Origin of the sequence: Kribbella sp. NPDC056861, assembly GCF_040687575.1 — a bacterium.
Classification (GTDB): domain Bacteria; phylum Actinomycetota; class Actinomycetes; order Propionibacteriales; family Kribbellaceae; genus Kribbella.
In genome coordinates this window covers 54,314-111,984 of the sequence record NZ_JBFBNQ010000010.1, presented here as the reverse complement: position 1 = coordinate 111,984, position 57,671 = coordinate 54,314, and the positions used below count along the sequence as shown (strand labels likewise).

Genomic DNA, 57,671 nt, shown 5'->3' with positions numbered 1-57,671 from the left:
GCAAGAGGCGGGGATCATCGCCCCACCGACACCGGTCCAGTACGGCGGAATCGCGGCGCTGCGGATGCCCGAGGCGGCCGAGGTCAACCGGAAGCTGGTACAGCAGAACCGGGACACCGTCCTGCCCGCGCTGAAGGACGCCGGCCTCCTGCGCGAGCTGCCGTCCGGTGGCTGGTACGCGATGCTGGACATCAGCAGCACCGGTCTCGGAGCTGAGGCGTTCTCGGCGCAACTGCTCGAGGAGCGCGGTGTCGCAGTCGTCCCCGGCTCCGGGTTCGGGTTGCGTCCTCAGCTCGATGACCGGGGTGGCCTGGTGGCGATGGAGACCGACGCCGGCGCTGACAAGCTGGTACGGATCGCGTTCTGTGTCGATCCGGAGGTGCTGAAGTCCGGAGTGGACGCGTTGCTGGCCTTCGTCCAAGACCGGAACGTGCGGTAGCGCCGTGAGCGGCCTCACGTACTCCAGCTATCTGCAGCTCGACAAGCTGCTGTCGATGCAAGAGCCGCGGACGTCCGACACGGCCGATCGCGAGGTCGTGCTGGCCGAGCACTTCTTCATCGTCGCGCACCAGGCGTCGGAGATCTGGCTGAAGCAGATCCTCGCGGACCTGCTCGCCGCGACGGACGCGCTGCGACCCGACTACGGAAACTCCGATGCCGACCTGAGCGTCGAGTACCTCGACCGGGCCGGCCGGTTGCTCGGCCTGCTGCACGACCAGCTGGTTGCGCTGGAGAAGATGCCGCTGCGGTACTTCGCGGAGTTCCGCCCGTATCTGGGCACCGCGAGTGGGGCCCAGTCGCAGCAGTTCCATCAGCTGGATGAGCTCCTCGGTGACGACGAGCGGCCGGAGGGACTGTATGCGGCTTTCGAGGCCTACACAGTGGCACAGGGGATGTCGGTCGGATCCGTCTGCCGGCTGGGTTCGAGTGCCGGTGTCCTGCACCGTGTCGCCGAAGGCCTGATCGATGTGGGCAGCGGGTTCTGGCGCTGGAAGATCGCGCATCTGACGATGATCTCGGGGATGCTCGGTGAGCAACGCGGAACCGCGGGCAGTTCGGGGGTCGGCTATATCGCGAGCCGGATCCGGCTGCCGTTCCCGCAGCTGCGGCAGTTGCGCGGTGACGTCCATGAGGCTTTGGTCCCGACCGGTACGCCGAACTGAGTCGTGGCGTGGTGGGCGCACGGGGACCATGACTGTCAGGAGCCATGGTCCCCCGTAGAGCGTGCTTACGACTCTGGTGCTTCGAGCATGTATCCCTGTCCCCAGGCCGTTCTGATGGCGAGGTTCACGTCACCGAGCCGGCGGCGCAGCCTCATGATGTGCAGGTCGAGCGAGTTCCGGGTCGGTGCCGGAGACGACTCGTTCAGCCGCTCGGTGAGTTCGTCGCGGGAGACGACTTCGCCGAACCGCTCGACGAACAGTTCCATCAGTTTGATCTGGGCCGACGAGATGGTGACCAGTTGGTCGTCGAAGTACAGCGTGCCCACCGAATCGAGACGGGGGACACGCGAGCCGTACACCCGGTTGAACAACGCCTCGACGCGGGCGTCGAGGTCGGGCCGCGAGATGGGTGGGCGGACCCAGTCCTCGCGGGGATCACTGCAGACCGGCGGTTCGACTCCTGCCTCGACGACCAGCAGACAGGGGATCCCTTCGTCTTTGCAAAGCGATCGCACCTCCTCTTCGACCGGCCATCGAACGAGTTTCACCGCAGTTTTGGAATAGTTGGGCAAGGGGTCCCCCAAAGTTCAACGATACGGAAGTATTTCGGGCGGTCCGTACATGAAGTGGGTCGACTCATGTGAGCGCGAAATGTTCACTTCAAATGATTGACTCCGAGATATTCAAGTGTTTGACTCAAGGCGGAAAGTGGCGCGCTTCGTCTGCGCTGGCACAGTAGTGTCCTGGCGCATCCGGGTCCCCCAGACCCAAGGTGACGAGCGGCGAATACTCCACTCTCACAGGCTGTTCAGCCTGGTCAAACGGATGTGACCGAAGCGTCCTCCTTCCCCAGTGAATTTCTGGATGACGTCGTCCACCATACGTCGTCAGCCAATTGCGATCGCCGATGTCAGCGGTCGCAACCGATCATGCCGTATTGGACCAAACCAAGCCCGTCAGCGCGCGTCGGCAAGCGCCGGATAGTTCGTTTCGGCGCGAAGAAAGTGCATTTGATCAAATGTCTGGCAGGTGATTCTGGCGTAGGTCTGTCAGGCAGGTTGACCGGTTCGGTGGCCGTTACAAGACTCGGCAAGGTCAGCAGTCGTCGGCGATCTGAGGAGGAGACACGTCCATGGGTTCTTCGGAGGTCACGCCGGCGCAGGAGGCCATGTACCTGGCGCAGGAGCTGGCTCCCGGTGAGCCGAACAACGTTGCCGTTGTCTGGGACGTGAGCGGCGAACTGGTCCCGGATCAGCTGGTTGCCGCGCTGTGCCGGGCGGTGGACGAGACGAAGCCGCTGACGGTCAACTTCGTTCGCGAGGACAGCGGGGTGCGGCAGATCGCCAGAACGCTGGGGGAGTGGACCCCGTTCTTCGTGGACGTCAGCGCGGCGGAGGACCCGCTCGGCGCCGCACACGACTTCGTCGCGGGACAGGTTGGCGCGCCGTTCGATCTCGCCGACGACCTGCTGTTGCGCATGGGTGCGGTCCGGATCGACGGCGGACGGTCGTTGGTCGTACTGGTCCTGCACCACATCGTCACTGACGCGTTCGGGCTGATCAACCTGTTGTCGCAGCGCATCAGCGAGATCTATACGGCGCTGAGCTCGGACTGCCCTGTCCCGGATCAGCCGGTTGCGGAGGCGACGGTTGCCCTGAGCAAGGATCAGGCCTACCGGGCGTCGCCGCGCTTCGCGCAGGACGAGGCCTTTTGGGTTGCCTACATCGCGCGCGGCGCTTCACCGGCTCAGCTACCGACCGGAGTACTCCCGCCCGCGGACTCCGCCCCGGCCAGCAGTGACGTGACGATCTGGGACGACCTGTCGGAACCGCTCGGTATGGCGAGCGCCACACGCGCCGTACCGGCGGCTGTTGTTGCCCAATGGGCTGAGGCAGCCAAAGCAGCGAGCACATCGGTGCCCGAGTTGCTGGTCGCCGCTGCGTCCGCGTACGTCGGGCAGTTGGCTGACCGATCGCAACCCCTGCTCTCTTTCACCGCGAACAACCGGATCGGCGCTACTCGGCGAGCGCCGGGTCTGCTCTCGAACATCCTCCCGCTGCGGGTCGAGTTGCCGCGTGGCGGCAGCCTGGCGCGTCTGGCCGCCTCGATCGTCGACGAACGACGCTCACTGCTGCGCCACGCCACCCACCAGCTGTCCCTGATCCAGCGGGCCACTGGGCAGGCGGGATCCGGCCGGAGCCCGTTCGGTCCGATCGTGAACGTCATCCCGCAGGTCGAGGAGCTTCGCTTCGGCGCTGCCAGGGCTCGATTCGCGGGCGGCGTCTTCGGCGCGCTGGACGAGGTGATGATCTCGACCTACGGCGATGGAAGCGCTGACAGCGATCTGTACGTCAGATTCGACGCACCGGCCGCGTTCTACTCCGGTACCGACGTCCAGGCGCTGGCCGACAGGTTCACCACGTTCCTGGACCTCACGATGACGGCTCCGGGGGCTGAACTGGAGAACTCCGCGAGTGCCGAGCACGACGCGATTCTCGCCGTCTCGCGAGGTCCCGAGACCCTCGGATCCGACCTCACGCTCACCGGCCTTCTCGAACGCCAGGCGGAGGTCACCCCGGACGCGATCGCGGTTCGGTTCGAAGGCGCCTCGCTGACCTACCGTGAGCTGGCCGAGCGCTCTGGCCGGCTGGCAGGCCTGCTCGCCGATCGAGGCGCTGGTCCGGAGAAGTTCGTCGCGGTGGCGATTCCGCGGTCGCTGGAGCTGGTGATCGCGCTGGTCGCGATCCTCAAGGCAGGTGCCGCGTACCTGCCGGTCGATCCGGACTACCCCGAGGCTCGCATCGAGATGATGCTGAGCGACGCGGAACCGGCTCTGGTGCTCACCTCGGCTGCGGCGGCAGGGCAGTTGCCGGCGAGCTCGGCGGACGTCCTGGTGATCGACGAGTTGCGTCTTGGAGCAGGGCCGCAGCTCAGCCGGCCGGCGGAAGCGGCGCATCCGGCGTACATGATCTACACGTCCGGCTCGACCGGCCGGCCCAAGGGAGTCGTGGTCTCCCATGCCGCCATCGTCAATCGGCTGTTGTGGATGCAGGACCGCTATGGACTGGATGCGTCGGATCGGGTTCTGCAGAAGACCTCGTCCTCGTTCGACGTGTCCGTGTGGGAGTTCTTCTGGCCGCTGATCACCGGCGCGACCCTGGTCGTCGCCCGGCCCGACGGGCAGCGCGATCCGGCGTACCTGGCCGAACTGATCCGGCGGGAGCAGGTGACCACCCTGCACTTCGTGCCGTCGATGCTCGCCGAGTTCCTCCGCACGGAGCGCCCGGAACCGGTCACAACCTTGCGGCGGGTCGTCTGCAGCGGCGAGGCGCTGGCGCCTGAGCTGGCCGAACGGTTTCGGCAGGTGCTCGGCGACGTCCCATTGCACAACCTGTACGGCCCGACCGAGGCCGCTGTCGACGTGACGTCGTGGGAATGTGTGCCCGGAGCAACGGTCGTGCCGATCGGGAAGCCGATCTGGAACACCCAGCTGTATGTGCTGGACAGCTCGTTGCGACTGGTGACGCCGGGGGTGACCGGAGACCTCTACATCGCCGGTGACGGGCTGGCTCGCGGCTACCGTGACCGGGCCGGGCTGACGGCTGAGCGCTTCGTGGCGTGTCCGTACGGCGCGCCGGGAACGCGGATGTACCGCACGGGTGACCTGGCTCGCTGGAACGCGGACGGGGAACTCGAGTTCGCCGGCCGGGCTGATCATCAGGTCAAGATCCGCGGCTTCCGGGTCGAGCCGGCCGAGATCGAGGCGACGCTGGGCCAGCACGGTGGAGTCGCCCAGGTCGCTGTCGTCGCCAGGGAGGCAGGCGGCGCGGAAGGCGGAACGCAACTGGTCGCGTACGTCGTCCCGGTGGCTGCGGGTGGCATCGGTAACGCCGAGGGGGACCTCGACTTCCGCGCCGGGCTTTCGGCCGGCGAGCTCCGGACGTACTTGTCCGCCCGAGTGCCCGGCCATCTCGTGCCTGCGGCGTTCGTGTTCCTCGATCGGTTGCCGTTGAGCGGCAGCGGCAAGCTGGATCGGGCGGCGCTGCCGGCTCCGGAGTTCGCGGGCGGTCCCTTCCGGGCTCCGAGGACGGCGGACGAGCAGGCGCTGGCCGACGTGTTCGCCGAGGTTCTCGGGCTGGCCAGGGTCGGGCTCGACAGTGACTTCTTCACGATTGGTGGCGACAGCATCCGGGCGATCCAGGTCGTGTCCGGAGCACGGGCGCGGGGCTTGGTCGTGAGTCCACGGGACGTGTTCGAACGGCGTACGGTGGCTTCGCTCGCCGAGGCGGCCGGGCACCGGTCCGAGGTGGCCGTGCTCGAGGAACTGGAGGGTGGCGGGGTCGGCTCGATGCCGCTGCCGCCGATGGCACGGCTGATCGCCGAGCGCGGTCCGGGGCTGGACACGTTGGCGCAGTGGTTGCTGCTCGAAGTACCGGCCGAACTGACCGGCGAGCAGCTGACGATTGCCCTGAGCAACGTGATTGCGCATCACGACATTCTGCGGGCGCAGCTGGATGGCGACAGCTTGGTGGTTCATCCGGTCGGTGCCGGACAGGTGCTCAGCCAGGTGCGGTCCGAGGACGACTGGGATTCGCCTGAATGGCGGGACCGGTTGGAGGCTGAGGCAGCCGGCGCAGTACGCCGGATCGATGCCTCGGCGGGCACGCTGCTGCAGGCCGTCTTGTTCGACTCGCCAGGCAGCGGATCTGCGCGGTTGCTGGTGGCGGCCCACCACTTGATCGTTGACGGCGTCTCATGGCGCGTCCTGCTGCCTGATCTGGTCACCGCCTGGCAGGCCGCGCGCGACGGTGTCGAGCCGAGCCTCCCGCCGGTCATCACGTCGATGCGGCGGTGGATGCACGCCCTGGCAGACGAGGCCGTCCGGCCCGCGAGAGTGGCCGAACTCGCTCAGTGGCAGGGCATGCTCGAGCAGCCCGCGACGGCAGTCGGCACCCGCCCGCTGGACCCCACGATCGACCTCACCAGCACCGCCAGGACGCTGCGGGTTGAGGTGCCGGCCGGCCTCAGCTCGGACCTGCTGGACAAGGTGACGGCTGCCTATCGATGCGGTGTCGACGAGGTGCTGCTCACCGCGCTGGTGCTGGCTCTTCGGGCCAAGGGCGGATCATCTCGGACCAACGCCGCTCCTGTCGTTCGGCTGGAGGGACACGGTCGCGAGGAGAGTCTCGCGCCGGGGGCAGATCTGTCCCGCACGGCCGGGTGGTTCACCACGCTGCATCCGGTCCGGCTGGATACTCCGCCGGACGACGCGGCGGCGTTGATGGCGGTCAAGGAGCACCTTCGCGGACTTCCGGACAAGGGCATCGGCTACAGCTTGCTGCGCTTCGCGAATCCTGCGACTGCCGAGGTGCTGAGCCAGTACGCGGTGGACGACATCGGCTTCAACTATCTGGGCCGGTTCACCTGGGAGGGCTGGTCCCTCGCGCCGGAGCGGCCTGAACTGGTGGCCGCCCCCGCCGCGGAGATGCCGTTGCTGTCCGCGCTGGAACTCAACACCGTGGTCATCCCTGGCGATCAGCTGATCGGGTTGTTCACCTACGCCGGCGGCATCATCGCCGATCACGAGGCCGACGAGCTCGGCGCGTCATGGCTCGCCGCCCTGCACCGGCTGGCCGAGGACGTGAAGGACGGTGGCCACGGCATCACACCATCCGACGTGCCGATGGTGTCGGTGACCCAGACAGAGCTGAACAGCTGGCAGACGAGGTACGGCCGGATCGAAGACGTCTGGCCGCTGACACCGCTGCAGTCCGGGTTGCTGTTCCACGCGATGATGGCTGGAACCGCGTTCGACGCGTACCAGACCCAGTTCGTGTTCCGGCTCGCCGGCCGGGTCGACCCGACGGCGATGCGAAGCGCGGCGCAGACCCTACTGGATCGGCATCCGAACCTCCGGGTGGCGTTCGTGCCCACGGCTACCGGTGACAAGGTGCAGTTGCCGGTCGAGGGCCTTCAGGTTCCTTGGCGGTACGTCGATCTGTCCGGCGCGGCAGATCGCGACGCGGAGTTCGCTCGCCTGCTCGAGGAAGAGCAGGCCGCGCACTTCGACCCGGCTGCTCCGCCGCTGCTGCGCTTCACTCTGGTCAGGCTGGAGTCCGATCGCGCGGAGCTGGTGCTGACGGCTCACCACGTGTTGTTCGACGGGTGGTCGCTGCCGCTGATCATGCAGGAGCTGATCCGCCTCTACGCCGCCGGCCCCGATGCCGCGGCCCTGCCACGGGAGCGTGGCTACCGAGACTTCCTGCAGTGGCTGTCGCGGTACGACCGCGCGGCCGGAGCCGACGTATGGGCAGCCGAGCTGGCAACTGTCCAGGAACCGAGCCTTCTCTCGGCGGCGACTGCCGCGCCGGCAGGTAGGGCTTCACCAGGTGGAGTCGGGCAGGTCGATCTGGATCTGACAGCCGAGGACGCAGGGTTGCTGTCGCAGCGTGCGGCCGAGGCAGGCGTCACCCTGAACACCGTGGTCCAGGTGGCGTGGGGTCTGGTGATGGCGGAACTCACCGGTCGCCAAGAGGTGCTGTTCGGTACGACGGTGTCCGGCCGTCCCGCCGAACTCGACCGGGTCGACGCGATGATCGGACTGTTCATCAACACCGTGCCGGTCCGGATCGACTGCACCCCAGGCGCCTCGATCGCCGACCTGCTGAACACGGTGCAGAACTCACAGGCAGGCCTGCTCGACCACAACCATTACGGTCTGGGCGACATTCAGCGCGCGACCGGCCTGAGCACCCTGTTCGACACCTTGGTCGTCTTCGAATCCTTCCCGGTCGACCGGGCCGGCCTGACCGAGGCCACTGCGGCCGCCGGGATCGCCGTGACCGGCATCCGCCCGTACGCCGCGACGCACTACGCCGCGACAGTCCTGGCGGCCGCCGACCCGCATTTGCGGCTGAGCCTGCAATACCAACCGGACGTACTCGACCAATCGGCCGCTGAACGCGTGGCGGCTCGGCTGACCCGGGTCCTGCACCAGATCGCCACCGACCCCAGTACGGCGGTCCGGCAGGTCGACGTACTGACCGAGGACGAGCGAGATCACCTGGTCCGGGCGATCAACGAGACGGCGGTGGAGCTGCCGGAGGTCACGGTCCCCGACCTGCTGGTCGAGCAGGCGCTGAGCACGCCTGACGCGATCGCGGTCGAGGCGGACGGCCGCACGCTCAGCTATCGGGAGCTGCACCAGAAAGCGAACGCGTTGGCGCACGATCTGATCAGCCGCGGAGCCGGCCCGGACACGGTGGTGGCGGTCGCGCTGCCGCGGACGGTCGATCTGCTGGTCGGGCTGATCGGTGTGGTGAAGTCTGGCGCTGCCTACCTGCCGGTGGATCCGAACTATCCGAGTGACCGGGTGGCGAGGGCGTTGGCATCGGCCCGGCCGCTGATCGTGGTGACCGATGCCGAGACCGATGAACTGGTGCCGGCTGCCGACCTGCCGCGGCTCTACCTCGACGACGTACTGACCTCTCCGGAGGCCAGGTTCGACGAGCCGACGGACGAGCACCGCGGGCATCCGTTGCGGCAGGACAACCTCGCGTACGTGCTGACCACCTCAGGGACGACCGGCGTACCCAAGGGCGTCGCGGTGACCCAGCGAGTACTCGTCAACGCCGTACTGCGGATGCGTGACTACCTGGCCGAGCCGCCGGGCTCGAAGCTGTTGTCCGGAACCTCGGTCGGCTTCGACATCTCGGTCTGGGAACTCTTCGCGACCCTCTGTTCGGGCGGCTGCGTCGAGCTGGTTCGGGACGTACTGGTGGTGGGGGAGCGCGACCGGTGGCAGGGCGGCGTGATCAGTACCGTGCCGTCGGCCTTCGCCGAACTCGTCGATCAGGTCGGTGAACGGCTCGAGGTGGGCACCGTCGTTCTCGGCGGCGAGACGCTGACCACCGCGCTGATCGAGCGGGCGCGAGCTGTGCTTCCCGACGTGCGGATCATCAACACGTACGGTCCCAGCGAGACCTTCTACACAACGGCTTTCACGTTGGAGCCGGGACAGGCCTGGACCAAGGGTGCGAGCCTGCCGATCGGTGGGCCGCTGGGCAACATGCAGATCTACCTGCTCGGGCCGGGACTCAAGCCCGTGCCGCCGGGCACCTTGGGCGAGCTGTACTCCGCCGGCGCCGGCGTTGCTCGTGGGTACTACGGCAATCCGGGGCTGACCGCCGAGCGGTTCGTACCGAACCCGTTCGGGGCGCCTGGGGAGCGGATGTACCGCACCGGTGACAAGGCCCGGTGGAGTGTCGACGGTGAACTCGAGTTCGTCGGACGGGTCGATCACCAGCTCAAGCTTCGCGGCTTCCGGATCGAGCCGGCCGAGATCGAGTACGCGCTCGCAGCACACGCGGCGGTGCGCCAGGCCGTGGTGATCGCACGGGAGGATCAGCCGGGCGATCTGCGGCTGGTGGCCTACGTGACGCCGGAGACCGAAGCGGACCAGCCTGTGCCGGAGGAGCTCCGGACTTTCGTCGGCGGGCGGCTTCCGGCGTACATGGTGCCGGCGGCGGTCGTCGTCCTGGCGGCGTTGCCGTTGACGCCGAACGGGAAGCTGGATCGCTCGGCGTTGCCGCAGCCGGAGTTCGGCGGAGGTGTCTACCGTGCGCCGGGTACGCCGCAGGAGGAAGTGCTGTGCGGCCTGTTCGCCGACGTGCTCGGGGTCGAGCGGGTCGGGGTGGATGACGACTTCTTCGCCCTGGGCGGGCACTCGCTGCTCGCTACCAGGCTGGTGGCCCGGGCGCGAGCTGTGCTCGGGGTCGAGATCCCGATTCGGACGGTGTTCGCCGAGCCGACGGTTGCCGGGCTCGCTGCTCAGCTGACCGGCTCGTCCGGCGTCCGGTTGAAGCTGCGGCCGGCGGTTCGGCCCGATCCGTTGCCGCTGTCGTATGCCCAGCAGCGGCTGTGGTTCATCGACCGGTTCGAGGGGCCGTCGTCGACCTACAACATCCCGCAACTGCTGCGTTTGCGCGGTCAGCTGGATCCGGCGGCACTGCAGGCCGCTCTGCAGGACGTGGTGGTACGCCATGAGGCTTTGCGGACGGTCTTCGGGGAGATCGACGGACGTCCGCATCAGCGGGTGCTCGAGCCGGCGGAGCTGGAACTGTCCTGGGAGGACCGGGGCTTCGTCGAGCCGGACGCGGTGGCTGAGGTGGTGTCCGCGGTGGCGAGCTTCCAGTTCGATCTGTCGGCCGATCTGCCGATCCGTGCCTCCCTGCTGCGCTGTGGACCTGAGGACTTCGTGCTCGTGCTCGTCCTGCATCACGTGGCAGGCGACGGCGGGTCGATGGCGCCACTGGCCCGGGATCTGTCGGCGGCGTACCAGGCGCGGCTCGGCGATGCTGCTCCGGCATGGTCCGGTCTGCAGGTGCAGTACGCCGACTACGCGCTCTGGCAGAGGGAGTTGCTGGGCGACGAGTCCGACCAGCACAGTTTGCAGTCGGTCCAGGCCGAGTACTGGCGTCGTGAACTCGAGGGTGTTCCGCAGCCGCTGGCACTCCCGACGGACCGGCCCAGGCCGGTGGCGTCGAGCTTCCGTGGTGGGATCGTCGACTTCGCCCTGCCAGGTGAGTTGCTGGCCGGTGTCGAGGAGTTGGCCAGAGCCCGCGGAGTCACCGTTTCGATGGTGTTCCAGGCGGCGCTGGCCGTCCTGCTGCACAGGATGGGCGGTGGTGACGACCTTACGATCGGTTCGCCGATCGCCGGCCGGACCGATGACGCGCTGAACGATCTGGTCGGGTTCTTCGTCAACACCTGGGTACTGCGGGTGCGCCCACGACCGGATCGCGGGTTCGAGAACCTGCTGGACGAGGTCCGCGATCAGGCGTTGGCGGCGTACGAGAACCAGGATGTGCCGTTCGAGCGGTTGGTGGAGTTGCTGCGGCCGGAGCGATCGACCGCCCACCACCCGTTGTTCCAGGTGATGTTCGCTTGGCAGAACAACGTCCGGCCGGAGATCGACCTGCCCGGCCTGGAGGTCTCGGTCGAGCCGGTCACGACGGGAACGGCCAAGTTCGACCTGTTCTTCAACCTCTCGCCGGACGACACCGGCCGGTCGGTGGTCGGTGGGGTCGAGTACGCAACGGACCTGTTCGACCGATCGACGGTCGAGCAGATCGCGGCCCGCTTCGTCCGGGTGGTGGAGCAGATCGTCGCTGATCCGGTGCAGCGCATCGGCGCGGTGGACGTGCTGAGCCCAGGTGAGCGGGACTTGCTGCTCGACGGCCTGAACGACACGGCGATGACGGTCGAGCCTGCCACGGTGACCACTCTGTTCGAGCGTCGGGTCCGCGAGAACCCGGCGGCGACCGCGGTCGTTCGCGGCGACCAGCTCACGTCGTACGACGAACTGAACCGACGGGCCAACCAGCTGTCGCGCTGGCTGATCGGCCAGGGTGTCGGGCCCGAGTCCCGGGTCGCGGTGTTGTTGCCGCGGTCAACCGACCTGGTCGTCGCGTTGCTGGCCATCCACAAGGCCGGCGGATCCTACGTACCGGTTGACCCGGACTATCCCGCGGCGCGGGTGGAGTTCGTCGTGGCCGACTGTGCGCCGGTTCTCGTGCTGGACGAGGACCGCTTGGCGGCGGCCGACCTGACGCGGTTCGCGGACGACGACCCGCTGGTTCCGGTGGCGCTGTCGAACACTGCCTACACGATCTACACCTCCGGTTCGACCGGTACGCCGAAGGGCGTCGTGATCGAGCACGGAGCATTGGTCAACTTCCTGCTATCGATGCAGGACCGGTTCAACCTGTCGGCCGGCGACAAGCTGCTCGCGGTCACGACGGTCGCGTTCGACATCGCGGGCCTCGAGTTGTTCCTGCCGCTGCTGACCGGGGCGGGCGTCGTCCTGGCCGACAAGGAGCAGGTTGCGCAGCCCGCGGTTCTCTTCGATCTGATCGAGCGGTCCGGGGTGACGATCATGCAGGCGACGCCGTCGCTGTGGCAGATGCTGGTCACTCACGATCCGGCCCGCCTCGCGGGACTGCGAGTGCTCACCGGGGGTGAGGCACTACCGGCAGCACTGGCCGAGACAGTCGCCAAGCAGGCCGCGAAGGTGACAAACCTCTACGGTCCGACCGAGACCACGATCTGGTCGACGGTCGCGGAGGTGGTGCCGGGAACCGCGCCAACGATCGGACGCCCGATCGGCAACACCCAGGTGTACGTCCTGGACGCGTCGTTGCAGCCGGTCCCTGCCGGCGCCCCTGGTGACCTGTGGATCGCCGGTGACGGTGTCGCTCGCGGCTACCACGGCCGCCCGGGCCTGACTGCCGAGCGGTTCGTGGCCAATCCGTTCGGCCCGCCGGGCAGCCGGATGTACCGCACCGGTGACACGGCTCGCTGGAACACCGCGAACGATCTCGAGTTCGTCGGCCGGACCGACCATCAGATCAAGGTCCGGGGTTTCCGGATCGAGCCGGCCGAGATCGAGCACGCTCTGGCGGCGCACCCGTCGGTCCGGCAGGCCGTGGTGATCGCCCGGGAGGATCAGCCCGGTGATGTCCGGCTGGTCGGTTACGTGACTCGGGCGGGCGAGGATGCCCCGGCCGTGGACGAGTTGCGGGCCTTCGTCGGTGCGCGGCTGCCGGCGTACATGATCCCGGCCGCGGTGATGGTGCTGGCCGAGCTGCCCCTGACACCGAACGGGAAGCTGGACCGCTCCGCGTTGCCCCGGCCCGAGTTCGGTGGCGGGACCTACCGTGCGCCGGAAACTCCCTTGGAAGAACAGCTGTGTGCACTGTTCGCCGACGTGCTCGGGATCGAGCGGGTCGGTGTGGACGACGACTTCTTCGCGTTGGGCGGCCACTCGCTGCTGGCGACCCGGCTGGTGGCGCGGGCCCGGATCGTGGTCGGGATCGAGATCCCGATCCGGACCGTGTTCGCGGCGCCGACCGTGGCCGGTCTGGCGCTGCGGTGCAAGGAACTGTCCGCCCCTGCCCGGAAACCACTGCGCCGGATGACCGAAAGGTGAAGCACCCCATGATCCCGCTCTCGTACGCCCAGCAGAGGCTCTGGTTCATCGACCGTCTCGAGGGGCCCTCCGCGACGTACAACCTGCCGGCCGCGCTGCGGCTGAAAGGGTCGCTGGACCTCGATGCGATGGTGGCTGCCATCCACGACGTGATCGGGCGGCACGAGAGTCTGCGGACCCTGATCGTCGAGGACGCCGAAGGCGACGCCTTCCAGCGGATCCTGCCGGCCGACGAGGTCCGGCTCGACGTACCGGTGATCGACGTGGGGCCGGAAGGGGTCGCGGGCATGGTCGCCTCGGTGGCCGGCTACAAGTTCGACCTGTCGGCCGATGTGCCGATCCGGGCGTCGGTGTTCCGGTGTGGTCCGGACGACTTCGTGCTGGCGCTGGTGATTCACCACATCGCCGGTGACGGTGGCTCGATGGCGCCGCTGGCTCGCGACCTGTCGAAGGCGTACCGGGCACGGGTAGCCGGCGCCGCACCGGAGTTCGCCGAGTTGCCGGTGCAGTACTCCGACTATTCGTTGTGGCAGCGGGAATTGGTCGGGGAGGAGTCCGACCCCCAGAGTGTGCTGACGACTCAGACCGGCTACTGGCGTGACGCGCTGGAGGGTGTGCCGCAGCCACTGGCCCTGCCGTCGGACCGGCCGCGGCCCGTCGTGGCGAGTTACCGCGGCGGAGTGGTGGACTTCGCTCTTCCGGATGGGTCGCTGGCCGGCGTCGAGTCGCTGGCCAAGTCTCGCGGCGTCACGGTGTCGATGGTCTTGCAGGCGGCCCTGTCGGTGTTGCTGAACCGCCTCGGCGGTGGTGACGACCTGACGATCGGTTCGCCGATCGCGGGCCGGACCGATGACGCGCTGAACGATCTGGTCGGGTTCTTCGTGAACACCTGGGTGCTGCGGGTGCGGCTGGGGCAGGACCTGCCGTTCGAGCAGTTGGTGGACGGCGTCCGGGAGCAGGCACTGGCGGCGTACGACAACCAGGATGTGCCGTTCGAGCGGTTGGTGGAGCTGCTGCGTCCCGAGCGGTCGACCGCGCATCACCCGTTGTTCCAGGTGATGTTCGCGTGGCAGAACAACGTGCGGCCCGATCTGGATCTGCCGGGCGTGGACGTCGTGGTCGAGCCGGTGTCGACGGGGACCGCGAAGTTCGATCTGTTCTTCAACCTGTCACCGGACGAGACCGGGCAGTCCGTGGTCGGCGGCATCGAATACGCGACTGATCTGTTCGATCGGTCGACCGTCGAGAAGATCGCTGCCCGGTTCGTCCGGGTGATCGAGCAGGTGGTGGCCGACCCTGCTGTCCGGGTCGGTGCGGTCGACGTGTTGAGCCCGGGAGAGCGCGACCAGCTCGTCACCGGCTGGAACGACACCGCGATGCCGGTCGAGCAGGTCCCGGTTCCGGTGCTGTTCGAGCAGCAGGTACGCCGTACGCCGGACGCGATCGCCGTGGTGTGCGGCGAGGACTCGGTCTCGTACGCCGACCTGAATCGCCGGGCGAACCAGTTGGCTCACTGGCTGATCAGCGAAGGCGTCGAGCCGGAGCTGCGGGTCGCCGTGTTGCTGCCGCGGTCGGTGGATCTGGTCGTGGCGTTGCTGGCGGTGATGAAGTCCGGCGGCTCCTATGTGCCGGTGGACCCGGACTATCCAGCCACCCGCGTGCAGTTCGTGGTGTCGGACTGCGAGCCGGTGCTGGTGCTCGACAGCGAGCGATTGGCGGGTGCCGATCTCTCGGCTTGTTCGGAGAACGACCCGCAGGTGCCGGTGGCCTGGGCGAATACGGCGTACGCGATCTACACCTCCGGCTCGACCGGTACGCCGAAGGGCGTGGTGATCGAGCACGGCGCGTTGATGAACTTCCTCGCCTCGATGCAGGACCGGTTCGGCCTCACGCCGGCAGATCGACTCCTGGCCGTCACGACGGTGTCGTTCGACATCGCCGGCCTGGAGCTCTTCCTGCCCTTGCTGGCCGGCGCGCAGGTGGTGCTCGCCGACAAGGAGCAGGTGGCCCAGCCGGCCGTCGTCTTCGACCTGATCGAGCGCCACGGCGTCACGATCATGCAGGCCACGCCGTCGTTGTGGCAGATGCTGGTCACCCATGACCCGGTACGGCTCGCCGGTCTGCGAGTGCTGACCGGTGGCGAGGCACTGCCCGCGGCTCTTGCCGAGACGGTCAGCAAGCACGCCGCGCAGGTGACCAACCTGTACGGGCCGACCGAGACGACTATCTGGTCGACCGCCTCGACCGTGTCGGTCGGCGCCGCGCCGACGATAGGCCACCCGATCGCGAACACCCAGGTGCTGATCCTGGACGACTCACTGCAACCGGTACCGCCCGGAGTTCCCGGAGACCTGTGGATCGCGGGTGCGGGTGTCGCTCGTGGCTACTACGGCCGTCCGGGGTTGACCGCGGACCGGTTCGTCGCCAATCCGTTCGGTGCGCCGGGTTCGCGGATGTACCGCGCGGGAGACAAGGCGCGGTGGACCGTCCAGGGCGAGCTGGAGTTCATCGGGCGTGCGGATCACCAGATCAAGATCCGTGGGTTCCGGGTGGAGCCGGGCGAGATCGAGCACGTACTGGTGGGGCATCCGGCGGTGCGTCAGGCCGTGGTGATCGCGCGGGAGGACCAGCCCGGCGATGTCCGGCTGGTCGGCTACGTGACGCCGGACGTCAGCGGCATCGGTACCGAGGAAGGTGCGACCGAGCAGGTCGAGGAGTGGCAACTGGTCTACGACCAGGCCTACATCGACTCCGCCGACCAGGAGTGGGGCGAGGACTTCGACCTGTGGAAGTCCAGTTACACCGGCGACTCCATCCCGCTCGAGGAGATGCGGTCCTGGCGGGATGCCGCGGTCTCGATGATCATGGCGCGGTCTCCGCAGCGAGTCCTCGAACTCGGTGTCGGGTCCGGCCTGCTGCTGGCGCACATCGCGGGTCAGGTCGAGCAGTACTGGGCGACCGACTTCTCGCCGTCCGTGGTCGAGCGTCTGCGGCGTCAGGTCGAACAGGCCGGACTCCAGGATCGGGTCGAGCTACGGTGCCAGCCTGCCGATGACCTGACCGGCCTGCCGCAGGGCACGTTCGACACGATCGTGCTGAACTCCGTCGCGCAGTACTTCCCGAACGAGGGTTACCTCGAAGAGGTGCTGGACAACGCCTGGCAGTTGCTGGCAGCCGATGGGCGGCTGATCCTCGGCGACATCCGGCGCAAGGCGTCGTTGTCTCTTCTCCAGACCGGCGTTCAGCGGGTGCAGCACCCGGAGTCGGCACCGGCGCTGAGGCGTGCCGCGGTCGAGCAGGCGATGCTGCTGGAGAAGGAACTTGTGATCGATCCGGAGTGGTTCGGCCAGTGGGCCGAGCGGGCCGGCGCCGGCATCGACATCCGGCTGAAGGACGGCACCGCCCACAACGAACTGACCCGTCATCGCTACGAGGTGGTGCTGCACAAGGCGCCCTCGGACCGGTTGACCTCGGTCGGCGAGTTTCCGACTGTTGCCTGGTCAGGCGAGCTTGGGCAGGCCGGAACGACACCGGTTCGGATCACTGGCATTCCCAACGCTCGGGTGACTGCGGAGGCGAAGGCGGCCCGTGAGCTGGGGCTGGAAGCTTCGAACTCGCCTCTGATGCCTGAGCTCGACCCGCAGGAGCTCAAGGCGTGGGCGGTGCAACGGGACCTCGACGCGATCGTCACCTGGTCGCCGCGCTCAGTCGATCTGTACGACGCGATCCTGGCGCCCGCCGGTCAGTTTGACGCTGTGACCGGCACGTATGTCGCCGCAACGGATGGTCGCCCTGTCGTGAACGATCCGGCGGCTGCCCGCGGTATCGGCTCACTCCTGGTCGCTCTGCGGGCGTACGTTCAGGAGAAGCTGCCGGAGTACATGGTGCCGTCCGCGGTCGTCGCCATCGGTGCTGTCCCGCTGACGCCGAACGGGAAGCTGGACAGGAAGGCATTGCCTGCCCCTGACTACCTGGCCACTATCGGAGGTCGCGCACCGAGTACACCGGAAGAGGAGTCTCTCTGCGCCTTGTTCGCCGAGGTGCTCGGCCTGGAACGGGTCGGCGTCGACGACGACTTCTTCGCGATCGGTGGGCACTCGCTGCTGGCCACCCGGTTGGTGAGCCGGGTGCGGACCGATCACGGGGTCGAGATCCCGATTCGTGCGGTGTTCCAGGCGCCGACAGTGGCCGAGCTGGCGCCGTACCTGACCGCCGAGGCGGAGCTCCGTCCGCAGCTCCGGGTGGCGGATCGGCCGGAGCGGGTGCCGCTGTCGTTCGCGCAGCAGCGGTTGTGGTTCATCCATCGTTTCGAGGGACCGTCGGCGACGTACATCATGCCGCTGGCCTTGCGGATGAGCGGCGAGCTGGACGCCGAGGCGCTTCGGCAGGCGCTCCAGGACGTCGTCGCGCGGCACGAGTCGCTGCGGACCGTCTTCGGTGAAGAGGACGGGCAGCCGTATCAGCAGATCCTCGATCCCGCGGCGGCCGCGGTGTCCTGGCACGAGGAGAACATCGGCGAGGCCGATCTGGTCCAGGCGCTCAGGGACGCCGCCGGTCAGCCGTTCGACCTGGGGACGGAGATCCCGCTCCGCGCCTGGCTGTTCCGGTTGGCGCCGGCCGAATCGGTGTTCATGATTCCGGTGCACCACATCGCGGCGGACGGGTGGTCGCTCGGCCCGCTGGCCGAGGATCTGGTGGCTGCCTACGCGGCCCGTTGTGAGGGTCGTTTGCCCGAATGGGAGCCGCTGCCGGTGCAGTACGCCGACTACACGCTCTGGCAGCGTGAGCTGCTCGGCGACCGCAATGATGCCGGCAGCCTGTACCGCCGTCAGCTGGACTACTGGACCGACCAGCTTGCTGAGTTGCCCGAGGCAATCGATCTGCCGACCGATCGGCCACGGCCCGCGGTCGCGTCGCATGCCGGTGAGCTGTCCTGGTTCGAGTTCGACGAAGCGCTCAGTGACGCCGTGCGGCAGTTCGCGCGGTCGACCGGCACGACGGTGTCGATGGTTCTGCAGGCAGGTTTGGCCGCCTTGTTGACCAGGCTCGGTGGCGGTACCGATGTCCCGATCGGTTCGCCGATCGCCGGGCGTACGGACGAAGCGCTGAAGGACCTGGTCGGATTCTTCGTCAATACCTGGGTACTACGCACCGACACCTCCGGCGATCCGAGCTTCGGGGAGCTGGTGGCGAGGGTCCGCGAGTCGAGCCTCGCGGCCTACGACCACCAGGATGTCCCGTTCGAGCATCTGGTCGAGATCCTCAACCCTGCCCGGTCGACCGCGCACCACCCGCTGTTCCAGGTGTCGATGGCGTTGCAGAACAACGCGCAGCCCGCGTTCGCCCTGCCGGGCCTGGTGGTCTCGCACGAGCCGGTTCTGCTCGGTACCTCTCGCTTCGACCTGTTCCTCAGCGTCACCGAGCGGTACGAGGCCAACGGGACCGGGCGTCTCACCGGGGTTGCGGAGTACGCCACCGATCTGTTCGACGCGGCGACGATCGAGGTCCTGATCGCCCGGTGGCGGCATCTGCTGACCCAGTTCGTCTCCGCCCCGGCGGCGCCCATCGGTGCTGCCGAGGTGGTCACCGACGGCGAGCGCTATGCGCTCTCGCACTGGTCGGGATGCGGACGGGAGGCTTTCGCGGCCGGCACGGTTCACGACCGGTTCTCCGCGCAGGCAGCCCGTACGCCGGACGCCGTCGCGCTGGTGTCCGGCGACGACACCTGGAGCTACGCCGAACTGGATCGCTGGTCGAACCGGATCGCGCACTGTCTGCGCGAGCGGGGTGCCCAGGCCGGTGGCCGGGTGGCCCTCACGCTCGAACGTTCGCCGTTGCTGGTAGCAACGATCCTCGGCGTGCTGAAGTGCGGAGCCGCGTTCGTGCCGGTCAATCCGGAGGATCCGGCGGAGCGGATCGAATTCGTGCTCGCCGACGTCGATGCGGCGGTGACGGTCAGTCCGTCGTTCAGCGACGAGTCGTTGGACGGCTATCCGGACACCCCGCTCGAGGAGCGGGCCGTGACGGAGGCCGGCGTGGCCTACGTGATGTACACGTCCGGGTCCACCGGTCAGCCGAAGGGCGTGGAGACAACCCATCGCAACGTCGTGGACCTGGCGCTCGACGACTGCTGGACAGGTGCGGCCCATCGACGGGTGCTCGTGCACTCGCCGCACACCTTCGACGCCTCCACCTACGAGCTGTGGGCGCCCTTGCTCTCCGGTGGTACTGCGGTAGTGGCACCTGCGGGCCGGTTGGGCACCGCCGACCTGGCGGCCCTGATCGCTGACCACGAGATCACCGGGCTGTGGCTGACGGCCGGTCTGTTCGCACTGGTCGCGGAGCAGCAGCCCGAGTGTTTCGCCACCGTGGCCGAGGTGTGGGCCGGTGGAGACGTGCTGTCGCCGGCCGCAGTACGGCGAGTGCTCGATACCTGTCCTAGCGTGGTGGTCGTGAACGGCTATGGTCCGACAGAGATCACCACGTTCGCCACGCGGTACCGGGTGGAGGACATCGAGAGCTGCACTGATCCGCTGCCGATCGGTGAGCCGATGCAGGGCAGCCGGCTCTACTTGCTCGACGAGAAGCTGAGCCTGGTGCCACCGGGTGTGGTCGGGGAGCTCTACGTTTCCGGTGACGGAGTGGCACGTGGCTATCTCGGCCGTCCGGCACTGACCGGCGAGCGCTTCGTGCCCGATCCGTTCGGGTCGCCCGGCGCGCGGATGTATCGGACCGGTGACCTCGCCCGGTGGAACTCGGCAGGCATGGTCGAGTACGCCGGCCGGGTGGACGACCAGGTCAAGCTGCGTGGCTTCCGGGTCGAGCCCGGCGAGGTCGAGGCGGTGTTGCGGGAGCAGGACGGCGTGGCGCAGGCCGTGGCGATCGTGCGCACCGACAGCTTGGGTGAGCGCCGGTTGATGGCGTACGTCGTACCGGACGGGACCGCGGGGTCTGACGGCGATGCTGTCGACCAGGTCGAGGAGTGGCGTGAGATCTACGACGTCATGTACGGCGAGACCGAGGTCGATCCCGGGGGAGTGGGCGACGACTTCACCGGCTGGAACAGGTCGTACTCGAACGATGCGATCCCGTTGGAGGAGATGCGGCTGTGGCGGGACGCGGTGATGGAGCGGATCTTGTCGCTGCAGCCGCAGCGGGTGCTGGAGATCGGTGTCGGATCAGGTCTGCTGCTCGGCCCATTGGTGCCGCGGGTGGCGGAGTACTGGGGCACCGACTTCTCGGCCCCGGTCATCGACAGGTTGCGCACGCAGGTCAGCGCCGATCCGCAGTTGCGCGACAAGGTGACTCTGCAGTGCCAGCCGGCGGACAACGGCGACGGTCTGCCGTCGGAGTTCTTCGACACCATCATCATCAACTCGGTCGTGCAGTACTTCCCCGACGCGGCCTACCTGACCCGGGTCCTGGACACGGCCATGGGGCTGCTCGCACCGGGCGGTCGCATTCTGGTCGGTGACGTGCGCAACTACCGAACGCTGCGGGCCTTCCGTACGGCGGTGCACCGCGCGCAGTACCCCGGCGACTCGCCCGCCGCGGTGCAGGCGGCGGTTGAGCGGGCGTTGCTCGGTGAGAAGGAGCTGGTGCTCGATCCGGGCTTCTTCACTGCCTGGGCCGCGAAGCAACCGGACGCCACGGCGGCGGACATCAGGCTGAAGCCGGGCAACTACCACAACGAGCTGACCCGGCACCGGTACGAGGTGGTGCTGCACAAGCAGCCGGCATCACCGCTGCGGCTCGACGTCCTGCCGATCGCGGTCTGGGGCACTGAGGTGCAGAACCTGTCGGACATCGAGCAGTCCCTCGCGCGCCACGGTGGCCGGTTGCGTCTGACCCGGGTGCCCAACCGGAGGCTGGTCAGTGAGGCGGCTGGGGAGGGCGCGGCCTACGACCCCAAGGGCTCGCTCGATCCTGCGGAGTTGGAGGAGTGGGCGGCCGAGCGGGATCTGGTCGTCTACACCACCTGGTCGGTCGAATCGGCGGACTGCTTCGAGGCGATTCTGCTCGCCGACCGTGGAGCGATCTGCTGTGACGGCGTGTACCGGACGACGCCGATCGGAACCTTGCTGGCCAATGCGCCGGTGGTTTCGCGTCAGGCCTCGAAGCTTCCTTCTCAGCTGCGGCAAGAACTGTCGACCCGGCTACCGGAGTACATGGTGCCGGCCGAGATCGTGGTGCTGGATCGGTTGCCGCTGACGGCGAACGGGAAGGTCGATCGGGTCGCGCTGCCGGAGCCGGACTCGGCGGCTGGTGAGTACCGGGCGCCGAGCGGTCCCCGAGAGGAGACCCTGGCGGGCCTGTTCGCGGAGGTGCTGGGCATCGACCGGGTCGGCGTGGACGACGACTTCTTCGCTCTTGGCGGGCACTCCCTGCGGGTGATTCGGCTGATCTGGCGGATCCGGGAGGAGCTGGAGGTCGAGGTGCCGATCCGGCTGGTCTTCCAGCACTCGACGGTGGCGGAGTTGGCGGCGCAGTTGGCCGGTGACGAGGAGGTCGGCTTCGAAGACCCCTTCGCGGTGGTGCTGCCGATCCGCACCGGTGGCGAGAAGGCACCTTTGTGGTGGCTGCATCCGGGTGGTGGGCTGTGCTGGCCGTATATGGGGTTCGCGCCGCATCTGGACAAGGCGCATCCGCTGTACGGAGTACAGGCGCGTGGGTTCGACGGGAAGTCGCCGCGGCCGGCGTCGATCGAGGAGATGGTCGCCGACTACCTGGCGCACGTCTTCGAGATTCAGCCGACTGGTCCGTACTACCTGCTCGGATGGTCGTTCGGCGGCACGATCGCCCATGCGATGGCCGCGGAGCTGCAGCGGCAGGGGCATGAGGTGGCGCTGCTCGCGCTGCTGGACTGCGTGCCGGCCAGCCACTTCGCTCGCTTCGACGCGCCGGACGAGGCGATGGTGCGTGAGTTCCTCGCGAACTACATGGGTCACCTGTCAGGGATGGAGGAGTATCCGTTCCTGGTGGAGACCGCTTCGTCGATCCTGGTGGACCACACGGTCCTCATGCAGCACTACGACTCACCCGTCTTCCACGGCGATCCGGTGTTCTTCAACGCTCTGCTCGATCCGGAGACGCGGGAGAAGCGGGAACTCGAGGTCGAGTTCGACGTCCTGTGGCAGGAGCACACCGACGGGCGGGTACGGCGGATCGACCTGGACTGCACACACCAGGAAATGTACTGGCCCGACAACGCGGCGGAGATCAGCCGCAACATCAACCGTTTGATCGCGAATCCCGAGCTAGGAGCTGACTCATGAGCACGAATCCTTTCGATGACGAGAACGGCGAGTTCTTCGTACTGGTGAACGCCGAGGGACAGCACTCGTTGTGGCCGACCTTCAGTGAGATCCCGGCCGGGTGGGAGACCAAGTCGGGCCCGGCGAACAGGGCCGAGTGCCTGGCGTACATCGAGGAGAACTGGACCGACATGAGGCCACGGAGCCTGCAGCAGGCGATGGCCGCCGACGGGAGCTGACGGTCAGGAATTGGCTACCGTCCGTCCGATCCGATAGAAGTGGTGCATGGCGATCGATCTGGAAGACCATCGCTCTCTCGTTGAGTGGGCCGCGGCCTGCGCTGAGCATGTATTGGAGAACTTCGAACGCGCGGCTCCGGACGATGACCGGCCTCGGAAGGCCATCGAGGCCGGTCGGGCGTGGGTGCGCGGTGAACTGAAAATGACGGATGCACGGAAGGCCGCGTTCGCCGCGCACGCCGCAGCCAGGGACGTGACCGACGCAGCTGCGCAGGCCGCAGCGCGTGCGGCCGGCCACGCTGCTGCAACGGCTCACGTCCACACTCATGCGCCGCATGCGGCGAACTATGCGGCCAAGTCCGTGGGTAAGGCCGTCTTGGTGGCCGAAGGCACGAAAGCGTCGGACCGGGCGTCGTTCCATGAGCGGCAATGGCAACGCGAGCAGTTGACCGAGAAGCTGGTCGCGATCGCTTACCCTGCCTGATCTGCGGCCTTCACGCGTGCTTGCAGGCCGTCGAGAATGCTGTCGAGACCGAACTCGAAGGCTTCGGCTTGCATCGTGTCGACGTCGGTTCCGGAGGGCCACTGCATCCGGCCCTCCGGAACAGTGTCGTTGGCGGCACTGTTCTGGGTGAGCTCCGCGATCTCGCGGGCCCAGTCCTCCATCGACTTACCCGTCTCCCTGATGGTCGTCCGCACCGAGACTTCTGAACTGGCGGAGCCGATCACGTAGGACATGACGGACCCCATGGCGTAGTCGACCTCGCGGTCGATGAACCCAGCCGCGGTGAAGAGGACGATCGCGCGCGAGCCGACCGACATCGCGTTCGGGCCGAGTCGAGGCCGGCTGTAGATGACCTCCGGTAGCCAGACATGCCGCAGTACGGTCGCTCGCAGGCTGTGGGCGAAGAGCGTCACGCCCCTTCGCCAGCCGGCCAGCTCGGGTCCCGGCACGTCGATCTCGCCGTAGATCTCGTCGATCACCAGATCAATCAGGTCGTCCTTGGTCTGGACATGCCAGTACAGACTCGTCGCGCCGGAATCGAGCCTGGCGGCGAGCTTTCGCATGCTCAGACCAGCCAGGCCCTCCGAGTCGAGCAGCGCCGTCGCGCCCCGCACGATCTGCTCTCGGCTGAGTGCCTCGCGGGCCGGCTCTGACTTCTTCTCCCGGGTCCAGATCGAGTCCATGGAGGCCATTCTAGCCCCGGTCGCACGACGTCCGAGATTGTCGTACAGTGTGCGAGTAACTAGTACGATGTGTGACAGACCAAGTGCAGAGGAGTAGTCATGGCGGTGTCGGCTCAAGAAGCCGCCCAACGCGACGCCCAGCGGGTCGAGACCGAGTTCGTCATCGAGACCACGGATCTGCGGATGCGCTATGGCTCGAAGGACGTGCTGCGCGGGGTCGACCTCCAGGTGCGGCGTGGTGAGGTGCTGGCCCTGCTCGGGCCGAACGGTGCGGGCAAGACCTCGACGATCGAGATCCTGGAAGGCTTCCGCCTGCGCTCTGCGGGCGAGGTGAAGGTCCTGGGCGTTGACCCGGCGAGTGGCGACGAGCACTGGCGCGCCCGGATCGGGATCGTGCTGCAGTCGTGGCGCGACCACGGGACGTGGCAGGTGCGGGAGTTGCTGAATCACCTCGGCCGGTACTACGTGCCTTTCGCCACCTCGGATCGAGGTGAGCCTTATGGCGCCGATGAGTTGATGGAGCTGGTCGGTCTGACGAAACAGGCCACCAGCAAGATCGGCAGTCTGTCCGGCGGTCAGCGACGGCGGCTCGATGTCGCGGTCGGCATCGTCGGCAAGCCGGAGCTGCTCTTTCTGGACGAGCCGACAGTGGGTTTCGACCCGCAGGCCCGGCAGGAGTTCCACGAGCTGGTTCAGCAACTGTCCAGCGCCGGAGAGACTTCGATTCTGCTGACCACACATGATCTGGCGGAGGCCGAGAAGCTGTCGGACCGGATCGTGATTCTGGCGGGCGGAAAGATCATGGCCGACGGTACTGCGGCCGAGTTGGCCGGCCAGGTGGCCGGCAAGGCGGAGATCAAGTACAGCCGGGACGGCCAGTTCCACGTCGATTCGGCAGCAGATGCGACGACCTACGTTCGCGAGTTGTTCGCGCAGTACGGCGAGGCGATCGGCGATCTCGAAGTACACAAAGCAAGCCTGGAGGACGTGTACATGACGCTGGTGCGGGAGTTCGAGTCCGGGCAGTGGACGGATACCTCGACCCTGCCGGAGGTGACCCGATGAGGCCGACGATGGTCGCGGTTCGTGCTGGGTTCGCTCGTGGATGGATCGAGTTCAGCAAGAAGCTCAAGAGCCCGTGGGAACTGTCCGGTGAGGTCTGGCCCTGGATTGTTGCTGTCGGCATCATGTATGCGCTGCGGGACAAGACCGTGCCGGGCACGACCTTCTCCATCGGTCTCCAGGCCGTCCCTGGCATCTTGGGCATGACGATCATCTACACCGGCCTGATGGGCCTGGCGCTCGCGTTGACGACCGATCGCGACGACGGCACGCTGCTGCGGATGAAGGCTGTGCCCAACGGCACGATCGGCTACTTCATCAGCAAGGTCGCCAGCCGTGCGGCGATCACCGTGGCGTCGCTGCTCATCGTGCTGATCCCGTCCGTGCTGCTGTTCAGCGGTCTTCAGGTGGACACTGTCGGGGGCTGGATGAAGTTCATCGGCATCATCGCTTTGGGGCTGCTCGCCACCCTTCCGATCGGTGCGGTCATCGGAGCGGTGTTCAACAGCGCGCAGAGCCTCGGTCTGGTGATGCTGCCGATCATGGGCCTGGTGGCGATCTCCGGCATCTTCTATCCCATCACGGCATTCCCCGAATGGGTGCAGTGGATCGGCCAGATCTTCCCGGTCTACTGGCTCGGCCTGGGAATGCGCGCCGCGCTGCTTCCGGGGGAGATGGCGGTCGCCGAGATCGGTGACTCGTGGCGTCACACCGAGACCATCGGTGTGCTGGGCGTGTGGGCCGTGATCGGCTTCGTCTACGCGCCGGTCGTACTGCGGAGGATGGCTCGCCGCGGTTCAGGCTCGACTGTGAAGGAATCCGCGCCGGAGAAGGTGCCGGCGTCGGTCTGAGCTGCCTGACAGAAACATGATGGAGTTGGAGCAGGCTCGGATCTGCGGCGATAGCGTGCGGGAAGTCGATGACTCGGAGGAATCATGGCTTCCCGCCTCGCTTCTGCTGTAATCCGTCGCCGTTTTGCGCCGGCCGCACTTCTTCTACTCCTCGCCGTTGCCTTCCAATCCCAGCAGGCGATGCCTGCCGCCGCAGCCAACATCACGGCCAGCGATCTGCTGGCCGGCTTGACGGTTCAGGCGGAGGTCACCACTGGGTACGACCGGGCGTTGTTCCCCCATTGGGTCGATGCCGACTCGGATACCTGCGATACGCGGGAAGAGATCCTGATTGCCGAGTCGACCACGACGGCGACGACCGGGACGGGCTGCAAGGTCCTGACGGGCACGTGGTTCTCGTGGTACGACGGCGCCACCTGGACGAACCCGAGCGACATCGACATCGACCATGTCGTGGCGCTGAAGGAGGCCTGGGACTCGGGCGCGAACGCCTGGACCACCGCCAAGCGTCAGCGCTACGCGAACGACCTCGACTACTCGTGGTCTCTCGAAGGTGTGACCGACAACGTGAACCAGTCCAAGAGCGACAAGGATCCGGCCCAGTGGCTGCCGCCGCTGGCTTCGGTCAAGTGCACCTATGCGATCCACTGGACCGCAGTGAAGTACCGCTGGAACCTCAAGATCGACACCACTGAGAAAGCAGCCTTGGCCTCGATCCTGACCGGTTCCTGCGGCAGCACCTCGATCCCGACTCCGCCGATCGGTTCGTGACCGGCTGATCGAGTGACAGCAAGCAGTCGCGGCAGGTAGCCGCCGCGACCTGTGGCCGTCGGTAGGGAGCTGGGGGCTTCCGTCCGACGGCCGTTGTCTTGTCTCCGGTGTGACTGCGGTGGCCTACCGTTACAGAAGATGGTGCCGGTGGGCGGCGCTGGCTGCGGCGGCTCGGGTTGGCACGTCGAGTTTCCGGAGGATGTTGGAGATATGGACGCCGACGGTCTTCGGTGAAATCACCAGGCTGGCGGCGATCTCGCGATTGCTGAGGCCCTCGACCAGCAACCGGAGTACCTCGCATTCGCGTTCGGTCAGACCGAAAGGTGCCCTGGGCATCGAGTTGTCGTCGGTGCCGAGCGAGATCCTGGCGCGACGGGCGACGGCGGTGATCCGGTCGGTCAGTGGGCGGGCGGACAGATCGCGGGCGAGCTGGGCTGCCTCGACCAGGACGGGCTTGGCTCGCGGCCGATGGTCGGCTGCGAGCAGGGCCGTCGCTGTGCCGAGGAGGGCCCTCGCCCGGTGGTACGGCTGGCCGAGCTGCTGCCAGCTTTGTGCTGCGGTGAACCAGCACTCGACCGAAGCCTCGGGCATCGAGGCCGAGACTGTGTCTGCATAGGCCCTTTCGAGTGGGCCGGACTGCCGCAGGTCGGCTGCGGCTGCTCTCAGGTTCTTCTGTAGTTCTGCTGCGTTGCCGAGGTTCTCGACTGCCAGAGCGGCGGCCGTGATCACTGGCCAGACGTTGGTGGCGTCGGCGTTCAGGAGCAGTGGCGGCAGGCTTGCGACGAGCTCGGTCAGGTCGTCGACGCGACCTTCGGCCGCGGCGAGTTCGATCAGCAGCCGCAGACGGCCCAAGCGGTAGCTGCCGTCATCGGCGTCGTCGCCGGGTGGTTCCTCGATGTCGGGCAGGATCCGGGCCATGGTGGCGAAGTCGCCGCGAGCCACCGCGATGAGGCCGGCCGACACCAGCAACTTCTGGCGCTCGACGACCGGCGGCCGCATCAGACGGGCGCTGTCGATGGTCTCGTCCGCCTGGTCCCAGTGGCCCAGCGCGATCAGTGAACCCACCAGGAGGTTGGCGATCAGAGGACCGGCATAGCGGGTGCGTCCCATCTCGACCGCAAGGTCGAGAGCGGCACGGCCGCGGTCGATGGCGTCCAGGTGGCGTCCGCGACCGGCGAGTTCGCGCAGCAGGCTGATGCTGACCAGCATCCTGTAGTCACCCACCCCGGTCGCCTCGGCCTCGGCGAGCAGATCGGCGAAGGCAGCCTGGGGATCGGCGCCGTCGTGCACCTGTAGCCAGGCGGCGATCAGCCGGCTTTCGATCCGGGTCTCGATGCAGGGCAGCCGCTCGGTGAGTTCGGCCAGCTCGTCGCCGTACTGCCGGGCTTCGGCGTGGCGGCCGCGGACGATCAGCGCACGCGCCAGCTGGCCGACGAGTTCGGCTTTCATCAGGCTTGACTCGCCCGCCAGCCGGATACCGTCGCGGAGGTCGTCCACCTCTCCGGGGACCATCGACTGCCGTCGCATGATGGCGCGCTCCAGGAGCAGTACGGCGCTCCGCTCGGGCGGGGGAGATTCCTTGAAGGCCTCGTCGACGAGGGTGAGTCCGCGCTCGCTCTCGCAGGCCCAGCAGGCTGCACCGGCGGCGAGCTCCAGTACGTCGAGCCGGCTGGCGCCCGCCGTACCGGAGTGGGCGTCCGCCTGGTCCCACAGGGTGAGGACCATCTCGAGCATCTGCAGCTTCTCGTCGTCGCCGATCTGTGGGTCGTCGCTGCTGCAGGCCGACCAAGCGGCGGCGAGGGCGCGGTCGGGCTGACGTGCCGCCAGCCAGTGCCGGGCGATCGCCGCTGAGGTCCAGGCGCGGGCGTCAGTGAGGACTGTCGCCGTCAGCGCCTCGGCGTACTGCCGGTGCAGGTCGATGCTTTCACCGGGCAGCAGGTCGGTCAGGATGGCGTCCCGGATCAATCCGTGGCGGAAGGCGTACCCGTCGACAGAACCGAGCATCACCTTCGCCGCGACGGCCGGGCCGATGGTGGCCGTGAGTTCCGGGGTCTCCAGCCCGGTAACCCGGACCAGGACCTCGTGCTCGACAGCGGGGCCACCTACCGCCGCCGCTTTGAGCAACTGCTGCGTACCGGCCGGGAGATCCTCGACCATTCTCAGCAACAGCCCCCGGAAGGAATCGGGGAGCCCACTGCGGACCGACCCATCGGGTGCGATCAGGGCCTCGGTGAACAGCGGGACCCCTTCGCTCAGCCGGTGCACCGCCGCCGACACCTCGGGGGTAGCTGATTCGCCCAGGATCCCGTCCAGCTGTTGGGCGACTCCGGCCTGCGTCAGGCCGGCCAGGTCGACACGGATGACGTGGACGAGACGACTCAGTTCGGTGAGGATCCGGCGCAGCTGGTTGGTGGTCTGCGGCTCCTCCGCGCGGAAGGACACGACGAGAAGGAGTGGGGCGTCGGTCAGGGAGGAGACCAGGTAGCTCAACAGGTCCTGCGTGCCGCGGTCTGCCCAGTGGGCGTCCTCGACGATCAGGACGCACGGACCGTCGGAGCAGATCGCCTCGATCAGCGAGCGGAACGCCTCGAACATCCTGGCCTTGGCCAGCCCGTCGTCGTCCGCGACGACGACCGGTCCAAGAGCGGGTAGCAGGCGGGCCAGCTCGTCGCGGCTCGGTTCCCCGATCAGTGCGCCGATCGAGGTCGCGCCGCGTGCGTGGACCACGTCGCGCAGGATCGAGCGAAAGGGGCTGTACGGCAGGCTTGCATCACTGTGGTCGAGGCAAGCGCCGGTCAGCACGGTTGCACCGGACGGCAGCCGGTCCACGAACTCCTGGATCAGTCTGGTCTTCCCGACGCCGGCTTCACCGCTGACCAGGGCGGTTCGAGCGCTGCCCTGACCGGCGTCCTGGAAAGCCTCGGTCAAGAGGGCCAGCTCGGTAAGGCGGCCTGCGAGCGACGGGCTTACTCGGCGATTCACGGCGGCTCCTCTCCGCGATCAGCGTTGGCCGGTCTCTAACGGGTCTGTCAGCAGGCTAGCTGTCAGTGGTGTCGTCCAACCGATCTGGCAGCGGATGCAGGCTCTCTTGCATGCGCCCGGATAAGGCGGATGCCCGATGCGGCGGACTTCGGTTTACGGCCACGGTGCTCTCGACGGAGCCACCAGGCACCGAATCGTGGAAGAGGTCACGCAGTGGCAGCAGTCAAGGAAACAGCACACGAGCCCGACGAGGTATCCACGAGAGCCTGGGACAGTAGAGGCTTCCGTTGGCTGTGGACGGGATCGGCGGTCTCGTCGTTCGGCTCCGAGGTTGCCGAGCTGGCGCTACCGCTCCTCGCGCTGGTCACCCTGGCGGCGAGCCCGGGGGAGCTGGGACTGCTTCGGGCAGCTCAGTTCCTGCCCTTCCTCTTGGCGACGCTGCCGATCGGCCTGCTCGTCGATCGGAGCCGCCGCCGGCCGTTGATGATCGGGGCCGACCTGGGACGCTTCGTCCTGATCGCACTGATCCCGGTCTCGGTCTGGCTCGACCTGACCTCCGTGCTGTTGCTGTGTGTGGTGGTCTTCGGCGCCGGGGTGCTCACGGTTCTCTATCAGATGGCTGACTTCACCTTCCTTCCCACGGTGACCACGGTCCATCAACTGGCCGACGCGAACGCCAAGCTCGCCGCTACCCAGTCAGCGATGGAGATCGGCGGTCGCGGGGCGGGCGGTGTGCTGGTGCAGGCGTTGACCGCGCCGGTCGCGATGGCGGTCGACGCAGTGAGTTACCTGCTGTCGGCCCTCAGCCTGAGCCGGATCAGGGTGATCGAACAGGTCCCGGTCAGGAGCGCGCGGTCACCGCTTCGTGAGGTCGCGACCGGCTTCCGGGTGGTGTGGACGAACGCTTACCTGCGCGCTCTGCTGGGCGGAGCGATGACCTTCAACGTCTGCCAGGAGATCTTCACCATCGGGTTCATGCTGTACGCCGTCCGCGACCTCTCGATCTCACCGGCCGGGGTGGGCGCGATCCTGGTGGCCGGAGGTGCCGGTTCGTTCGCCGGCGCGTGGTTCGGCAGCCGGCTGACCGCACGCTGGAGCTACGGCAAGGTGCTGCTGGTAGCGCTTGCCCTTGGCAACACCGCACCGCTGGCCTCCGCGCTGACCGGGCCGGTGGGGACCTGGGCGTTCGAGTTGCTGCTCGGCGTGTTCTTCGTGATGGGCATCGGGATCGGAATCTCCAACGCCCATGCGGTCACGATCCGGCAGGTCGCGGCGCCGGCGGAACTCCGGGGGCGAGTCAACGCGGCGTACCGGTTGATCACCTGGGGCGGGATTCCGGTCGGTGCGCTCGGTGGTGGCCTGCTGGCAAGCGAGCTGGGCAACAGCTTCGCGATGGTGGCCGGAGCTGCCGGCCTGGCTACGGCGACGCTGTGGATCCTCTTCTCGCCGATCCGCACGCTGCGCAGCGTCGCGCAGGCATCGCCCGAAAGGACCTCGTACTAGGGCGAATGCCCGATGTGGGCCCGGCCGGCTTAGGCGGAGTCTGACGGCGTGGGACCAAATCCTGGGGAGGTCGGTGGAGTGGCTGTCGGTCTGGAGGTTCGGCTGCTGGGGCCGTTCGAGGTACTGGTGGACGATCAGCAGGTCCGGGTGGTCGGCCGGCTCCGATCGTTGCTCGCGGCATTGGCGCTGCGGACGAGTGTGGTTGGTTTCGACGACCTGATCGCCGCGGTGTGGGAGGAGCACGAGCGGCCGTCCGATCCGCGGCGCAGCCTGCAGGTCGCGGTGGTCCGGCTCCGAGCCTTGATCGGAGGCGGCTGGATCGAGACCGGTTCCGGCGGCTATCGGCTCACCGGCGCCCGGGTGGATGCGATGATGTTGCTGCAGGCAACCAAGGCGTCGCGGAGTACGGTCGAACTGGACGAGGTGCTCTCCTGCTGGCGAGGAGAACCACTCCAGGGAGTGCCGTCAGCACTGCTCGAGAGCACAGCGGGACCGCGGTTGACGGAGTCCTATCTGTCGATCCTCGAGCGCCGGATCGACGTTGACCTGGCCGAGGGCCGGTACGCCGGTCTGGTGACGGAGCTGCGCGACCTCGCCGAGAGGTATCCACTCCGCGAATCGCTGTGGGTGCGGTTGATCGATCTCCTGGATCGAAGCGGGCGCCGGGCGGAGGCGCTGGCGTGTTATGAGGACATCAGGCAGCGAATCGCCGATGAGCTGGGGGTCGCGCCGAGTCAGGACCTGCGGTCGTTGCACGGCGACTTGCTCGCGGCGGACGGAGCGCCGGCGCGAGCCGAAGGTAGTGGTGTTCCGAGGCAACTGCCTCGGAAGGTCCCGCGCTTCGTGGGTCGCGCCGAGAACCTCGAAGCTCTGGACGCGGCGCTGGCGCAGCAGCCGAGCGGGCTGTGCCTCACCCTGAGCGGACCGCCCGGGGTCGGGAAGACCAGTTTGGCTCTCGAGTGGTCGCATCGGGTGGCCGAGGCGTTCCCGGACGGACAGTTGTTCGTAGACCTCGGCGGCTACGGGATTGGCGATCCGCTGAGCAGTGGTCAGGCTCTCGAGTTGATGCTGCAGGGGCTCGGCTTCGAGGCTGGGCGGATTCCCTCCAGCACTGACGCCCGCGGCGCTCTACTGCGGACGTCCTTGGCGGATCGACAGTTGCTGCTCGTGCTCGACGACGCCCGGAACGCCGATCAGGTGCGTCCGCTGTTGCCCAGCAGCGGAACAGTGCTGGTGACGAGCCGGAGCCAGTTGCGGAGCCTGACCGCTCGCGAGGGCGCGGTTCGGATTGCCGTGGATGGATTCTCGCCCACTGAGGCGCGAACCTTCCTGAGCCGCTCGATCCCGGTTCCGGTCGGCAGCCGTCCGGCCGCCGACGAGCTGGCCCGGTGGTGTGATCACTTGCCGTTGGCGCTGGCCGTCATCGCCGAGCACGCCGAACGGAGCCGGTACGACGCTGTTGACGACCTGCTCGCCGAATTTCGAAGGCACCCGTACGTCCTGGACATGTTCGACCTCGGCGACGATCAGCAGCGCGGTCTGCGCGCCTCGCTGGCGAGCTCGTACGACGCTCTACCGCCGGACGCCGCCTGCCTGTTTCGGCTGCTCGGTCGGCAGCCGGGTCACTCGATGACCCTGACCGCCGTGGTCGAACTCGCGAAGCTGCGGCGGGCCGTACTGCTGACATCGCTCGACCGGCTGGAAGAGGCGCACTTGCTCCGCCGGACCGGACCGGATCACTTCGAGCTGTCGGAGTTGATGGCTGCCTACGCGGAGGAGTGCGCGCTCCCGGTTCTCGAATCCGGCGTTACCGGTGTGAAGGCTGTTCGAAGGCGGCGTCTGTCAGCGTGAGCAGCAGTCAACGAGCCTCGGCTCTCGCTCACCTGGAGGAACACGATGCGCTATATCCGGCACGCCACCGCTCGTCTGCTCGGCAACACCCGGATGGGTGGCTTCTACTCGTACTGGGACATCGCGAACTGACGCCGTCCCCGGGGGCGGGGCGTCCTGCCTCGCCTCCGGGTTCCTGTCACCGAAGGAGGAGGGAGACACGGTGAGTACCAGGACGAGTTCGCGCCCGCCAGGACCTCAGGGCCGCCTGCTGGTGGGCAACACCGCGGAGTACGACCGAGACCGGATGGGTTTCCTGCGGCGTGCCAGGGCGGAGTACGGCGACGTCTTCTCCTTCGACCAGCGCACGATCGTGGTGTTCGACCCGGATCTCGTGCACGAACTGCTGGCCAGGACCAACGGCGACTTCTCCAGCGACAGTTCGGCGGTCTCCACCCGGTTCGACGCGGGTCGCAGTACGGAGGCCGCCAAGCTGTGGATGGTGGTTCGGCGCGCCGGCTGGCGCGGACTCAACCGCGCGACTGCTCAGGCCCACGCGGACCGGCTGGGCGCGCTGTTCGAGCACACGCTCGATGACACCGGCGGACGACCGGTCGATGTGATGACGACGATGGAATCCTTCTCCGGCCGGGCCACCGCAGACTTCTGCCTCGGTCCCGACGCCGACGGGATGCTCGAGGTGATCGCGGAGAACACCGCCGCGATCGAGCCGCTGTCGGGCAGTTCACAGTTGTTCCCGGCCTGGTTTCCGTCCAGGAAGGTCAGCCGCTTCCGGCGCGCTCGCGATCACACTCTCGACAGCATCACGGCACGGATCCGTCGGCGCGCCGCCGAACCAGCGCCCGATGAGGCACGCGACCTGCTCGACGTACTTCTCGCGGTCCCCGGCCTGTCCGAGCTGCAGGTGCAGCGCCTGATCCGCGGGATCCTGCTGGCAGCCTTCGGGGTTCCGGCCGCAGCGATGACCTGGACAGTATGGATGCTGACCACTCGACCCGATCTCTGGGACCGGGTCGCCGCTGAGGCGAACGCCTGGGCAGGCACGGGTGTCCCGCCGCTCTCCGCCTTGCCGCAGACCGAGGCGGTGGTCAAGGAGGTGCTACGGCTCTGGCCCCCCACTTGGCTGATGGGCCGTACGGCCTTGAAACCCACGAGGCTGGGGGAGTGGGAGCTGCGACCGGAAGATCAGGTGATGTTCAGCCCCTACCTGATCCATCGTGACGCACGCTGGTGGACCGACCCGGACGAGCTGCGCCCAGAGCGCTGGCTGGACCCGACAGTGGTTCCACGGCGGCACTCGTACCTACCCTTCGGCGCGGGACCGCGGGTCTGTGTGGGTACGCACCTGGGCATGCTCCAGCTCACCTTGGCCACGTTCTGGCTGGCCAGGAACTACCAGGTGTCCGCCCCTGACGCGGCCACAGTTGGTCCGGAGTTCCACAATCTGCTGGTCCCCAAGGGATTCACCGCGTCATTCCAGCGGAGGCAGTAAGAACCGAAAGCGGCGGACGGAGCCTTCGGGCGGTTGTCTCAGGTAGGCGTCGCCGGGTACGGCGTCCAGTGGCATGCTGGGCGGGTGACGAATCCTGGGGCCGGTTGTGGTGGCTGACGCTTTTGGTGAGCGGTTGCTGGCCACCTTGACCGGTGGTGCTTTGACCCTGTTGATCAGTCTCGGTGATCGGACCGGGTTGTTCGAGGCCGCGGCTGTCGGGCCTGCGACGAGTGCCGGGCTCGCCGAGCGGGCCGGGCTGGATGAGCGGTACGTCCGGGAGTGGCTGGGGGCGATGGTCTCCGGTGGCTTCTTCGCGTACGACGCGACCACGGGGGAGTATGTGCTGCCGCCGGAACATGCCCGGCTGCTGACCGGGGAGACTGCGGCCAATGCGGCTCCGATGGCGTCCACCCTGCGGGGGCTCGGCGCGATGCTGACGGACCTGGAGGCTCGATTCGGTGACGGGCTCGGGCTGGCTCCGGAGACGTTCGGCCGGCGGTTCGCGGCGGTCGGCGTCGATCCCGGCGAGAACTGGCGGCGGATCTACGACGACCAGCTGATCGACGGGTTCCTGGCCGCCGTGCCGGGGCTGACCGAGCGGCTGTCCGCCGGTGCCCGGGTGCTCGACCTCGGCTGCGGTACCGGGCATGCGGTCAATCTGATGGGCACCGCGTTCACGGCGTCGGACTTCACCGGGCTGGACATCGACGCGGATCTGATCGGCCGCGCCGAGGCCGAGCGGGTGCGACTCGGAGCCGGCAACGTGTCGTTCGAGGTGGCGGACGCGGCGACGCTGACCGTCGATCGCCCGTACGACGTCATCTTCGCCTTCGATGCCGTCCACGACCAGCGCGACCCTGCGGAGGTACTGCGCCGGATCCGGGCCGCGCTCGCGCCGGGCGGGGTGTTCGTGATGGTCGACGCGTACTTCTCCAGTCGGCTCGAGAACAACCTCGACAACCCACTCGCACCGCTGTGCTACGCGATCAGCCTGCTCTATTGCACCCCGATGTCCCGGTACGACGACGGCGCGGGTCTCGGCGCGATGTGGGGCACCGAGCTCGCGGGCAGCCTGCTGGCCGAGGCCGGGTTCAGCCAGGTCGAGCTGATGGCGTCGCCACGTGCCCAGAACTGCCTGTTCGTCTGCCGCACCTGATGATCAGCCGGCCTCGTCCACTGCCGCCGCCAGCTCCGCCACTGTCGTCCGGCTGAACACCGTGGCCAGCGGGAGCCGGACCCCCAGGCTGTCCGCGATCCTGCTGATCACCCGAGCAGCGATCAGCGAGTGCCCCCCGATCGCGAAAAAGTTGTCTGCGGCCCCGATCTCAGGACGGTCCAGTAGCTCGGACCAGATCGCCGCGATCGCCTGCTCGGTGGCGGTCGATACCGGGACGAAGCCCGCCTCCGTCCCGTTCTGGCCCGGCGCCGGCAACGCGGCCAGGTCACGCTTCCCGTTCGAGGTCAGCGGCAGGGCGGGCAACAACGTCCACGACTCCGGAAGCATGTAGTACGGGAGATCGCGGGCGGCGGCTGCCCGGACATCGGCCAGCATCGCGTTCGCCCCACGCCAGATCGCCGGTGCGGACGGTTGTGGCCGCGGCGCGAGCCGGCTGGCGTAGACGTTGTAGAGCGACGTCTCGGTCAGCTGGGCGTCCCGGAGGGTGGTGGTCTCGAATCCGTGCGATCGCAGCAGGCCGATCACCTGGTCGAGCCGGCCGGCGCTGTCGTGCACCTCGACGACGACCTGGTCGATCCTGGCGAAGTCCTCGGCGGTGATCCCGGCCAGTACGTCGAGTTCGCTCTTCTCCACGTCGATCTTGAGCAGGTCGATGTGGTCGACGCCGTACTCGGCGATCACCTCGCTGATCGGCCGGATCGAGCAGGTGTACGTCTCGGTCCGCAGCCGCTCGATCAGCAGCTCGTCGATCACCTCGTCGTCGAGTTCCACTCCTTGAGCCTCGAGCTGGCTGGTCAGGAACGCTTTCACCATCGCGCTCTCGTCACCCAGATCGGCGTACCGGCCGGACAGCACGGTGGCGTAGGGATAGTAGGAGAAGTCGGCGGACGTGGTCTCCCGGCCGGCCCCGCAGGGCAGCAGCTCTCCCGTGATGCCGTGCAGGTCGAGATTGCGCCGCAACAGCCGTTGCAACGGTGGCAGCGGCTCGAACGTGAAGACCCGTGGGTCGCGGCAGACGGTGGCGACGAACACCGCGAACAGGCCGATGTTGGCGCCGACGTCGAAGACGCAGGCACCGTCCGGCAGCGTGATCCCGGCCTGCAGGTAGGTGCGGTCGGCAAAGATCTCCCGGCCCATGAAGTCGGTCTCGGACGCGTTCGCCGACAGTACCGTGACACCGGTCGGCAGATCGGCCAGATCCAGACCGGGCTCGGACCGGAGTGCGAGCAGCCGCCGGACCGGGCCGGCCGAGTCCCGCGCCGGCACCAGGTACGCCGAGAGACGTCCGTCCTCAGCCGCCCGGACCACGACGTCGTCCACTCCCGGATGCCGGCTCAGGACCGACTCGATCTCGCCCAGCTCAACCCTGAACCCGCGGACCTGGACCTGGTCGTCGATCCGGCCGTGGAACTCCAACGTCCCGTCCGGCAGGTAGCGGCCGAGGTCGCCGGACCGATAGCGGCCTTCCGGGAACCGCTCGGCGGTCAGCTCGGGCCGGTTGCGGTAGCCCCGGGCGATCCCGGTCCCGGACACCACCAGCTCGCCGACCACGCCGGCCGGCAACTGGTTGCCATGAGCATCGAGAACCTCGACGCCGACGCCAGGCAGCGGCCGGCCGATCGATGCGGGTTCGGCCGGCCGCACCCGGTGATGGGTGACGTGGACCGTCGCCTCGGTGATGCCGTACATGTTCACCAGCATCGGCTGCTCGGCGCCGAACCGGTCGAACCAGCCGGTCAGGCCGGCCGGATCGAGCGGCTCACCGCCGAACACGACCAGCCGCAACCGGCCGACGGATCGCAAGCTGTCCGCCAGGCCCCGGAAAGCGGCCGGAGTCTGGTTCAGGACCGTGACACCCTGGTCGGCCAGCAGTCCGGCGAAACGCTCGGGGTCGCGGCTGGTCTCGAAGTCGACGATCACCAGCCGTCCACCGTGCCCCAGCGCACCCCACAGCTCCCACACGGAGAAGTCGAACGCGAACGAGTGGAACAGCGTCCAAGTGTCCGTGGTGCCGAAACCGTAGAGGTCTTTGGTTGCATCGAGCAATGAAATGACGTTGCCGTGTGGCACCTCCACACCCTTGGGCCGGCCGGTCGAGCCGGAGGTGTAGATCAGATACGCGAGATCATCCGGCTCCGGCCGGTCCCGGACCGGTGCAGCAGGACCCGCACCGTCGATCGGGAGCGCGGTGGTGGCCAGTTCTGGAAAACGTTCCGCCAGGGACGGATCCAGCAGTACGTCGGCAACGCCCGCATCGGCGATCTGGAAGGCCAGCCGATCCGGCGGATTGTCCGGGTCGAGCGGCAGATACCCAGCACCGCACTTGAGTACCCCGAGGACGGCAGCCACCTGCTCGACCGACCGGGGTGCGCAGATACCGACCACATCGCCTCGGCCTCGGCCTTCGTGACTCAGCCGTTCGGCGACCTGCTGGGCCCGCCGGTCCAGTTCGCGGTAGGTCGACCGGGTCGCGCCGTCCACCAGTGCTGTCGCGTCACCGTACTCGGCGACCACCTGGTCCCACCGGTCGATCAGACTTTCCTTGACCACGGCAACCACTGCGGTTGCCGTCGGCAACTCGGTGACGAGCTTCAGGTGTCGCAGTTCGGTCTCCGGCCCGGCTGTGACCTGGTCGAGGAGGACGGTCAGCTGATCAAGCAGCGCCCGTACGTCGGCCGCCTGGTACCGGTGCTGGTCGTAGAGGGCCTGGATTCCCAGCTCGCCTTCCGAAGGGACGAACAGCAGTGTGAGTGGGTAGTGCGTGAAGAACTGCCCACCGAGCAACCGGACGGACAGGTGCGGGCCGAAGTCCGTGGTACCGAGCGGATAGTTCTCCACACCGATCAGCGTCTCGAACAGCGAGGTTCCACCGGGTACGGCGGAAGTGGCCTGGATCTGCGTCAGCGGAGTGGAGTCGAACTGCCGGGCCTCGGATTGGCGGTCCTGGAATGCGCGCAGCCAGTCGCCCACCGGCTGCGATCCGTCCAGCCGGGCTCGCACCGGCAGGGTGTTGATGAACATCCCGACCATGCGCTCGGACCCCGGCAACTCGGCGGGCCGGCCGGCCACGGCAGCGCCGTACACGACGTCGTCCGTGCGGCCGTGGATGCCGAGCAGGATCGCCCAGCAGCCCTGGATGACGGTGTTCAGGGTGAGGTGCTCGCGCCGGGCCATCGCCTGCAACGCCTCGACCGGCCGGGAGACCGTCACCTCGGCGAAGGACGCGCCTTCCGGCGTACCGATCGGCAGCGGCGTCGGTGTGTCGAATCCAGCCAGCTCGGTGCGCCAGAAATCCTTCGCGGCGGTGAGATCGACCTCGCGCTGCCAGCCGACGAAGTCGCGGAAGGGCCGTGGCGCCGGACCTGGGTCGGTACCGCGGTAGTACGCGGCGAGATCGGCAAGCACCAGCGGCAGACTCCAGCCGTCGAGCACCAGGTGGTGCACGGTCCAGACGAGCAGGTGCTCAGCATCGCCGACCTGTGCCAGGGTCAGGCGCATCAGCGGCGGATCGGTCAGCGAGAACGGCCGGCGGCGGTCGTCGGCGAGGAACTCCTGCAACGCGGTCGCCGAGTCGAGACCACGCCAGTCGACCTCCGCCCACTCCGGGACCGACGGTGGTGCGGCGACGACCTGGACCGGGTCGTCCAGGTTCGCCGCAACGAAGCCGGTGCGCAGGGCAGGGTGCCGATCGACCACCGCGGACCACGCCGTACGCAGCCGGTCCTTGGCCACGTTGCCGTGCAGCGAGAGCGTGACCTGCTGCAGATAGGCGCCGGAGTCGGGCTCGAGTTGCGCGTGGAAGAGCAGGCCTTGCTGCAGTGGGGCCAGCGGGTAGATGTCGACGACCGGGCTCATGCTGTCAGGACCTCGCGGACCACTGCGGCGACGGCGGCCGGACCGGCGTCCAGGAAGGTGTGGTCGCCGTCGAAGATCCGCAGGTCAGCCTTCCCCGTGGTCAGAGCCTGCCAGCCGAGCATCGACTTGGGCTCGAACCGGCTGTCGTCCCGGCCCGCGCAGAGCACGAGCGGGCAGCTCAGCGCGGGACTGTCCGGACGGCCCCGGCCTCGAATGTCGTCGCACAAGGCGGAGTCGGCGCGGGTCGCGGGCAGCATGAAGGTCAGCAGGGCGGGCTCGGCCAGCATCCGAGGCTGGAGTGCGCCGCTGCCGCGCAGATTGCGGATCAGCTCCGCGTCGGTCAGGTCGCTCAGATCGAATCGGGACGTGTCCTGCCACGCCGGGATCGCACCGGACAGCACCAGGGCGGCCGGCTCCAGGTCGTGGTCACGGCGCAGGGCCGTCGCGAGCTCGGCCGCGATCAGGGCGCCCATGCAGTGCCCGAACAGGACGAACGACCGGTCGATCCAGGGCAGCAGCGCCGGCACCAGCCCGGCCAGCAACTCGTCGATCCTGGCGATCGGCTGCTCGGTCAGCCGCTCCTCCCGCGCGGGGAGCTGGACCGCCGCCAGCGCCGTCCGGTGCTCGAGCAGTTCGGGCCAGCCGCTGAACTGCGACGCACCCTTGGCCGAATACGGCACACAGACGAGCTGCGGGCCCTCCTCGCCCGGCGACAGGTGCAACCAGGGCGTCCGGTACGTCGTACTCATCGGGACTCGTCCTCCTGCTGGGTGGGTCGGCCGAACTGGGCGAGCACCGCGGCCAGCGAGGTCGCGTCCAGATCGGCCATCGGGAAGTCCGACGGGGTCGGTCGGCCGGCGTCCGGAGCGAGACAGCCGGCGATCACCCGGCGCAGAGCCCCGGCGAACCCGTCGGCCAGTACGTCGAGTTCGTCCGAGTCACCGGTCAGGGTGAACTCGAACCGGCCACCGAGCACTTGGCAGTTCACCTCCAGCGGGTACGGCCGGCGGTTGGACGGCGCCCGCCAGCGGCCACCGCGGCCGGGGAGCAGCCGGAACCGGTCACCGCCGAGCTGGTCCAGTCGGCCGAGATAGTTGAACCCGACGTCGGCCGCGGCGAGGTCGCGCAGCGGTGCGCCCTCAGGACGGCGGCTCAGCAACCCGAAGTCGGCCGGCCCACCAGGCACCGCTCGGCGCTGCTCCTTGACCGTAGTGAGCACCTGCTGGTCGTCGGCGGTCCCGGTCAGGTCGAGCAGCAGCGGGGTGAACGTCGTGAACCAGCCGACGGTGCGGGTGACGTCGACCTCGGGCAGGACGTCGCGGCCGTGGCCTTCGAGATCGAGCCGAATCCGGGTCGACCCGGCCCACTCGCGGACAGCGATCGCGAAGGCGGCCAGGAGCAGTTCGTCGGTGTGGGTGCGGTAGGCAGTGTTTGCCCTGAGCAACAGATCGTCGGTCTCGGCGGTGGTCAGGTTCCGGCCGACGGTCCGCCCCTCGTCCTCCCGGCCGGTCCGGCGGTCGAGGATCGGGTCACCCCCGGCTCCGAGTAGCCGCTGCCAGACCGGCACCTGGTCGGCAAGCTCCCGGCCGTGTCGCTGCAGAGCCCTGCTCCAACGACGGTACGACGTACCGGCTGTGGCCCGTGATGCGGCCGGGTTGTCCAGTTGGGCGCTCAGATCGTCCAGCAGGACCCACCAGGACACTCCGTCGACGACGAGATGGTGGATCACCAGCAGGATCCGGTCGCATCCCGATCCGTCCGGACGGCAGAGTAGTACGACGCGAGCCAGCGGCCCGGCGGTCAGGTCGAGGAGCTCGTTCTCCCGGTCGGCCAGGTCGGTGCAGTCCCCGTCGCTGACCACCCTGGTCACTACCACCGTGTTCTCACCAAGTTGTTGTTTCCAGCCACCGTCGTCGGAGGTGAAGGTGAGCCGAAGCGCCTCATGCTGCCCGAACGCCGCCTGAACGGCCTGCTCGGCCTCCGCCGGGTCGACCGGCCGGCCTTGGACCTCGAACAGGAACGACTGGTTGAAGTGTCCAGGACGGTCCAACCGCTGATCGAAGAACCAGTCTTGGGCAGGGAGCAACATCAAGTCCGTGTCGTCGTCCGGCTCGTCGCGGAGGACCTCGTCATCAGTGGTGACGCCGTCCCCGGCAGTCTTGGCCCGGACGGCATCGGCCAGCTCGGCGACGGTCTGGAACCGGAACAGGTCGCGGGGCACCAGCGCCAGCCCACGCGCCGCCGCTCTGGACACCACCTGGATGCTGAGGATCGAGTCCCCGCCGAGCTCGAAGAACCGGTCGTGAATCCCGACCTGATCGGCGCCGAGCACCTCGCACCAAATCTCGGCCAGGGCGGTCTGCACCGCATCGTCGGGCGCCACGAACTCGGCGGCGACCCCGGCGCGCACGTCCGCGGGCTCCGGCAGGGCCGCCCGATCGAGCTTGCCGTTCGCCGTCACCGGCAGCCCGTCAGGCAGTACGACGAAAGCACTCGGCACCATGTAGTCGGGCACAACTTGGCGCAGCTCGTGTCGAAGCCGCGCGATCAGTCCGGCCGCAGGCTCGCCGTGCGCCGGAGAGTTGGTGAACACCGACCAATCAGTACGGCGCTCATCGGGACCGGCTACCGAGTTCGAATCGGACTGGGGGAGTGTCGCACCCGGCGCGGAGACCAACAGGTCGAACCGGCCGGTCCGTCCTGATCTCGGCCAGGTCACCGCAACCTCGCGGTCGGACCAGCGCCCCGACAGCTCCCAGACGTGCGCCGGATCGAGTGCGACTGCTGATGCGGTCTCGTCCGGGGTGGTGAATCTGGCGTCGGCGATCTCGGCGACCCGGACCGCGGAGGGAGACCGGCCGAGTCGGTCGGCCAGTGCGTCGACGGACTCGCCGTCCCAGGTCCAGTCAACCGAGGTCGGGGTCGTCGCGGTCGCGTCCGAGGCCGAGTGCAGCACCACGTCGTACCGGAAGGTGTTCAGTTCGTTGCGGTGGTGGCCGGCCTTGAGGAGGATCTGGGCTGCGGTGAGCGCGGGCTCGATGGCGGCCAGTTCGGTGAAGAGGTCCGGGTGGACGAGGAGTTCCCGCTCCCGGGCGGACTCTGCCGCGGCGCGGGTCGCGATCTCCGCCGCCGGTGTGCCGCGGCTGCGCTGGACCGAATCACGCAGCTCCTTCTCGGTGGCCAGGTTGCGGACGTCCCCGACGAAGAGTGCGCCACCGGGAGCCAGCAGCGCTGCGGCGTTCCGGAGCACCTCGACCAGATAGTCGGCGTCCGGGAAGTACTGGGCGACCGAGTTCAGCACGATCAGGTCGAAGCGTCGCCCGGCCAGCTCGGCCAGTCCGTCGGCGGCCAGCTCCAGCAGCTCGACCTTGCCGGTCAATTCAGGGGCCGAGGGCAACAGATTGTCGCGGATCAGGCCGAGGGCCGCCGCGGAGATGTCGGTGCCGACGTACTGCGTACTCGACGCTGCCAGCGCCGACAGCAGCAACCCGGTGCCGCAGCCGATCTCCAGCACCCGGGCCGAGGGACCGGCCAGGTCCTGCAGTCGCGCGACCGTGGTCTCGACCCACTCCCGCATCTCCGCGGCCGGGAACGGCAGACCGGTGTGTCCGTCGATCCAGCCGGCCAGGTTGAAGGCCGGGTCCGCGGCGGGCTGGTCGCCGTACACGTCGTCGAAGATCCTGGCCCAGGTGTCGGTCGACTCGCCCGAGTCCGGCTGCTGCCGTGGCGTCACATAGGCGACCAGCCGCTGGTCGGCGCGCTCGCCGAACGGGATCACGGCCGCCTGGCGCAGCTCCGGGAGCCGGGCGAGCAGCGTCTCGATCTCGCCCGGCTCGATCCGGAAGCCGCGGACCTTCACCATCGAGTCCATCCGGCCGAGGAACTCCATCCGGCCGTCCGGGCCGAAGCGGACCCGGTCGCCGGTCCGGTACATCCGTGCGCCCGGCTCGGTCCGGAACGGGTCCGGGACGAACCGGTCGGCGGTCAGTTCGGGATCTCCCGCATAGCCGAGGGCAAGGCACTCACCGCCGATGTGCAGCTGCCCCGGTACGCCGACGGGCACCGGATGACCGGCATCGTCGAGGATGTAGTAGCGGGCGTTCTGGATCGGCCGGCCGTACGGGATGCTCGACCAGTCCGGTTCGACCGCGACGATCTCGTGGAAGTTGGACCAGATCGCGGCCTCGGTCGCGCCGCCGAGCCCGACCACCAGTGCGTTCGGGAAGACCGAGGTGACCGCAGCCGGTAGCGTCACCGGGATCCAGTCGCCGGACAGGAACACCAGCCGCAGATCCTTCGAAGGCGCGGACCCGTCGAAGAATCCGGCCAGCTGGTTCAGGGCGGCGGGTGCCGAGTCCCAGAAGGTGATGCCGTCGGTGCGCAGGACCTCCAGCAGCGCCTGCGGGTCCGTGGTCTCGGCCGTCGACGCGACCCGGATCGACCCACCCGCGGCGAGCAGCCCGAACACGTCGTACACGGACAGGTCGAAGCACAACGAGGTGACGAACAGGACCCGGTCGTGCGGGCCGACGCCGTAGCGCCGGTTGACCCAGTCGATCGTGTTGACCACGGGCCGATGGGCGACCGCGACGCCCTTCGGCTCGCCGGTGGAGCCGGAGGTGAGGATCACGTAGGCCAGATCGCCGGGCGCCGATCGCCGGCCCGGGCGGCCGGCCGGGCCGTCCAGCGGCCGGTCGACGGCGATCACCTCGCGCACGCTCGGCAGCGCGGCGACCCGATCGACGTGGTGGCTGTCGGTCAGCACGGTCCGGACGTCGAGACGCTCGTACGTCGCCGCCGTACGGGCCGTCGGGTGGTCAGGCTCGACGGGGACATAGGCCGCGCCCGCCTTCAGCACGCCGAGCAGCGCGGGAACCATCGCGAGGGTCCGGTCCAGCACCAGGCCGACTTTGTCGCCCGGCTCGACACCGCGGTCCAGCAGCCGGTGTGCGATCCGGTTCGCCAGGTCCTCCACCTCGGCATAGGTCAGCGTGCCGCCCGGCCCGGCGACTGCGACGGCATCCGGAGCACGGTCCACACTGGCCTCGAACAACTCGTGCAGACACACGTCGGACGGGTACGGCGTGGAGGTCGCGTTCCAGTTCTGCACCATCACCGCGTGTTGTTCCTCGGTGAGCAGCGGTACGGCGTCCACCGGTTGGTCCGGCTCGTCCAGGAGCCGTTCCAGCAGAACCGCGTAGTGCTCCAGGAGCTGAGTGGCGGTCGCGGCGGAGAACAGATCCGTGCAGTACCGCAGGGACCCGAGCAGCTGATCGCCTTCCGGCACCATCCACAGCTCCAGGTCGAACCTGGCCAGTCGCTGCTCGACCTCCAGCGACGACAACTCCAGCTCGCCGAGCCGCAGCCGGCCGCCGTCGGTGCCGAGCGCAAACCTCGCCAGCTGGCCCAGGTCGTCGCGATGCGGCTGCTGGACCAGGAAGGCCACGTCGAACAGCGGCGCCCGGCTCGCGTCGCGGTGCGCACCGAGCCGGTCGACGAGTTCGGACAACGGCAGTTCCTGATGGGCCAGCGCGCCGAGCACCGACTCGCGGGTCGCGGCCAAGGCGGCCCGGAACGTCGTGGCCGCGCCGAACCGGGCTCGCAGCGGGACCATGTTGACGAAGTACCCGAGCGTTTCGGCGACGGTCGCGTCGGTCCGCCCGGAGGAGGGCGTCCCGACCACGAAGTCGTCCTGCCCGCTGTACCGGTGCAGCAACACCTGGAACGCGGTCAGCAGCAAGGTGTAGAGCGTGACGTTCTCGTCCCGCGCGAAGGCCCGCAACCGGGCTGTCAACTCGGCGTCGATCGGCACCGAGCAGGCCGATCCGCGGTTGCTGAACACCGGCGGCCGACGCCGCGCAACCGGCAGGTCGAGGGCCGGTGGATCGCCGGCCAGCACCTGGCTCCAGTACTGCCAGGCGATCTCGGTCCGCCCGGGCTGCAGCTGCACCGGGCGAGGTGGTGGCGCAGGAATCTGCAGCGCCTCACCGCGGACCACATCGCCGTACCGAGTGGTGAGCTCCTCGATCAGCAGACCGAGCGACCAGAAGTCGAGGGCGATGTGGTGGACACAGAGGATCAGCAGCGATTCGCCTGGTCGCCGGTCGATCACCTCGACGCGCAGCATCGGCCCGTCGGCCAGGTCGAACGGCGTGTGTACCACCTCGTCGAGGCGCTCCCGGACCTGATCGTCGGTCCACTCGGCTGCATCGGTCCGCGTGACGAGAGCCGCTCCACGCTCCGCGATCCGGGCGAACGGTACGCCGTCGTGTACGTCGTACGTGGTTCGCAGGACGGCGTGGCGATCGGTGAGCGCGTCGAGTGCCTGTTGCAGTGCGGCCGGGTCCAGGCGGCGGTGCACGGTCGCGGCGAAGATCTGGTTGTAGGCCGGGCTGTCCGGAGCGAGTTGATGCAGGAACCACAGTGATCGTTGCCCCGCGGAGAGCTCACTCGCATCGGCCTCGACCGGGCGTGGCTCCAGGGAAGACTTGACCGTGACGGCCGTGAGATCCGCGGCGGTACAGCGATCCAGCAGGACGCTGTGGTCCACCACCAGGCCGAAGTTCTGGTGCAGCGCGTGGCTCAGCTGCATCGCGCGCAGCGAATCCAGTCCGAGTGCGACGAACGGGACTCGTGGCTCGGCGGCGAGGGACGGCCACTCCCGGGCTAGCCATGCCCCGACCGATTCCGCCTCTGCCCCCGCCTCGGCCTCCGGTACGACGAGTGCCGGGCTGACCGTGTCGACCGCCACCACGTCCAGCGCGCCTTCGTCGTATCGGGATCGGCAGAGTCTGCGCTGGATCTTGCCGCTGGACGTCTTGAGCAACTGGCCCTTGGTGACCAGCGCGATCTCGTCGGGCTGGAGATCGCAGTGGTCGGTCACGGCGAGCCGGATCGCCCGCAGCACCTCGGCGTACTCGGCCGGCGTGCCTGGGCGCCGTACCTCTTGGAGTACGACGACCCGGTCGTCCTGCTCCGCGCTGAACGCGGCTGCACCTCCCGGTCGCACCAGCGGATGGCTGCGCTCCGACGCGTGCTCCAGGTCCTGCGGGTGATAGTTGCGGCCGCGCACGATGATCAGGTCCTTGAGCCGCGACGCCAGATACAGCTCGCCTTCGTGCCGGAAGCCGAGATCGCCGGTCCGCAGGTAGCCGTCCGCACCCGACGTGGTCACGGCGCCGAAGACCTCGGCGGTCGCGTCCAGGCGATCCCGATAGCCGCCGGTCACGGTCGCGCCCCGGACCCAGACCTCGCCGAGCTCCCCGTCCGGCACCTCCGCCCGCGTCTCCGGGTCGACGATCGCGACCTCACCGCTGTCGATCGGCTGTCCGCAGCTGACCAGCTCGCGCCGGGCGCCGGACCCGTTGGCCGGGAGCAGCCGACCGGCCGCCAGCGCGTCGGCGTCGACTTGCAGCGTCGTCGTTCTCGTCCCCGGTCTGCCCGCGGTGACGATCAAGGTCGCCTCGGCCAGACCGTAGCTGGGGCTGAGCGCTTCACGCCGAAACCCCGACCAGGAGAAGGCTGCGGTGAACCGTCGCAAGGTGGCGGCATGCACTGGCTCGGCGGCGTTGAACGCGGTCTCCCAGCCGGACAGGTCGAGGGTCTCCCGATCGGCCTCGGTCACCTTGTCCACGCACAGGTCGTAGGCGAAGTTGGGCGCACCGCTGAACGTCGCGCCGAACTCGTCGATCGCCCGCAGCCACCGGACCGGCTTCTGCACGAACGCGGCCGGCGGCATCAGTTGAAGCGGGAACCCGCTGTGGATGGGCAGCAGCAGCCCGGCGATCAGGCCCATGTCGTGGAACAACGGCAACCAGGAAACCATCCGGCTGTCCGGCCCGAGTTGCCAGGCCCGGGCCATCGCGGCGCAATTGTCGATCAGGTTGCCGTGACCGACCATGACGCCCTTGGGATCGCCGGTCGACCCTGACGTGTACTGCAGATAGGCGATCTCCGATGCCGGCCCCAGGCCGGACCGCCGGCCCGCACCAGCCGGCTCCAGCGGAAGATCCGTCCGCAGGAACTTGAGCCCGGAAAGCTCCGCCGATCCCTGTGTGTGCTCGGTGAGCAGACGATCGACCTCGATGGTGGTCAGTGCAAGCCGGGCCCGCGAGTCCGCGACGACCGCAGCCAGCCGCGGCAGCGTCCGCGCCACCCGGCCGGGCGTGGGCGGATACAGCGGTACGGCAATCGCCCCGGCCGCCAGACAACCGAAGAATCCAGCGACGTAGTCCAGCCCCGGTGGGTACAGCAGCAGCACCGGTTCACCGCGAACGCCCTTGTCCATCAGCGCGGCGGCGATCGAGTCGGCGCGCTCGGCCAACTGAGCGTAGCTGAACCGGCCCGACTCCGTTTCCCCATCCGCGAGGAACGAAACGGCCAGGCGATCGGGTGTCCGCCGGGCCTGCTCGCGCAGGACGTCATGAACCGCTGCTGTCGGCAACACGGTCGCCCATGCTGGCACCGAATCGCTACCGGCGGAACCGATCAAACCAGCACGAAATAGTTGGCTCCGACCAGGTACCCTCCCGAGCGAGGCCGACCGGAGCCGCTGTGCCGGACACAGGGCCGCGGTCGCCGGTGGTCACCGCGCCCAGGAGTCGTTTCAGTACTGGATCTCCTCGGTGCCGGCGCACTGAAGGTCGGCTGGAGGTTCGGTTCCGACAGCAATCCGCGTTGATCTCTCGTGCCTGGTTCCGAGTTGGGGCAGCTGGCCCGTGGTGGAGCTTGTCCCTGACCACGCAGTTGTCCCAGCGAGCGTCACTCACCAGAATTTGAAGTACCACTGCCCGTCTTGCTCGTAGCAACCGCCCGACGTGAACCCGGCGTCGAGCACGGCGGCCAGCGTTCCTTCACATCTTTCGATCGAGCTGAACGGGCCGTACCGCCGGGCGGCGGCGTCGCTCGGCAGTGCGGTGGTGACTGCCAAGCCGATGGACAGCCCCAGCCCGGCAACGATTGCGGTCAAACGCTTCATGGTTTTTCCCTTGCACCGTTGGGTAATCGAAGGATCACTGTGCACTGCTCCGGGGCTCCACGGAAGGTCCAACGCGAAGCGAATCGTCTTGGCCGACTCATCCCCAGTACTCGCTGACCCCGCCGTGGTTGCGAAGGCATCGGCGATCCGGTCAGCCGCCAACTTTTCTTGGCCCCACCTCTCGTGATCCCTCGCCACCGCAGCGCTGGCCCACAGTTGCTGACCCTCGTTGTGTAGGTGGCGGTGCGAGAACTCCGGACAGGCTAGGTACAACCTGAGCCTGCTCGGCCGCCACAGCCTCACCGCCGGTGCGCTGTGCCCGCTGGTTGGACGGCGTACGGTCGTCCGACCGGCCACTTACTTGTTTGGTACCGGGCGGTCCGGATCTGGTCTGCAAGACCGCCGGTGCCGTTGGGATCAGTGCTGTGCGGCGAACCTGTCTTCGATCGCCTTGAGTACGAGGTCGGGGCGTTCTGTCGGCACCTCGTGGGAGGTGCCCTTGGCGGTGACGAGCGTCCGGTTGGGTGCTTCCTTGACGAATGAGGCGGCCGCATCACGCCAGTGCTGGGCGTCCGGGGGAGAGGCTGCGAACGGGGTCTTCTCCGAGACCATGACCGTTGCGGGCACCGAGGTGGGCCACACCACCTTGTGGAAGGCCTGGTGTGCTTCGGCGAAGCCCTCCGCGGTGGAGATGAGCTGGCGGTTGGCCGGCTTCTCGGGGTCCTTCTTCGCTGCGTCGACGTCCGGCTGGGTCGCGGCGACGAGGCGGGGGATTTGCTCGTCGGTGAAGAACTGAGGGAGGTTGGCGTCGACCAGCACCGCGCCGGACAGCATCTCCGGATCGTCTTGGGCGAGGTTGTTCGCGATCTCGCCGGCCTGGGAGTGGGCCACCAGGGTGACGTCCTTGGTGATGCCCAACTGCTTGAGGCCCGCCTTGAGGTCACTGACGGCGCTCTGGACCTTCCACGCGCCGGGCACCACGTCGCTCTTGCCGAGGCCGGCCCGGTCGTAGGTGATGACGGTGGCGCCGGTGGCCGCGTGAACCTTGGGGGCGATGTCCTTCCACTGCGAGGAGTACTCGCCGCCGCCCGAGTCCAGGACGATGGTGGAACCGCTGCCTTGGATGGCGTAGAAGGCCAGGCGGTGACCGTCATTGTCGACCATGTGCAGCTTCGCCTCGGCTGCCTTGCCGGTCCCCGCAGAGGCGGACGTAGAGGCCGAGGAACTGGACGAGGAGTCGTTGCTGCTGCATGCCGTGGCGGCGCCCGCAGCCAGGGTCAGCACGGCGAGAGACGACAGCACACGGTACGTGGACCGATGTCTGCGGGGAGTGTGGGACATGAGTGATCCTTCGAGAGCAGGGGGTGGGCCGTGTCTGCTCAATCATTCGAGATCCCGGCTGCCCGCACGATCCGTTTGGCATGTCTATTGGCGGTGGTGCTGGGACCAGCGAGCGCGGTGGGGTTATCCCCCGCATCATGTGGATGATTCTCCTGGCCGTGACCGAGGACGGCGGCACCGTTGTACGCGACCCACCTCGAAGAGCTGATCGTCCTCGACGACCTCTTCCAACGCGGCATCGAGGTCTAGGTCCTGGACGGCGTCGCCGCCGGCGAGCACACCGAACGCTCCCTCATCCTCGACCTGGTCCTCGCACTTGCCGAAGATAGGCGCCACGACATCGTGAGGAGGACGAAGAACGGCCTCGACTCCGCCCGCACCGCAGGCCGCATCGGCGGCCGACGCCCTGTCGTCGACGACGACAAGCCTCAACATTCGTCATCAGCGATTTCACGCCGATGTATTCGACCAGCGAGGTCGAGGCCAGAAGGCTCCGCTGGTCAAGAGTTCGCCGGTCCTCGATCACTCCTCGGCGGTCAACGTCTACAGCGGGCGGGGGCGAGGACTTTGGTGACGAAGTGGCAGTTGCTGTGCTTCTGCACCCGAAGACACGGCGCTGGGATGACCGCTCTCGTCCATCGTTTGTTGCCCGTTAGTTGCTGCGCTGGCACGATCAACGCTGATGAGGCGGCGGCCGTGTCACCTCGGCTCACGCAGTTGTGTCCATGTGTTGGCTAGGTCCTGGTCGAGCCTGGCCAGATCGGCTGGTCCCTGATTCTCTCGGACCAGGCGCCGTAGCGGTACTTGCAGGAACAGCGCTCGGTAGGGCGAATCGCGACGGAGCAGAATCCGCGCGGTGAGAACCATCCCGTCCAACTCGAGGTCCTCGTAGGCGATACTGCGGGCATCAATCACCACCTGCCGAGCTTGCTCGAACGCTCGGTCGATGTGGCCTCTACTCACGAAAATCTCCGCGATCACGAGTCTGGCGTCCAATCCCTCGCGGCCGGCGTAGCCGGTTTGACCGCCCAACTCGAGCGACTCGCGACACCAGCGCATAGCTTCGTCGAGACGTCCCTGCCGGAGTCTCAGGCGCCCCAGGTTGGTCCGTATCAACGCGCGCAGGTGGAGACGATTTGTGTCGTCGGCGATCAGCAGGGCCCGCTCGTAGAGCAATCCGGCCTTGTCCGGGTCCAGGTCGACGAGGCAGCTGGCGTGATTCACCATGGCGCCGGCTTGCAGGTAGGCATCGCCTTCGGCCTGCCCGTACTGCTCGACCTCCACTGCGTTCTTGATGGCCTGATCGTTCAGACCCAGTTCGGATTGCATGCCGGCCAGGAGCATCAGGAATTTGGCGCGCTCCGCTCCGGTGGCGTGCTGGACCGCGCGGCTGAAGACGACCTCGGCATCGATGAGACTGCCGGTGCTCCAGAAATACGAATTGAGTGCTCGCGCCAGCACCGGCGCGATCGGGCCTTCAGTGCACTGTTGGTCGCTCAGAGCGAGTGCGACGAAGGTGTTCCGTTCCGCGTGGAGCCAGGCCAGCGCTTCGTGCGCCGTGCCGATCGGCCCGATCTCGACGCCGTCGGAGGTGACTGGTTCGTGGGGGACACCGGTGGCCAGACCTGGCAGTTTGAAGCGCTGTACGGCTTGGTCGGCTTTCGCGGTGTAGTAGGTCGCCATCCGGAACATGGCTGCTTCGCGTTGTTGTGGTGGGTCGTCGTCGAGTGAGCGGTTCGAGGCGAAGGTGCGGACGAGGTCGTGCAGTTCGATCCGGTTGTCACCGAGGCGGCTGATCAGATTGGCTGCTTGCAGGGTCTTCAGTTGTGTGGCGGCGTCGTCGAGCCGAACTCCGGCAAGGGCTGCGCAGGCGCCGAGGTCCATTCGTCGTACCGGTTGCAGGCTCAGGGTCCGCAGCATCCATCGGCAGGTGTCGTTCAGGGCTTGGTAGGAGAGGTCGAGGGCGAGTTCGACGCCTGGTTCGATCCGGAGCAGGCGAGCGTTCTCGGTAAGGCGGTCGAGGTGGTCGGCCAAGGTCCAATCGGGTCTGTCCCGGACCCGGGATCCGATCAGGGCCAGGGCCAGCGGCAGGTGCGCGGCCGCATCGGCAAGTCTGACGAGCTGGTGCGTTTGGTGTTCGTGACCGATCAACCTGTGCAGCATCTCGACGGAGTCTTCGGGCGGGAGGACCCCGATCGTTTGCGCGTGTCCCGGCACACCGCCCAGCCGGGGGCGGCTGGTCACGAAGGTGACACTGTTCGCGCTGCCTGGTAGAAGTGGCAGCACCTGGTCGCGGTCGGCGGCGTCGTCGAGGACGAGTACAGCGCGCCTGTCTGCCAGCTCTTCGCGGAACAGCTGTGTTCGCTCCTCGCAACTGAGCCCGGCGAAGTGCGCGACCGGCACGCCGAGCAGGCGCAGTAGCTCTCCGAGCACCGCGGCCGGATCCGCCGGCGGGCGATCACGGTCGTAGCCGCGCAGATCGACCCAGGCAACAAAGGGGGCCTGGCCACCAGTCACCGACCCAACTGCAGGATCTGTGCGGTCACCCAAAGCCCTCCTGGCTGCACGTGCAACCAGCCAGGTTTTCCCAGCGCCGGGCATTCCGTCGACCAGGAGCACAGTGGCGGTGTCATCATCTTGTCCCAGACGGCCCAGCTCGACCTCGCGGCCGACGAACTCCGGATGTGCTGTAGGCAGTGCGGCGACGACATCGACGACCTGGGCATCCTTGACCTGATCGACGACCAGTTCGTAGGCCCGGCGCCACGACCCGGCAGCCGTCGGATCGCCAGTGACCGCGACGGCGATGTCAGCGATCAGATCGACGTCCAGCCGGCGGCGCCCTGGCTGCAGAGCGCGGTAGATCACGTCGTAGACGACCCCTGGCTCACCCCGATCCCGGCGCAGCCCCGTCACCCGCCGCTGCAGTTCGCGGAACCCGACCCCCCGAGCCGCCCGCAGCGCGTCCAGCCCGCTGCTCAGATCGCTCAGCGAACGAGCCCGGCCAGCTCCCTGCCCCCAGTGCGAACCGATGGTCAGGCGGTGTTCGACGCCCACCCCAACCCCCAGTCTCAGTCCTCTACCCGGCCCCATTCTGGATCAGGCACGGTGCACAAGTCAGTCGTGCAGTCAACGAATGTGTCGCTATCAGGTGCACTGTGGTGAGCCAGCCTGCATCGAAGATCGCTCTGTGAAGCAGGATAGTTCGTGTGCTGTTGTGGATTATGTCCCTTGAGGTTCAGCCAACTCCTGGATGCGCCGACGCAGCTTCTTCGGCCCGTACCACTGCGCGAGCATCAGCGGCACGTAGCAGGCGATGACGAGCAGCCGCCATGGCGCTTCGGAGGCTGCGATCACACTGGCGACCGTGGCGACGGCGGCGATGGTGAAGCCGATGATCACCAGCGGCCGCCATTTGATCATCATCTGCAGTTGGTGTTCAGCCAGCTTCAGCGTCGCTGCGCGGATCTCCGGATCGGTCGGTACCGGTCCGCGCATGACCGCCTTGTGAGCAGCATTCTCGACGGCCGGCGGCACGTCGCCAACTGCGCGGCGTTCTCGGCGGAATCTCCGCTTGAGAGTCAAGGTCATGATGGCGCCGAAGACGAGGCTGAAGGCCACGAAGAAGATCAGCCCTGCCCTGGTGAGCAAATCGCCGAAGAAGCCGGCGATGATCATGGGCAGCAAGAAGGCCAGCGTCGTGATCAGGAACAGAGCCCAGGTGGGCATAGTGACGAGTCGTTCGCGCATCTCATCATCCTGGCGTAGCGCGGGGGCACCCAGATGAGCACGTCGCTCGAGGGGCTGGTCACTGCGGCTGGGGGCCTGCTGGACTGAACATCGAAACCTGGAGTAGTTCTCCGTCTTCGGCGATCGCTTCTCGTGGCCGGTCAGGAGCGGAGGTCGGCCAGCGGGGCGATCGCGGCGTAGCAGGCCGCACACAGTGTCAGCGGATCGGCCAGGGTGACTGCTCGCAGGATGCGGCCGGTTTCTGCCGCTTCCAGGCAGGTGCTCTTACCGTGGTGGTAGAAGACGGCCAGGCCATGCTTCGGGTCAGCTATCCACGATCATCTGACAGATGCAGGTGCGGAGAGTCTTCGAGGACTTGAGCGGCCACCTGACGGATGCCGCGTGGGTTGTCATGGCCGAGGGCGTAGGCGGCGGAGATGCCTCTTGTGCGCATTCGACGGTGCTGGGCGAGTTCGTATTCGAGTTCGAGGCCGGGTAGCGATGCTAGTGCCTCGCCCCAGTCAAGCTCAAGATCGATTTCCTCGGGGAGAGTGACGCTACCGCTGCTCGCCAGGCGTTGGATGGCCTCCGCGCCCGGGGCTGGTGAGTCGACTGCGAAGCGGGCCGGACGCTCGGAGTGCCGCTGTTGAAGGATGGACTCGGCTATGTGCAGATAGCAGCCTTGGTGTTGGTTGCCGTTGAGGTTGAGGATCGCGTGGAGGGGCGTCGGAACAGACGGTGGTTCGGCTGTTGCCAAGCTGGCAGGCCTTTGAGCCATACGGCGCGGGTGGTGTCAACCAGTTGTACGGCAGCGTGTGGTCGAGTGCTGTTCATTACCTCGATGTCGGCCTTTCGCGGCTCAGGGCGAGTCGCGTACGGGGCGGCCAAAGCCGCACTGCATCCCTACGCCGTTGCAGCTTGCTGCCGAGCTGGGCCGACCGCGAGGGATCACCGTCAATGCCGTCGCACCCGAGATCATCGACGAGACACCGTTCTTCGGTGAACTGATGACCGAGGAGCGTCTGGAGAATTTGGGTCGCCGAAACGGTGACCGGCCGGGTCGGTGTGCCGCGCGACGTCGCGCAGACGCTGCGCTGGCTCACGTCGAAAGACGCCGGCCATATCACCGATCAGGTGATTCAAGTCAACGGCGGAGCAGAAAGCAACCGTTGACCGGCGCGGCCGCCAATCCACTCTCGGCTGTATAAGCCCCGTCACCTTCGAACCGAACTCTTACCAGCCCTGTCTGTCGAATCAGGTCACTGTCCAGGTGAGGGCGGCAGCGATTGCCCTCACCTGGACAGTGCTAGCTCAGTTTCCCCACAGCTGGAACGGCAGCTCGTTGCACGACAGATGCCGCAGCCCGAACTGCTTGCTGTCGTCAGCACAGAGGCGGGTCTGGACGCCCTTGATGCTGTAGCCGTTTCCGCCCGAGTCATTGACCGCCATGAGCTGGTACTCGCCCTCGTTGCACTCGAAGGACCTGAGGCCGTACGTGCCACTGTCGTCGAGACACCGGCCCGTGGCCTGGTTGATGAGGGTGACAATGCCGATCGTCCGCACGATAACGGTCCACCGTTGGTACCTCTGCCCGTTGCACTCGAACGTGCGCAGGTTGAACTCGAAGCTGTCGTCAAGGCACTTGTTGGTCGCCTTGTTCTTGGGGACGATGTACGGCGCGTTCGGGTTCATCACCGACCCCGCCCCGGTCCCCGGTGCAGCAGCCGCCGGCGCCGCGCCACTGACGAGGAAGCTGGTGAGGGCGGCGAGGATCATGCCGATTCCAACCATCATTTTGCGCATACTCTATGGAACCTTCCGTCAGGATATATCTCTCGGATATCGAGACATTTCTGACCGTAGGTGGTTAACCGTCGTACAGCTTCCAGGTGTCAGGAAGTTGCCAAAAGGTTGTGGTCGGTGGGAGTGCCGCGGTCGGTGTACGACGGGGCTCCGATCTGCATGCGGAGCTGGTCGCCACGCCCTGTTCGGCATTGCTGGACGAGGTTGCACCCACGCAGCCGAGTCGATCCCGGGCCCTTCTGCGTTGCCGGGCGGCAGACGGTACGAGCCGAAGTGGGACGAGCTAGTTGACTGACCTCTTAGCGGGACGCCCGGCTAGGAATTCCCAGTCGAGCGGTCGCTTGCGTTCAATTACCGCGTTGACTGAGGAAGTCCAGATTTTGTCGGAGGTGCCGGCCTGAACAAATTGGTAGCACTGGTCACGATCTCTTCGTCGAGTTCGCGCTTCCAGTCGGGGCTGCGAACGATCGTCGCCAATTGACTGATCGTGAAGGGTGGTTTGTCACGGACAGCCTCACGGTGGTCGTCCCGCGCGTTGTCGGAACGCAGACCGATGGACAGTCCGTCCTTGCGAAACAGGATCGCCTCCGCGGCGCGCCACCCGGTGTCGTCCGAGGCGGAGATGTCTGCCGTCAGCAGCGTTGAGCCATCGGGCAGAGTCTGCAGCGTGCATCGATAGCCTGGGCCGCTCGTGCAGGAAGGTGGGCTAGGTTTCAAGACGATGGCGAGGTCGAGGTTGGAGATGCCACCGGCATCTGTGTAGTGCAGACTGGCGCCGATCAGGTGCTGTGAGCCATCGGCCTTCTGGGTCTCGCCGCCGGCGTAGTCGGCGGTCCGCCCGGCGGTCGGCAACAGCGGAAGCAGAATCTTGAGGGCCGCCTGAGGGGTGATCTCAACTCTTCGGCTCTGCCCGACCTGCTGTGCGGCTCCGACCTCAGTGCTGTTCCGCGGAGTCAGGTAGCCTGCATATGCCACGGTTCCACCGAGTACGGCGACCGTCGCCGCTCCCGCGAGGGCCTGGGTCAGACGCCGGCGGCGGGCGAGTTTCCTGCCCTGAGCCGCCCCTTTGACGATGAACGGGTCCAGGTCGATGAAGATGTCGTCGACTTCGTCGTGGAAACGGTCGACGAGTTCTTTTTCGGTGCGCATCGGTGGTCCTTCGTTCCGGGGGCTCACAGCCCGCTCAATTCGTTGATGTCGAGACCGAGCCCGTCGCGTAGTTTGGCCAACGCCCGGTGGCATCGGGTTCGGACCACCCGGGCGCTGAGTCCGAGAATCTCGGCGGTCTCCTGGATGCTGCGGTCCTCCCAGTAGCGCAGTACGACGATTGCCCGGTCGCGTCCGGGCAATGAGCTCAGGGCGGCGAGCAGCGTCAACCGCAACGCGGTGTCCTCGCCGGACCGGACACTGTCAGGTAGCTTCAAGGTCGGCTGCTCACGCCGGGTTTTGCGTTGGTCGGCGATATAGGTACGCACCATGACGGTACGGGCGTAGGCGTCCGGATTCTCGACTTTGCTGAACCGGCCCCACACGGAAAACAGCTTGCTCAGGGTGCTCTGCAGCAGGTCTTCGGCCGAGTGCCGGTCACCGGCCAGCAAGTAGGCAGTCCGGAACATCTGTGTTCCCCGGGCGGCAGTGAAGTCGCTGAACTCCTCGAAATTGGCACTCACAGTCACCCTCTCGTCGGTAGCAGCCTGTCACTAGATAAAAGCGTGGCTGGACGGATCTTGTTACACCGGTCGAGAGAATTCTTCAGCGATGAGCAAAGCCACCCTGACCAGCCGCGCTGGTCGGGGTGGCCGGCGCTGGGATCAGCGGAGAGCGTACGCCCCGAGGATCGTCTGTCGAGTGGTGTTGCCGGCGCTGTCGGTCGCGTCGGTCCGGAGAGACAACTGATGCGCGCCGGTGGGTGTGACGAACCGGGCGAGGTAGTGGTTGGTGGCTGTCTTCGAGATGGTTGCCTTGGTCCAGGTCTTGCCGTTGTCGCCGGAGACCTGCACCTTCACCGCCGTGATGGTGCCCGGCTTGGCGTCAGACTGCTGTTGCAGGAGCAGCGGCAGCTCGGAGACCCGCTGCCGCTCGACCGTGTTGTGGTCGTCGACGGTCGGCAGGTAGCGCACCGCCCACAGCGGAAGTGCCTCTCCGTCCGGTGATGCCTGTTGCGACCTGAAGGTCCAGCTCGCGTCAATCTTCGTCGACAATGGCGAGGTGCTCCGCTCGAACGAGGCCGTCAGCTTGAAGTCGGCCGGCCCGGTGGGGGCCTCGTCGGCAGGGAACAAGCGCTCGTTCGTCGACTCGGCGAACAGGTTCCCGTCGCGGTAGAGCTTCAGCGCCACGGCGTCGGTGCTGGAGTTTCCCGGGTGGTCAGCCTGGTCGGAGTACATGGGCAGAGCGAAGCTCAGGGAGTTTCCGTACCGCATCGCGGCGTGAGTGGTTGCGAACGA

At 67.6% G+C, this 57,671-nt stretch carries 30 protein-coding genes (2 of these 30 running past the window's edge); 14 read left to right on the top strand and 16 right to left on the bottom strand.

Features of this window, described 5'->3' with window-relative positions; translation table 11 throughout:
• Together AB0P21_RS39510 and AB0P21_RS39505 are read left to right on the top strand one after the other, a co-directional pair.
• Positions 1-439, top strand: the 3' end of a protein-coding gene (locus tag AB0P21_RS39510) for a pyridoxal phosphate-dependent aminotransferase (RefSeq protein ID WP_363704339.1). 791 nt of this gene lie to the left of the window's left edge; 439 of the gene's 1,230 nt are visible here — the last part of the coding sequence; its start codon lies beyond the left edge, outside the window; its stop codon occupies positions 437-439.
• Between the two features lie 4 nt (positions 440-443).
• Positions 444-1,163 carry a tryptophan 2,3-dioxygenase family protein gene (locus AB0P21_RS39505; RefSeq protein WP_363704337.1) on the top strand — a complete coding sequence of 240 codons (720 nt, stop codon included), beginning with the start codon at positions 444-446 and terminating at the stop codon, positions 1,161-1,163.
• A gap of 65 nt (positions 1,164-1,228) precedes the next feature.
• Here AB0P21_RS39505 and AB0P21_RS39500 read toward each other — a convergent pair whose 3' ends face one another.
• Positions 1,229-1,678, bottom strand: coding sequence for a helix-turn-helix domain-containing protein (locus AB0P21_RS39500; RefSeq protein ID WP_363704335.1), 450 nt, complete (start codon positions 1,676-1,678; stop codon positions 1,229-1,231).
• A gap of 617 nt (positions 1,679-2,295) precedes the next feature.
• Here AB0P21_RS39500 and AB0P21_RS39495 point away from each other — a divergent pair.
• The 4 genes from AB0P21_RS39495 to AB0P21_RS39480 are packed head-to-tail and all read left to right on the top strand — an operon-like array spanning position 2,296 to position 23,129.
• Positions 2,296-13,152 carry an amino acid adenylation domain-containing protein gene (locus AB0P21_RS39495; RefSeq protein WP_363704333.1) on the top strand — a complete coding sequence of 3,619 codons (10,857 nt, stop codon included), beginning with the start codon at positions 2,296-2,298 and terminating at the stop codon, positions 13,150-13,152.
• An 8-nt stretch (positions 13,153-13,160) separates the two neighbouring features.
• The gene (locus AB0P21_RS39490) at positions 13,161-22,427 is read left to right on the top strand and encodes an amino acid adenylation domain-containing protein (RefSeq protein ID WP_363704331.1); all 9,267 of its coding nucleotides are present in this window, start codon (positions 13,161-13,163) and stop codon (positions 22,425-22,427) included.
• Positions 22,424-22,645 carry an MbtH family protein gene (locus AB0P21_RS39485; protein ID WP_363704329.1) on the top strand — a complete coding sequence of 74 codons (222 nt, stop codon included), beginning with the start codon at positions 22,424-22,426 and terminating at the stop codon, positions 22,643-22,645. The genes AB0P21_RS39490 and AB0P21_RS39485 overlap by 4 nt, the downstream gene beginning before the upstream one ends.
• A 46-nt stretch (positions 22,646-22,691) precedes the next feature.
• Complete coding sequence (locus AB0P21_RS39480) at positions 22,692-23,129, top strand: putative immunity protein (protein ID WP_363704327.1); 438 nt, start codon at positions 22,692-22,694, stop codon at positions 23,127-23,129.
• Here AB0P21_RS39480 and AB0P21_RS39475 read toward each other — a convergent pair.
• Positions 23,117-23,833: a TetR/AcrR family transcriptional regulator gene (locus AB0P21_RS39475; RefSeq protein WP_363704325.1), complete on the bottom strand. Its 717-nt coding sequence runs from the start codon at positions 23,831-23,833 to the stop codon at positions 23,117-23,119. The two genes, AB0P21_RS39480 and AB0P21_RS39475, sit on opposite strands and share 13 nt — an antisense overlap.
• Before the next feature lie 99 nt (positions 23,834-23,932).
• Between AB0P21_RS39475 and AB0P21_RS39470 the strand changes: the two genes are divergently transcribed.
• The 3 genes from AB0P21_RS39470 (at position 23,933) to AB0P21_RS39460 (ending at position 26,517) form a co-directional block, all read left to right on the top strand.
• Positions 23,933-24,898 (top strand): ABC transporter ATP-binding protein, encoded by a 966-nt coding sequence (locus AB0P21_RS39470; RefSeq protein ID WP_363704323.1) that lies wholly within the window; start codon positions 23,933-23,935, stop codon positions 24,896-24,898.
• Positions 24,895-25,746 carry an ABC transporter permease gene (locus AB0P21_RS39465; protein ID WP_363704321.1) on the top strand — a complete coding sequence of 284 codons (852 nt, stop codon included), beginning with the start codon at positions 24,895-24,897 and terminating at the stop codon, positions 25,744-25,746. The genes AB0P21_RS39470 and AB0P21_RS39465 overlap by 4 nt, the downstream gene beginning before the upstream one ends.
• An 84-nt stretch (positions 25,747-25,830) precedes the next feature.
• Positions 25,831-26,517, top strand: a complete 687-nt coding sequence (locus tag AB0P21_RS39460) for an HNH endonuclease family protein (RefSeq protein ID WP_363704319.1) — start codon at positions 25,831-25,833, stop codon at positions 26,515-26,517.
• 129 nt (positions 26,518-26,646) lie between these two features.
• Here the strand turns inward: AB0P21_RS39460 and AB0P21_RS39455 are convergent, their stop codons facing one another.
• Complete coding sequence (locus tag AB0P21_RS39455; RefSeq protein WP_363704317.1) at positions 26,647-29,499, bottom strand: AAA family ATPase; 2,853 nt, start codon at positions 29,497-29,499, stop codon at positions 26,647-26,649.
• A 213-nt stretch (positions 29,500-29,712) separates the two neighbouring features.
• On the opposite strand from AB0P21_RS39455, the gene AB0P21_RS39450 reads away from it, so the two are divergent.
• The 4 genes from AB0P21_RS39450 to AB0P21_RS39435 all read left to right on the top strand — a co-directional run bounded on the left by AB0P21_RS39450 (position 29,713) and on the right by AB0P21_RS39435 (position 35,501).
• Positions 29,713-31,002, top strand: a complete 1,290-nt coding sequence (locus AB0P21_RS39450; RefSeq protein WP_363704315.1) for an MFS transporter — start codon at positions 29,713-29,715, stop codon at positions 31,000-31,002.
• 78 nt (positions 31,003-31,080) lie between these two features.
• The gene (locus tag AB0P21_RS39445; RefSeq protein WP_363704313.1) at positions 31,081-32,853 is read left to right on the top strand and encodes a BTAD domain-containing putative transcriptional regulator; all 1,773 of its coding nucleotides are present in this window, start codon (positions 31,081-31,083) and stop codon (positions 32,851-32,853) included.
• 202 nt (positions 32,854-33,055) lie between these two features.
• Positions 33,056-34,345 (top strand): cytochrome P450, encoded by a 1,290-nt coding sequence (locus tag AB0P21_RS39440; RefSeq protein ID WP_363704311.1) that lies wholly within the window; start codon positions 33,056-33,058, stop codon positions 34,343-34,345.
• Positions 34,346-34,454: 109 nt separating this feature from the next.
• Entirely contained in the window at positions 34,455-35,501 is a 1,047-nt protein-coding gene (locus AB0P21_RS39435; protein ID WP_363704309.1) for a class I SAM-dependent methyltransferase, read from the top strand.
• 3 nt (positions 35,502-35,504) lie between these two features.
• Here the strand turns inward: AB0P21_RS39435 and AB0P21_RS39430 are convergent, their stop codons facing one another.
• From AB0P21_RS39430 to AB0P21_RS39390, 9 genes are all read right to left on the bottom strand, one after another.
• Complete coding sequence (locus tag AB0P21_RS39430) at positions 35,505-39,377, bottom strand: amino acid adenylation domain-containing protein (protein WP_363704307.1); 3,873 nt, start codon at positions 39,375-39,377, stop codon at positions 35,505-35,507.
• Complete coding sequence (locus tag AB0P21_RS39425; protein ID WP_363704305.1) at positions 39,374-40,126, bottom strand: alpha/beta fold hydrolase; 753 nt, start codon at positions 40,124-40,126, stop codon at positions 39,374-39,376. Before AB0P21_RS39425 ends, AB0P21_RS39430 begins: the two co-directional genes overlap by 4 nt.
• On the bottom strand, positions 40,123-47,823 hold the full coding sequence (locus tag AB0P21_RS39420; RefSeq protein WP_363704303.1) for an amino acid adenylation domain-containing protein: 7,701 nt from the start codon (positions 47,821-47,823) through the stop codon (positions 40,123-40,125). Before AB0P21_RS39420 ends, AB0P21_RS39425 begins: the two co-directional genes overlap by 4 nt.
• A gap of 318 nt (positions 47,824-48,141) precedes the next feature.
• Positions 48,142-48,354, bottom strand: a complete 213-nt coding sequence (locus AB0P21_RS39415; RefSeq protein WP_363704301.1) for a hypothetical protein — start codon at positions 48,352-48,354, stop codon at positions 48,142-48,144.
• Positions 48,355-48,771: 417 nt separating this feature from the next.
• Positions 48,772-49,695, bottom strand: coding sequence for an alpha/beta hydrolase (locus AB0P21_RS39410; RefSeq protein ID WP_363704299.1), 924 nt, complete (start codon positions 49,693-49,695; stop codon positions 48,772-48,774).
• A gap of 135 nt (positions 49,696-49,830) precedes the next feature.
• Entirely contained in the window at positions 49,831-50,130 is a 300-nt protein-coding gene (locus AB0P21_RS39405) for a hypothetical protein (RefSeq protein WP_363704297.1), read from the bottom strand.
• 264 nt (positions 50,131-50,394) lie between these two features.
• Positions 50,395-52,752, bottom strand: coding sequence for a hypothetical protein (locus tag AB0P21_RS39400; protein ID WP_363704295.1), 2,358 nt, complete (start codon positions 52,750-52,752; stop codon positions 50,395-50,397).
• A gap of 165 nt (positions 52,753-52,917) precedes the next feature.
• Positions 52,918-53,445 carry a hypothetical protein gene (locus tag AB0P21_RS39395; RefSeq protein WP_363704293.1) on the bottom strand — a complete coding sequence of 176 codons (528 nt, stop codon included), beginning with the start codon at positions 53,443-53,445 and terminating at the stop codon, positions 52,918-52,920.
• Between the two features lie 140 nt (positions 53,446-53,585).
• Positions 53,586-53,735, bottom strand: coding sequence for a DUF6372 family protein (locus tag AB0P21_RS39390; protein ID WP_363704464.1), 150 nt, complete (start codon positions 53,733-53,735; stop codon positions 53,586-53,588).
• A gap of 736 nt (positions 53,736-54,471) precedes the next feature.
• On the opposite strand from AB0P21_RS39390, the gene AB0P21_RS39385 reads away from it, so the two are divergent.
• Positions 54,472-54,597, top strand: coding sequence for a hypothetical protein (locus AB0P21_RS39385; RefSeq protein ID WP_363704291.1), 126 nt, complete (start codon positions 54,472-54,474; stop codon positions 54,595-54,597).
• A 138-nt stretch (positions 54,598-54,735) separates the two neighbouring features.
• Here the strand turns inward: AB0P21_RS39385 and AB0P21_RS39380 are convergent, their stop codons facing one another.
• The 4 genes from AB0P21_RS39380 to AB0P21_RS39365 all read right to left on the bottom strand — a co-directional run.
• Complete coding sequence (locus AB0P21_RS39380; RefSeq protein ID WP_363704289.1) at positions 54,736-55,218, bottom strand: RICIN domain-containing protein; 483 nt, start codon at positions 55,216-55,218, stop codon at positions 54,736-54,738.
• A 360-nt stretch (positions 55,219-55,578) separates the two neighbouring features.
• Entirely contained in the window at positions 55,579-56,376 is a 798-nt protein-coding gene (locus AB0P21_RS39375; protein WP_363704287.1) for a hypothetical protein, read from the bottom strand.
• Between the two features lie 23 nt (positions 56,377-56,399).
• Positions 56,400-56,897 carry a SigE family RNA polymerase sigma factor gene (locus AB0P21_RS39370; protein ID WP_363704285.1) on the bottom strand — a complete coding sequence of 166 codons (498 nt, stop codon included), beginning with the start codon at positions 56,895-56,897 and terminating at the stop codon, positions 56,400-56,402.
• Between the two features lie 141 nt (positions 56,898-57,038).
• A protein-coding gene (locus tag AB0P21_RS39365) for a S8 family peptidase (RefSeq protein WP_363704283.1) crosses the window boundary here: on the bottom strand, positions 57,039-57,671 show its 3' end. The gene runs 2,550 nt beyond the window's last position; the window shows 633 of its 3,183 coding nt (coding positions 2,551-3,183); its start codon lies beyond the right edge, outside the window; it ends in the stop codon at positions 57,039-57,041.

Coding starts and splice junctions, on each gene's coding strand:
- AB0P21_RS39495 (WP_363704333.1), top strand. CDS start 2,296: ATGGGTTCTTCGGAGGTCACGCCGGCGCAGGAGGCCATGTACCTGGCG.
- AB0P21_RS39490 (WP_363704331.1), top strand. CDS start 13,161: ATGATCCCGCTCTCGTACGCCCAGCAGAGGCTCTGGTTCATCGACCGT.
- AB0P21_RS39485 (WP_363704329.1), top strand. CDS start 22,424: ATGAGCACGAATCCTTTCGATGACGAGAACGGCGAGTTCTTCGTACTG.
- AB0P21_RS39480 (WP_363704327.1), top strand. CDS start 22,692: ATGGCGATCGATCTGGAAGACCATCGCTCTCTCGTTGAGTGGGCCGCG.
- AB0P21_RS39475 (WP_363704325.1), bottom strand. CDS start 23,833: ATGGACTCGATCTGGACCCGGGAGAAGAAGTCAGAGCCGGCCCGCGAG.
- AB0P21_RS39470 (WP_363704323.1), top strand. CDS start 23,933: ATGGCGGTGTCGGCTCAAGAAGCCGCCCAACGCGACGCCCAGCGGGTC.
- AB0P21_RS39465 (WP_363704321.1), top strand. CDS start 24,895: ATGAGGCCGACGATGGTCGCGGTTCGTGCTGGGTTCGCTCGTGGATGG.
- AB0P21_RS39460 (WP_363704319.1), top strand. CDS start 25,831: ATGGCTTCCCGCCTCGCTTCTGCTGTAATCCGTCGCCGTTTTGCGCCG.
- AB0P21_RS39430 (WP_363704307.1), bottom strand. CDS start 39,377: ATGAGCCCGGTCGTCGACATCTACCCGCTGGCCCCACTGCAGCAAGGC.
- AB0P21_RS39425 (WP_363704305.1), bottom strand. CDS start 40,126: ATGAGTACGACGTACCGGACGCCCTGGTTGCACCTGTCGCCGGGCGAG.
- AB0P21_RS39415 (WP_363704301.1), bottom strand. CDS start 48,354: ATGAAGCGTTTGACCGCAATCGTTGCCGGGCTGGGGCTGTCCATCGGC.
- AB0P21_RS39410 (WP_363704299.1), bottom strand. CDS start 49,695: ATGTCCCACACTCCCCGCAGACATCGGTCCACGTACCGTGTGCTGTCG.
- AB0P21_RS39405 (WP_363704297.1), bottom strand. CDS start 50,130: ATGTTGAGGCTTGTCGTCGTCGACGACAGGGCGTCGGCCGCCGATGCG.
- AB0P21_RS39395 (WP_363704293.1), bottom strand. CDS start 53,445: ATGCGCGAACGACTCGTCACTATGCCCACCTGGGCTCTGTTCCTGATC.
- AB0P21_RS39380 (WP_363704289.1), bottom strand. CDS start 55,218: ATGATGGTTGGAATCGGCATGATCCTCGCCGCCCTCACCAGCTTCCTC.
- AB0P21_RS39375 (WP_363704287.1), bottom strand. CDS start 56,376: ATGCGCACCGAAAAAGAACTCGTCGACCGTTTCCACGACGAAGTCGAC.